At 73.2% G+C, this 57,671-nt stretch carries 47 protein-coding genes and 1 pseudogene; 18 read left to right on the top strand and 30 right to left on the bottom strand.

The annotated features are described in order from the left end of the window. The 12 genes and pseudogenes from E4P38_RS12245 to E4P38_RS12300 all read right to left on the bottom strand — a co-directional run. Window positions 1-274, bottom strand: a pseudogene (locus E4P38_RS12245) (ComF family protein); the annotation flags it as partial. 83 nt (window positions 275-357) lie between these two features. Then, a complete protein-coding gene (locus tag E4P38_RS12250) occupies window positions 358-2,082 on the bottom strand; it encodes an LpqB family beta-propeller domain-containing protein (RefSeq protein ID WP_135132097.1) in 1,725 nt (574 codons plus the stop codon). Then, window positions 2,079-3,800 (bottom strand): MtrAB system histidine kinase MtrB, encoded by a 1,722-nt coding sequence (gene mtrB, locus E4P38_RS12255; RefSeq protein WP_135132098.1) that lies wholly within the window; start codon window positions 3,798-3,800, stop codon window positions 2,079-2,081. Before mtrB ends, E4P38_RS12250 begins: the two co-directional genes overlap by 4 nt. A 16-nt stretch (window positions 3,801-3,816) precedes the next feature. Continuing rightward, window positions 3,817-4,533 carry an MtrAB system response regulator MtrA gene (gene mtrA, locus E4P38_RS12260; RefSeq protein ID WP_135132099.1) on the bottom strand — a complete coding sequence of 239 codons (717 nt, stop codon included), beginning with the start codon at window positions 4,531-4,533 and terminating at the stop codon, window positions 3,817-3,819. Window positions 4,534-4,615: 82 nt separating this feature from the next. Next, on the bottom strand, window positions 4,616-6,112 hold the full coding sequence (gene ahcY / locus E4P38_RS12265) for an adenosylhomocysteinase (protein ID WP_135132100.1): 1,497 nt from the start codon (window positions 6,110-6,112) through the stop codon (window positions 4,616-4,618). 239 nt (window positions 6,113-6,351) lie between these two features. Further along, window positions 6,352-7,515 carry a mannose-6-phosphate isomerase, class I gene (gene manA, locus E4P38_RS12270; protein ID WP_245160979.1) on the bottom strand — a complete coding sequence of 388 codons (1,164 nt, stop codon included), beginning with the start codon at window positions 7,513-7,515 and terminating at the stop codon, window positions 6,352-6,354. An 85-nt stretch (window positions 7,516-7,600) separates the two neighbouring features. After that, window positions 7,601-9,349 (bottom strand): glycerol-3-phosphate dehydrogenase/oxidase, encoded by a 1,749-nt coding sequence (locus E4P38_RS12275; RefSeq protein ID WP_135132102.1) that lies wholly within the window; start codon window positions 9,347-9,349, stop codon window positions 7,601-7,603. Between the two features lie 70 nt (window positions 9,350-9,419). Then, window positions 9,420-10,445: a cation diffusion facilitator family transporter gene (locus tag E4P38_RS12280; protein ID WP_135132103.1), complete on the bottom strand. Its 1,026-nt coding sequence runs from the start codon at window positions 10,443-10,445 to the stop codon at window positions 9,420-9,422. Then, complete coding sequence (locus tag E4P38_RS12285) at window positions 10,442-11,587, bottom strand: SIS domain-containing protein (RefSeq protein WP_135132104.1); 1,146 nt, start codon at window positions 11,585-11,587, stop codon at window positions 10,442-10,444. Before E4P38_RS12285 ends, E4P38_RS12280 begins: the two co-directional genes overlap by 4 nt. Further along, on the bottom strand, window positions 11,584-11,778 hold the full coding sequence (locus tag E4P38_RS12290; protein WP_135132205.1) for a Trm112 family protein: 195 nt from the start codon (window positions 11,776-11,778) through the stop codon (window positions 11,584-11,586). The genes E4P38_RS12285 and E4P38_RS12290 overlap by 4 nt, the downstream gene beginning before the upstream one ends. A 29-nt stretch (window positions 11,779-11,807) precedes the next feature. Further along, window positions 11,808-13,172, bottom strand: a complete 1,365-nt coding sequence (locus E4P38_RS12295; RefSeq protein ID WP_135132105.1) for a phosphomannomutase/phosphoglucomutase — start codon at window positions 13,170-13,172, stop codon at window positions 11,808-11,810. A 142-nt stretch (window positions 13,173-13,314) separates the two neighbouring features. Then, a complete protein-coding gene (locus E4P38_RS12300; RefSeq protein ID WP_209309074.1) occupies window positions 13,315-13,668 on the bottom strand; it encodes a DUF3499 domain-containing protein in 354 nt (117 codons plus the stop codon). Between the two features lie 152 nt (window positions 13,669-13,820). On the opposite strand from E4P38_RS12300, the gene E4P38_RS12305 reads away from it, so the two are divergent. Further along, window positions 13,821-14,288, top strand: coding sequence for a metallopeptidase family protein (locus E4P38_RS12305; protein WP_135132107.1), 468 nt, complete (start codon window positions 13,821-13,823; stop codon window positions 14,286-14,288). On the opposite strand, the gene E4P38_RS12310 is transcribed toward E4P38_RS12305, so the two are convergent. Next, window positions 14,285-15,163: a phosphotransferase gene (locus E4P38_RS12310; protein WP_135132108.1), complete on the bottom strand. Its 879-nt coding sequence runs from the start codon at window positions 15,161-15,163 to the stop codon at window positions 14,285-14,287. The two genes, E4P38_RS12305 and E4P38_RS12310, sit on opposite strands and share 4 nt — an antisense overlap. Before the next feature lie 83 nt (window positions 15,164-15,246). Between E4P38_RS12310 and E4P38_RS12315 the strand changes: the two genes are divergently transcribed. After that, the gene (locus E4P38_RS12315) at window positions 15,247-16,155 is read left to right on the top strand and encodes a hypothetical protein (RefSeq protein ID WP_135132109.1); all 909 of its coding nucleotides are present in this window, start codon (window positions 15,247-15,249) and stop codon (window positions 16,153-16,155) included. Here the strand turns inward: E4P38_RS12315 and E4P38_RS12320 are convergent. After that, entirely contained in the window at window positions 16,130-16,909 is a 780-nt protein-coding gene (locus E4P38_RS12320; protein WP_245160981.1) for a hypothetical protein, read from the bottom strand. The genes E4P38_RS12315 and E4P38_RS12320 overlap by 26 nt on opposite strands. 153 nt (window positions 16,910-17,062) lie before the next feature. Beyond that, window positions 17,063-17,344: a WhiB family transcriptional regulator gene (locus E4P38_RS22920; protein WP_245160982.1), complete on the bottom strand. Its 282-nt coding sequence runs from the start codon at window positions 17,342-17,344 to the stop codon at window positions 17,063-17,065. A gap of 378 nt (window positions 17,345-17,722) precedes the next feature. Here E4P38_RS22920 and cofD point away from each other — a divergent pair, with 378 nt between their 5' ends. Genes cofD through rfbC form a run of 3 tightly spaced genes read left to right on the top strand, consistent with a single transcriptional unit; the run spans window position 17,723 to window position 20,369 of the window. After that, window positions 17,723-18,682 carry a 2-phospho-L-lactate transferase gene (cofD, locus tag E4P38_RS12330; RefSeq protein ID WP_245160983.1) on the top strand — a complete coding sequence of 320 codons (960 nt, stop codon included), beginning with the start codon at window positions 17,723-17,725 and terminating at the stop codon, window positions 18,680-18,682. Further along, window positions 18,675-19,730 (top strand): coenzyme F420-0:L-glutamate ligase, encoded by a 1,056-nt coding sequence (locus E4P38_RS12335; protein WP_135132113.1) that lies wholly within the window; start codon window positions 18,675-18,677, stop codon window positions 19,728-19,730. Before cofD ends, E4P38_RS12335 begins: the two co-directional genes overlap by 8 nt. A gap of 30 nt (window positions 19,731-19,760) precedes the next feature. Further along, window positions 19,761-20,369, top strand: a complete 609-nt coding sequence (rfbC, locus tag E4P38_RS12340; protein ID WP_135132114.1) for a dTDP-4-dehydrorhamnose 3,5-epimerase — start codon at window positions 19,761-19,763, stop codon at window positions 20,367-20,369. On the opposite strand, the gene E4P38_RS12345 is transcribed toward rfbC, so the two are convergent. The 5 genes from E4P38_RS12345 to E4P38_RS12365 are packed head-to-tail and all read right to left on the bottom strand — an operon-like array spanning window position 20,366 to window position 25,389. Continuing rightward, window positions 20,366-21,400, bottom strand: a complete 1,035-nt coding sequence (locus E4P38_RS12345) for a DNA-3-methyladenine glycosylase 2 family protein (protein ID WP_245160984.1) — start codon at window positions 21,398-21,400, stop codon at window positions 20,366-20,368. The genes rfbC and E4P38_RS12345 overlap by 4 nt on opposite strands. Next, window positions 21,354-22,124, bottom strand: coding sequence for an SDR family NAD(P)-dependent oxidoreductase (locus E4P38_RS12350; protein WP_135132115.1), 771 nt, complete (start codon window positions 22,122-22,124; stop codon window positions 21,354-21,356). The genes E4P38_RS12345 and E4P38_RS12350 overlap by 47 nt, the downstream gene beginning before the upstream one ends. Before the next feature lie 24 nt (window positions 22,125-22,148). Further along, the gene (locus E4P38_RS12355) at window positions 22,149-23,249 is read right to left on the bottom strand and encodes a mannose-1-phosphate guanylyltransferase (RefSeq protein ID WP_135132116.1); all 1,101 of its coding nucleotides are present in this window, start codon (window positions 23,247-23,249) and stop codon (window positions 22,149-22,151) included. A gap of 22 nt (window positions 23,250-23,271) precedes the next feature. Further along, the gene (locus E4P38_RS12360) at window positions 23,272-24,240 is read right to left on the bottom strand and encodes a glycosyltransferase family 2 protein (RefSeq protein ID WP_135132117.1); all 969 of its coding nucleotides are present in this window, start codon (window positions 24,238-24,240) and stop codon (window positions 23,272-23,274) included. 36 nt (window positions 24,241-24,276) lie between these two features. Continuing rightward, window positions 24,277-25,389 (bottom strand): glycosyltransferase family 1 protein, encoded by a 1,113-nt coding sequence (locus E4P38_RS12365; protein WP_209309075.1) that lies wholly within the window; start codon window positions 25,387-25,389, stop codon window positions 24,277-24,279. Between the two features lie 111 nt (window positions 25,390-25,500). Between E4P38_RS12365 and rfbA the strand changes: the two genes are divergently transcribed. After that, the gene (rfbA, locus tag E4P38_RS12370) at window positions 25,501-26,367 is read left to right on the top strand and encodes a glucose-1-phosphate thymidylyltransferase RfbA (protein WP_135132119.1); all 867 of its coding nucleotides are present in this window, start codon (window positions 25,501-25,503) and stop codon (window positions 26,365-26,367) included. A 4-nt stretch (window positions 26,368-26,371) separates the two neighbouring features. Here the strand turns inward: rfbA and E4P38_RS12375 are convergent, their stop codons facing one another. Further along, complete coding sequence (locus tag E4P38_RS12375; protein WP_135132120.1) at window positions 26,372-27,475, bottom strand: glycosyltransferase family 1 protein; 1,104 nt, start codon at window positions 27,473-27,475, stop codon at window positions 26,372-26,374. A 60-nt stretch (window positions 27,476-27,535) separates the two neighbouring features. On the opposite strand from E4P38_RS12375, the gene E4P38_RS12380 reads away from it, so the two are divergent. From E4P38_RS12380 to E4P38_RS12405, 6 genes are all read left to right on the top strand, one after another. Further along, window positions 27,536-28,495: a glycosyltransferase family 2 protein gene (locus E4P38_RS12380; RefSeq protein ID WP_135132121.1), complete on the top strand. Its 960-nt coding sequence runs from the start codon at window positions 27,536-27,538 to the stop codon at window positions 28,493-28,495. Between the two features lie 181 nt (window positions 28,496-28,676). Continuing rightward, window positions 28,677-29,489 (top strand): ABC transporter permease, encoded by an 813-nt coding sequence (locus tag E4P38_RS12385; protein ID WP_135132122.1) that lies wholly within the window; start codon window positions 28,677-28,679, stop codon window positions 29,487-29,489. After that, window positions 29,486-30,778, top strand: a complete 1,293-nt coding sequence (locus E4P38_RS12390) for an ABC transporter ATP-binding protein (protein WP_209309076.1) — start codon at window positions 29,486-29,488, stop codon at window positions 30,776-30,778. Before E4P38_RS12385 ends, E4P38_RS12390 begins: the two co-directional genes overlap by 4 nt. A gap of 33 nt (window positions 30,779-30,811) precedes the next feature. Further along, complete coding sequence (locus tag E4P38_RS12395) at window positions 30,812-32,023, top strand: class I SAM-dependent methyltransferase (RefSeq protein ID WP_135132123.1); 1,212 nt, start codon at window positions 30,812-30,814, stop codon at window positions 32,021-32,023. 33 nt (window positions 32,024-32,056) lie between these two features. Further along, window positions 32,057-32,854: a rhamnan synthesis F family protein gene (locus E4P38_RS12400; RefSeq protein WP_167760544.1), complete on the top strand. Its 798-nt coding sequence runs from the start codon at window positions 32,057-32,059 to the stop codon at window positions 32,852-32,854. 52 nt (window positions 32,855-32,906) lie between these two features. Beyond that, window positions 32,907-35,012, top strand: a complete 2,106-nt coding sequence (locus E4P38_RS12405) for a glycoside hydrolase family 99-like domain-containing protein (RefSeq protein ID WP_209309077.1) — start codon at window positions 32,907-32,909, stop codon at window positions 35,010-35,012. On the opposite strand, the gene E4P38_RS12410 is transcribed toward E4P38_RS12405, so the two are convergent. Then, window positions 35,003-35,989 (bottom strand): class I SAM-dependent methyltransferase, encoded by a 987-nt coding sequence (locus E4P38_RS12410; protein WP_135132125.1) that lies wholly within the window; start codon window positions 35,987-35,989, stop codon window positions 35,003-35,005. The two genes, E4P38_RS12405 and E4P38_RS12410, sit on opposite strands and share 10 nt — an antisense overlap. A gap of 135 nt (window positions 35,990-36,124) precedes the next feature. Here E4P38_RS12410 and E4P38_RS12415 point away from each other — a divergent pair, with 135 nt between their 5' ends. Next, the gene (locus E4P38_RS12415; RefSeq protein ID WP_135132126.1) at window positions 36,125-37,066 is read left to right on the top strand and encodes a class I SAM-dependent methyltransferase; all 942 of its coding nucleotides are present in this window, start codon (window positions 36,125-36,127) and stop codon (window positions 37,064-37,066) included. A gap of 51 nt (window positions 37,067-37,117) precedes the next feature. Here E4P38_RS12415 and E4P38_RS12420 read toward each other — a convergent pair whose 3' ends face one another. Both E4P38_RS12420 and E4P38_RS12425 read right to left on the bottom strand, forming a co-directional pair. After that, window positions 37,118-38,491 (bottom strand): glycosyltransferase, encoded by a 1,374-nt coding sequence (locus tag E4P38_RS12420; protein WP_135132127.1) that lies wholly within the window; start codon window positions 38,489-38,491, stop codon window positions 37,118-37,120. After that, window positions 38,488-41,505, bottom strand: coding sequence for a glycosyltransferase (locus E4P38_RS12425; RefSeq protein WP_135132128.1), 3,018 nt, complete (start codon window positions 41,503-41,505; stop codon window positions 38,488-38,490). Before E4P38_RS12425 ends, E4P38_RS12420 begins: the two co-directional genes overlap by 4 nt. Window positions 41,506-41,697: 192 nt before the next feature. Between E4P38_RS12425 and E4P38_RS12430 the strand changes: the two genes are divergently transcribed. Then, window positions 41,698-42,801, top strand: coding sequence for a glycosyltransferase family 1 protein (locus E4P38_RS12430; protein WP_209309078.1), 1,104 nt, complete (start codon window positions 41,698-41,700; stop codon window positions 42,799-42,801). On the opposite strand, the gene E4P38_RS12435 is transcribed toward E4P38_RS12430, so the two are convergent. From E4P38_RS12435 to E4P38_RS12445, 3 genes are all read right to left on the bottom strand, one after another. Beyond that, on the bottom strand, window positions 42,788-45,577 hold the full coding sequence (locus tag E4P38_RS12435) for a SpoIID/LytB domain-containing protein (RefSeq protein ID WP_135132129.1): 2,790 nt from the start codon (window positions 45,575-45,577) through the stop codon (window positions 42,788-42,790). The genes E4P38_RS12430 and E4P38_RS12435 overlap by 14 nt on opposite strands. A gap of 1 nt (window position 45,578) precedes the next feature. After that, window positions 45,579-48,140 (bottom strand): N-acetylmuramoyl-L-alanine amidase, encoded by a 2,562-nt coding sequence (locus E4P38_RS12440; protein ID WP_135132130.1) that lies wholly within the window; start codon window positions 48,138-48,140, stop codon window positions 45,579-45,581. A gap of 241 nt (window positions 48,141-48,381) precedes the next feature. Continuing rightward, window positions 48,382-50,229, bottom strand: a complete 1,848-nt coding sequence (locus E4P38_RS12445) for a hypothetical protein (protein WP_135132131.1) — start codon at window positions 50,227-50,229, stop codon at window positions 48,382-48,384. A 379-nt stretch (window positions 50,230-50,608) separates the two neighbouring features. Here E4P38_RS12445 and E4P38_RS12450 point away from each other — a divergent pair, with 379 nt between their 5' ends. Genes E4P38_RS12450 through E4P38_RS12460 form a run of 3 tightly spaced genes read left to right on the top strand, consistent with a single transcriptional unit; the run spans window position 50,609 to window position 53,998 of the window. After that, complete coding sequence (locus tag E4P38_RS12450) at window positions 50,609-52,315, top strand: LCP family protein (protein ID WP_245160986.1); 1,707 nt, start codon at window positions 50,609-50,611, stop codon at window positions 52,313-52,315. Window positions 52,316-52,373: 58 nt separating this feature from the next. Further along, the gene (locus E4P38_RS12455; RefSeq protein WP_135132132.1) at window positions 52,374-53,180 is read left to right on the top strand and encodes a TIGR03089 family protein; all 807 of its coding nucleotides are present in this window, start codon (window positions 52,374-52,376) and stop codon (window positions 53,178-53,180) included. Continuing rightward, window positions 53,177-53,998 (top strand): DUF1028 domain-containing protein, encoded by an 822-nt coding sequence (locus E4P38_RS12460; protein ID WP_135132133.1) that lies wholly within the window; start codon window positions 53,177-53,179, stop codon window positions 53,996-53,998. The genes E4P38_RS12455 and E4P38_RS12460 overlap by 4 nt, the downstream gene beginning before the upstream one ends. 102 nt (window positions 53,999-54,100) lie before the next feature. On the opposite strand, the gene E4P38_RS12465 is transcribed toward E4P38_RS12460, so the two are convergent. The 3 genes from E4P38_RS12465 to E4P38_RS12475 are packed head-to-tail and all read right to left on the bottom strand — an operon-like array spanning window position 54,101 to window position 57,017. Further along, window positions 54,101-55,255 carry an acyl-CoA dehydrogenase family protein gene (locus E4P38_RS12465; RefSeq protein WP_135132211.1) on the bottom strand — a complete coding sequence of 385 codons (1,155 nt, stop codon included), beginning with the start codon at window positions 55,253-55,255 and terminating at the stop codon, window positions 54,101-54,103. A 39-nt stretch (window positions 55,256-55,294) separates the two neighbouring features. Beyond that, the gene (purE, locus tag E4P38_RS12470; RefSeq protein ID WP_135132134.1) at window positions 55,295-55,807 is read right to left on the bottom strand and encodes a 5-(carboxyamino)imidazole ribonucleotide mutase; all 513 of its coding nucleotides are present in this window, start codon (window positions 55,805-55,807) and stop codon (window positions 55,295-55,297) included. Between the two features lie 4 nt (window positions 55,808-55,811). Further along, the gene (locus E4P38_RS12475; RefSeq protein ID WP_135132135.1) at window positions 55,812-57,017 is read right to left on the bottom strand and encodes a 5-(carboxyamino)imidazole ribonucleotide synthase; all 1,206 of its coding nucleotides are present in this window, start codon (window positions 57,015-57,017) and stop codon (window positions 55,812-55,814) included. Between the two features lie 62 nt (window positions 57,018-57,079). Here E4P38_RS12475 and E4P38_RS12480 point away from each other — a divergent pair, with 62 nt between their 5' ends. Continuing rightward, entirely contained in the window at window positions 57,080-57,562 is a 483-nt protein-coding gene (locus tag E4P38_RS12480) for a GtrA family protein (protein ID WP_245160987.1), read from the top strand. Window positions 57,563-57,671 lie beyond the last annotated feature (109 nt).

Raw genomic sequence — 57,671 nt, forward strand, 5'->3', positions numbered from 1 at the left:
CGAGCGCCGTCCCCAGTGGGCGGGCCAGCTCCGCCCGGCCCCGCTCCTTGAACGCGTTGACGGCGGGCCGCACCGGGCCGCTGTAGGCGCCGGCGGCGGCGGTCGGCGGGAAGCCCCACGGGACGCGGCGCGGCGTCGCCGGTCGCGGGACGGCGAGCAGCGCCGCACAGCGCCGGCAGAGGATCGATCCAGGCAGCCCGCAGCCCGCGCACGTGCGGGGCAGGACCAGGTCGGCGAGCGCACCGGCCAGTGCGCCGATCCCCGATCCGCCCATCCGGTCAGCCTATGGCCCCGGCCAGAGGCTCGGGCCGAGCCTGCGGGGCCTGAGGAGGACGGGGTCCTTCTCCTGTGGACAACTCAGAGCGGGTAGAAGGGTGCCGTCCCGGGCAGCGGCTCGGCCCCGCGGACCAGGGTCACCCAGGTGCCGCCGGCGAGCTGCCAGATCGTGCCGCCGGCGTCGACGAGCGGCTGGCGGGTCGGCGCTCCGGCGATGGACCCCGGCTGGCTGGGCAGGCCGGCCGTCGGCACGCCCGTCAGCCCCCAGCCGTCGACGCCCACCTGGTAGACGCCGACCCGGTCGTTCCCCTGGTCGCGGGCGAGCACCAGCAGGTTCCCGCTGTCCCGCCACGCGACGTCGACCACCTGCGACAGCGAGGGGGCCACGCCGCGCAGATCCCGCAGTTCCACGCTGCCCGCCTCGGTCCGGACGACGGTCCCGATGTAGAGGCCGCGGCCACCTGGCCCGTCGACGACGAGCGCGGCGCGGACGCCGTCCGGCGACAGGCGGAGGACCTCCGCGCGACCGAGGCCCTGCAGGGTCGGCGTGCTCACCGCCTGCGGGGCGCCGGTGGCCGGCACGCGCACCACGTCGGTGCCGTCGCGCACCACCCACGCCTCCGACCGCGTGGACGCCACGGTCGGGCTGTCCAGCGTCGTGGCGGTCAGCACCGCCGCGAGGTCGCCGGCATACGGCCCGGCGTACAGCGTCGCCCCGCCGGCGTCCTGCCGGACCCCGACGAGGAAGGACAGCTGCCCCGTGCGCGGCTCGGCCGACACCGCGGCGCTGGTGAGGCCGTAGACCCCGGTGCCCGCAGGCCCCGGCGAGGGCTCCCCGCGGGAGACGGTGTGCAGCGCACCCCCACTGAGGTAGTGGCCCACCGCGTCCAGCGGCACCGCGTCGGGGTTGAAGGCGGCCCAGTCCTCGACGGTCTGCTCGTCGGGGATCCCGGCGATGTCCACCGGCTCGCCGTCGACCCGGATCTCGACCCGGTTGATGCGCAACGGGGCGAGGGTCCAGACGATCTGCGCACAGATCTGCGAGAGCACCGGCGCCGGATCGGCCGTCAGCGCGGTCAGGTCGACGACGGCTGCCTGCTCGTCCACGGTGACCGCATTGCGCAGCTGGACGCCGTTCAGGGGGTTCTGCACCCCCGCCGCGAGCGCCCCGGACGGCCCGTCCAGGAGCCGCTGGACCAGCGCTGTCGGCTGCGCGTCGCCCTTGATCAGCAGGCGCGGATCCGGCACCACCCGCTGGCCGGTCAGGTCCAGGAAGAAGGCGTCCCGCTCGACGTAGAGCCGCTCGAAGTCGGGCTCGAGGATGATCAGGCCGTTCGGCGGATCGCTGATCCGCCACTCGCCGTCCACCTGCTCGAGGTTGAACTGCCGGGTGAAGACCCCCGTCCCGCCGACGGTGAACACCCCGCGCGGGTCGACGGTCCCGACCGGGTTGGCCGTCAGCGTGACCGCGTCCACCTCGGTGGCGACCGTGGCGTAGTCGGGGCTCAGCACGGTGATGCCCGCCTCGTCCGACCACGACCCGGCGGCTTCGCGCGTGAGGTGCTCACGGGCGACGGGGTGACCGGGGCGGGAGCTGGCCGCGGCGTCGATGAACCCCCGGACGATCTCCTCCGGCGTCGCACCGGGCTCCGGCGGGAGGGGCTCGATGCCGACGGCCTCGGCCGGCCGGGACGGTGCCTCGGGGATCTGCACGGTCGGCGAGGAGTTCGGCACCGTCGAGCAGGCGGAGAGGGCCAGCAGAAGCGCCAGCACCGGCGCCCATCGCCGGGCCGGGGAGCGCGTCACGACGACGCTCCGGGACGGCGGACCATGGCCGGGCGCAGCGGCAGCGGTGAGCTGGTCAGGTCCCCGTCGGCGGTCAGGGGGAGCGTGAGCCGGAACTGGGCGCCGGCGTCGGGCTGGCCCCAGACCTGCAGCCAGCCCCCGTGCAGGCGGGCGTCCTCGAGGCTGATCGACAGACCGAGACCGCTGCCACCGACCGTGCGGACCCGGGACGGATCGGCCCGCCAGAACCGGTCGAAGACGTGCTGGGCGTCGGCGGAGCTGAGGCCGACGCCGAAGTCGCGGACGGTGACCGCAGCAGCGGTGCGATTCGCCGCCAGGGTGATCTCGATCGGCTTCCCGGCCCCGTGCTCGATGGCATTGCCGACCAGATTGCGCAGGATCCGTTCCACCCGGCGGGCGTCGACGTCGGCGATCACGTCCTCGTCGGGCCGGTTCACCACCAGCTCGGAGTCGTGCCGTTCGGCGAGCGACCACACGCCGGCGACCACCCGGGCGACCAGTGCCCCCAGGTCGACGGGCTCGGAGTCGAGGACCGCGGCGCCGGCGTCGTAGCGGCTGATCTCCAGTAGGTCGGTCAGCAGCCCCTCGAACCGGTCGAGCTCGGCGCGCAGCAGCTCGGCGGAGCGGGCGACGTGCGGCGGGAAGTCCCCCCGCGCGTCGTGCAGCACGTCGGCGGCCATCTGCACCGTCGTGAGCGGCGTCCGCAGTTCGTGGGAGACGTCGGAGGTGAAGCGCTGCTGGAGCTGCGAGAGCCCCTCCAGCTGGGTGATCTGCCGCTGGAGGCTGTCGGCCATCGCGTTGAAGCTGGTCGCCAGCCGCGCGAGATCGTCCTCGCCGCGCACGGTCATCCGCTGCTCGAGCTGCCCCTCGGCCAGCCGCTGGGCGATGCCGGCCGCCCGGCGCACGGGGTCGACCACCAGGCGGGTGACCAGCACCCCGATGCCGACGACGAACAGTGTCAGCGCGATCCCGCTGATGATGACCGTCGTCCGGATGAGGGAGAGGCTCTCTCCCTCCTGGTCCAGCGGGAACGCGTAGTACAGCTCGATCCGCTGGCTCCCGGCCGTGTCGCTGGGCACCGAGAGTCCGATGAGCAGGGTCGGCTGCGGCACCCCCTGCTGATCCGGCACCTGCCAGTACTTGTAGGACTGCCCGCCGCCGTCGATGTCGGCCCGGAGGTCGGCCGGCAGCGCCTGGAACACAGGACTGGGGCTGGGGGCGGTCCGCTCCACGTCACCGGTCCGGTGGACCATGACGACGTCGAAGCTGCCGGCCGCGCCGCTGCGGGCCCGCAGCTGGGTCACGGTGCGGTCCAGCGCCGTGCGGACGCTCGCCGCGTCGCCGGTGGCGATCCCGGACACCTGGGTCTGCGCGTAGGTCACACCGGCGCGGGCCTGGTCGATGGCGGCCTGCCGCTTCACGTCGAGCAGCTGGTCCCGGATCTGGCTGAACAGCACGAGGCTGACGATGACGACCACCGTGCCCGCGACGAACATCGTGATCGCGGCGATGCGGACCTGCAGCGAGGAGCGCCACGTGTGCAGAGCGCGGACGGCCAGCCGGCGGGAGAGGACGTAGGACCGACGGCGCAGGCGCACCGCGCGGCGTCGCAGGCCGCGGCGGATCCGCCGCAGCTCCGTCGCGCTGCGGGACGGCTGTTCCGATTCGGGTGAGGCCAGGACCTCAGCGTCCCCGGAGGGCAGCTCGGTGCGGGTCACTGCCCCAGTGTGACGCTCACGGTGGCCCCGCCTTGTAGCCGACGCCGCGGACGGTCAGCACGACCTCGGGCTTCTCCGGGTCGCGCTCGATCTTCGCGCGCAGGCGCTGCACGTGGACGTTGACCAGCCGGGTGTCGGCCGCGTGCCGGTAGCCCCAGACCTGCTCGAGCAGCAGTTCGCGGGTGAACACCTGACGGGGCTTGCGGGCCAGGGCGACCAGCAGGTCGAACTCCAGCGGCGTCAGCGCGATCGGGGCGCCGTCCCGAATGACCTGGTGGGCCGGGACGTCGATCTGCACGTCACCGATCGCGAGGTTCTCGGCCTGACCGGTCTCCCCGCGGCGCAGCTGGGCGCGTACGCGGGCGACCAGCTCGACGGGCTTGAACGGCTTGGTGACGTAGTCGTCGGCGCCGGCCTCCAGCCCCTGGACGACGTCGATCGTGTCGCCCTTGGCGGTGAGCATGACGATCGGCACCGTCGACTGGGTGCGGATGTCCTGGCAGATCTGCAGGCCGTTGCGGCCGGGCAGCATCAGGTCCAGGAGCACCAGGTCGGGCCGGGTCTGCTGGAAGACCCCGACCGCGCGGTTGCCGTCGGAGACGAATGCTGGTTCGTACCCCTCCCGGCGCAGCACGATGCCGAGCATCTCGGCGAGGGCGGCGTCGTCGTCGACGACGAGGACACGGCCGCGGCTGGGCCCGTTCTGCGGAGCGGTGGGTGGCACGACGCCCATTCTGCGCTGGTCAGGGGAAAAGGTGTCCCACCCGCCCGAGTGAGATCCCCGGGCGGGTGGGGCGTCAGCCTTGCAGAGGCGATCAGTAGCGGTAGTGGTCGCTCTTGAACGGACCCTCGACCGGGACGCCGATGTAGTCGGCCTGCACCTTGCTGAGCTCGGTCAGCTGGACGCCGAGGGCATCCAGGTGCAGCCGGGCCACGTGCTCGTCGAGCTTCTTCGGCAGCACGGTGACGCCGGGGGTCTGGCCCTCGTACGCCGCACGGTTGTTCCACAGCTCGATCTGCGCGAGCACCTGGTTGGAGAACGAGGCGCTCATGACGAAGCTGGGGTGCCCCGTGGCGTTGCCGAGGTTCAGCAGCCGACCCTCGGAGAGCACGATGATCGTGTGGCCGTCGGCGAAGCGCCACTCGTCGACCTGCGGCTTGATCGTGGTCTTGACGACGCCGGGCGTCCGGGCCAGGCCGGCCATGTCGATCTCGTTGTCGAAGTGGCCGATGTTCCCGATGATCGCCTGGTGCTTGGTCGAGGCGAGCTGCTCGGCGCTGATGATGTCCTTGTTGCCGGTCGTCGTGATGACGATGTCGGCCTTGCCGATGACGTTGTCGAGGGTGTTGACCTCATAGCCGTGCATCGCGGCCTGCAGCGCGCAGATGGGGTCGATCTCGGTGACGATCACCCGGGCGCCCTGGCCGCGCAGCGACTCGGCACAGCCCTTGCCGACGTCGCCGTAGCCGCAGACGACGGCGACCTTGCCGCCGATCATGACGTCGGTGGCGCGGTTGATGCCGTCGATGAGCGAGTGGCGGCAGCCGTAGAGGTTGTCGAACTTGCTCTTGGTGACCGAGTCGTTGACGTTGATGGCCGGGAAGAGCAGGCGACCGTCGCGGGCGAGCTCGTAGAGCCGCATGACGCCGGTGGTGGTCTCCTCGGTGACGCCCTTGATGGCCTGGCCGACGCGGGTCCAGCGCTGGCCGTCCTCGGCGAGGCTGTTGCGCAGCGTCTCGAGGATGATCGCGTACTCCTCGGAGTCCGCCTCGGTGGTGTCGGGGACGGAGCCGTCGGCCTCGAAGCGGGTGCCGAGGTGCACCAGGAGGGTGGCGTCGCCGCCGTCGTCGAGCAGCATGTTCGGGCCGACGATCTCGCCGGAGGAGTCCCGGAACTCGAAGAGGCGCTGCGTGCACCACCAGTACTCCTCCAGCGTCTCGCCCTTCCAGGCGAACACCGGGACGCCGGTGGGCTCCTCGGCCGTGCCGTCGCCGACGACGACCGCGGCGGCGGCGTGGTCCTGCGTGGAGAAGATGTTGCAGCTGACCCAGCGCACGTCGGCGCCGAGAGCGGTCAGGGTCTCGATGAGGACGGCGGTCTGCACCGTCATGTGCAGCGAGCCGGCGACGCGGGCGCCGGCGAGCGGCTGTGCGTCGCCGTACTCGGCGCGCAGCGACATCAGGCCGGGCATCTCGTGCTCGGCGAGCTGCATCTCCTTGCGGCCGAAGCCGGCGAGGGAGAGGTCGGCGACCTTGAAGTCAGCCTCACCGGTCGGGGTGGTCAGTGGACGGGTGCCAGTGCTGGCGGTCATGTCGCTCCAGTGGGCGGGGGCGGCCGGCTGCGCAGGGCGCGGCGGGGCCGTCTCGGCGGTCTGCGGGGGATTCGAGCGAGCATGCCGAGGCTTCGGCGGGGCTCGTACCGTGTCCCAGGGTACGTCGAGACCGTACCGTTACGCAGCCCCTACGGGACGGAATGTGACGGAGCGGCTCGTCCGGGGCCGGTGGGTCAGCTGAGGTGCGAGCGGCCCAGGTGTGATCAGCCCAGGTGCGATCAGCCGAGGTGCGTCGTCGCCCGGTAGAGGACGGCGGGACCACGAGCGGTGACCGGCGTGGCGGCGGGCACGAAGGCCGAACCCCCCTTCTCGAGGGTCAGCTCACCCTCGGACGAGGCCAGGACGGCGGTGCCCTCGGTGCACAGCACGACCTGGGGCCCGCCGGTCGTCAGCGATCCGGACCCGGTGTCGAGCTGGATGCGGGTGAGGTCGAAGTCGTCGACCGGCACCGGATAGCGCAGCCCCCCGGGCCCGAGGACCGGGTGGATGACCGGCACCCGGCCGTCGGTGAAGTCCAGGACCTCGATGAGTGCGGCCAGGTCGACGTGCTTGGTGGTGAGCCCGCCGCGCAGGACGTTGTCCGAGGCCGCCATGACCTCGACCCCCGCGCCGGACAGGTAGGCGTGCAGGTTCCCGGCGGGCAGGAACACCGCCTCCCCCGGCGCCAGCTTCAGGTGGTTGCACAGCAGCGAGATGACCACGCCCGGATCGCCGGGGTAGGTCGTCGCGAGGGACGCCGCCCACCGGTAGGTGTTGATGAACTCGGGATCGTGGGCGGCCACGAACCGCCCGGCCGCCTCGGCGACCGCGCTGACCAGCACCGAGCGGTGCTCCGGGGAGAGCGCGATCAGCTGCGGGATGGCGGCCCGCAGCCCACCGCGGGCGAGCGCGGCGATGGTCGGCTTCAGCTCGGGCACCTGGAGCTTGGCCAGGCAGTGCAGCGACTCCTCCACCGGCCGGAAGCCGCACAACGCCTCGAAGGTCGTCAGCGCGAGCAGCAGCTCCGGCTTGTGGAACGGGTCCTTGAACGTCCGCGTCGAGTCGTCGCGCGGCACGCCGGCGGCCTCCTCGGCGGCGAACCCGGCCTCGGCCTGCTCGTTGGTCGGGTGCGCCTGCAGCGACAGGGGCTGCTCGGCGGCGAGCACCTTCATCAGGAAGGGCAGCCGGGTCCCGAACCGCGCGTGGACGGCGGGACCGAGGAGCGCCTCGGGCTGCTCCTGGATCGCCTTGTCCAGCGGCGTGCCCGTCGAGAGCACGCTCGGAGCATCCGGGTGGGCGCCCATCCACAGTTCGGCGTACGGCCGGTCTGCCGGGCTCGCCTTCCCCAGGAGCTCGGGGATCACCGTGCGCGAACCCCAGGGGTAGTGACGCACAGTGTTCATCAGGGACCACATCGGGTCGGAGGCTACCGACTCGCCCTCACCCACGGGTACGACGCTCACTCGTCGAGGGCAGGCGGCCCAGTCGTCAGACGCCCGCGCGGACGTCCGGGGCGCCCAGCCGGGCTGCGTCGGCGGTGCGGTCGTCGGGCATCCGCTGCGACTCCCGCTCGGCGGCGACCCGGGCGGTGTAGTGCTCGACCTCGCGCGCGGTCCGCTCCTCGTCCCAGCCCAGTGCCTCGGCCATCAGTGCCGCGACCTCGGGTGCGGAGTCGACGCCGCGGTGGGCGCACTCGATCGACACCCGGGTGCGCCGGGTCAGGACGTCGTCGAGGTGGAGCGCCCCCTCCGCCATCACCGCGTGCACCACCTCGGCGGCCAGGTACCCGGGCGCTCCCGTCAGCGGCCGCGCCAGTGCCGGATGGGTGCGGGCCAGCTCGAGCACGTCGCCGATGCGGTCGCCGTGGCGGCGCAGCAGCCGCTCGACGGTCTCCTCGGGCAGGTTCCAGCCGGCGGCCAGCTGGGGCGCGGAGTCGCGGACGACGTCCCACTGGTGGGCGCCGACCAGCGGCAGGTGGGCGGTCCGCGAGGCCGGCACACCGGGCAGCCCGGCGACGGCCGCATCGACGGCGTCCTCGGCCATGACCCGGTAGGTCGTGTACTTGCCCCCCGCCACGAGCACGAGCCCCGGCACGGGCGTGACGACGGCGTGCTCGCGGGATAGCCGGCTCGTCTCGTCGGACTCCCCCGCCAGCAGCGGGCGCAGCCCGGCGTAGACGCCGAGGATCTGGTCGGGGGTCACCGGGCGGACGAGCACCGCGTTGACCTGCTCGAGGATGTAGCTGATGTCGGTGCTGCAGGCAGCCGGGTGGTCGCGGTCCAGCCGCCACGGGGTGTCGGTGGTGCCGACGATCCAGCGGTCGCCCCACGGGATGACGAACAGCACGCTCGTCGGCGTCCGGAGGATCAGCCCCGACTGCTGCGCGCCGGCCGCCGTCAGCTCCGAGGCGTCGATCGCCGACCGCGGCACGACCAGGTGCACGCCCTTGGACGCGCGCACCTTCAGGCTGGGCGCGGACACGCCGAGCATCGCGCCGATGTCGTCGCTCCACACACCGGTGGCGGCGATGACGCTGCGGGCCCGGATGCTGAACGACGTCCCGTCGGCGAGGTCGGCCACGTGCGCCCCGACCACGGGGGCCTGATCTCCCTCGCCGTCCCGGATCAGCCCGGTCACCCGGGCGCTGGACAGCACCCTCGCGCCGTAGCCGGCGGCGGTGCGGACGACGGCGAGCGTGTGCCGGGCGTCGTCGACCTGGGCGTCCCAGTAGCGGATCGAGCCGCGGACGACGTCGCCGCGCAGCCCCGGGAAGGCCTGCAGCGTGGCCTTGCGGGACAGGTGGCGGTGTCGGGGGATCTCCCGGTCGCTGGTGAAGGCCGCGCCCAGCACGTCGTAGAGGGCGATGCCGGCGCCGTAGTAGGCGCGCTGCCAGACCGGCGCCGTCAGCGGCAGCAGGAACGGCAACGGGGTGACCAGGTGCGGCGCGATCGTCTGCACGAGCCGCGACCGCTCCGCCAGCGCCTCGCGCACCAGCGGGAACGCGAACTGCTCCAGGTAGCGCAGCCCGCCGTGGATCAGCTTGCTGGACCGACTGGAGGTGCCGGAGGCGAAGTCGCGGGCCTCGACCAGCGCGACCGACAGCCCGCGGCTGGCCGCATCGAGGGCGGCCCCGGCGCCCGTGACGCCGCCGCCGATGACGAGGACGTCGACGACCTCGTCCTGGAGGGCGGCGCGGTCGGCACGGCGGCGCGCCGGGGAAAGCATGGTCCGGCTCATGCCCTCCACTGTCCCCCCGCCGGGCGGGAGCGGGAGCGCGACCCGCCTTCCGCGGTGCGCGCCGAGCCCCTCAGGCCCCCTGCGTCACCGTGGCGCCGGAGGTGCCGGACGCCGTGGGTCGCCGGACGTCGGGCTCGAGGTAGATGACGCGGGCGATCGGTACGGCGTCCCGGATGCGGCGCTCGGCGGCGTCGATGAGGTCCGCGATCTCCTCCGCGGTGTCTCCACGCTGCACGGCGATCTTGGCCGCCACCAGGACCTCGTCGGGGCCCAGGTGCAGCGTCTTCATGTGGATGACCGACACCGGGGACGGGCCGCCCTCGAGGGCCGCGACGATCTTGCGCTGGTCCTCCGGCGTCGCGGACTCCCCCAGGAGCAGGCTCTTGGTCTCCATGGCGAGGATGAACGCGATCACGACCAGGAGGAGGCCGATCGCCACGGTGCCGAGCCCGTCGTAGACCCCGTTGCCGGTCAGGGTCGCGATGCCCACGCCCAGGAGAGCGAGCACCAGGCCGGTCAGCGCACCGACGTCCTCGAGCAGGATCACCGGGAGCTCGGGTTGGCGGGCGGTGCGGATGAACTTCCAGTAGCTCTGCCCCGGAGCCTTCACCGCGGCCGTCTCGTGCACCGCGGTCCGCAGCGAGAAGCTCTCCAGCCCGATCGCGACGACGAGGACACCGATCGCCCAGCCCGGCGAGGTGAGCTCCTCCGGGTTCTGCAGCTTGTGCACGCCCTCGTAGATGGCGAACAGACCGCCGACGCTGAACAACACGATCGCCACGATGAACGCGTAGATGTAGCGGTCGCGCCCGTAGCCGAAGGGGTGCTCCGGGGTCGCCGCGCGCGCCGCCCGCTTCCCGCCGACCAGCAGCAGCACCTGGTTGCCCGAGTCGGCGACCGAGTGGATGGCCTCGGCCAGCATCGAGGACGCGCCGGTCACGAGGAACGCGACGAACTTGGCGATCGCGATGCCCAGGTTGGCGATCAGCGCGGCGATGATCGCCCGCGTCCCGTGGCCGCCGCCGGGCTCGCCCGCCTCCCCGCCGGCACCGTTGGCTGCGTCGTGCTCGGCGGTGGCCTTCGACTCGGCGGTCATGAACGCAGCGCCCTCTCGTTGTCCAGTGCGAGTGCCAGGTAGACGGCGGTGAAGTCGGCCACCGAGAGCTGGCGGGCCAGCCGAGGGAGGCGGGCGAACCGCGTGGGGTCGCCGTGCTCGGCCAGCCCGCTGACCGGGACGTTGTGCTCTGCGGCGGCCCGCAGCACCGTGTCCATGGCCGCCGCCGCCGACCGCGGCTCCCGCTCCCCTGCGCCGTCGTCCCCACCGGCCTCGGCGTCGCGGATGGTCAGCAGCCGCAGGCGTCGCCCGGCGTCGTCGGCGCGGTCCCGGAAGAAGTCGTCGGCGCCGTCGCGGGGGGCCAGCGGCCCGCCCAGGACGGCGCACGCGGCCACTCGCTGGTCGGGCAGCCGGAACCCGGTGGCCGGCAGGCCCGCGAGGGTGGCCAGCTGGTCGGTGATCCGGGTGGCGGCGGCGCCGGCGAGCGGGCCCTCGGCGGCGATGACCGGGAGCGCCCCGAGCAGCTCGAGCGCCATGGTCTTGGCCGGGTTCACGAAGGATTCCTGCGCCGGCCCGCACTCGCCCGCGACCTCGTCGAGCGCGGCGGCGATCGCCTCGGGCTCGGCCACACCCTGGGGGATCAGGTCGAGCTCGGTGGCCAGCTGCAGCAGCGGCGTCAGCAGCGACCACAACGTCGTGTGCTGCACGCGGGAGTGCGGCAGCGAGACGTAGGGCGCCCGCGCGGCGGAGCAGGCCGCCCGCAGCGGCGCGTCCTCCGCGCCGATGCCGACGAGGGACACCCCCCGCCGTGCCGCTTCGTACGCCGGGGCCACCGCGTAGCGGCCGGCGCCCGTCCGGGTCGCCACCACGGCGATGTCGGTGGGTCCGGTCCACACCGGCAGCGCCGGACCGGGGACGACGTCGACCGTCACCGGGCTCGACGGCCCGAGGAGGGCGCGCAGCACGGAGGCCGCCACCGCGCCCTCCCGGCGGGCGACGATGACCAGGCCCCGCGGCCGGCCCCCCTCGGTCACCCGGCCGAGGCCCGCCTCGGTCGTCAGCCGGGCGGCCTCCCGCACCTGCGCTCCCGCGCCGGCGACGGCGGGGAGCAGCCCGCGCGGGTCACGGGCACGCAGGACCTCGAGGTCGTCGAGGACCTCCTCGGCGAGCTCGGGCGACGTCATGAGGGGTTCGTGCCCCCGCCGTCCCGGTGTCGCGCCTCGTCGAGCAGGAGCACCGGGATCCCGTCGCGCACCGGGAAGGCGCGGTCGCAGGTGGTGCAGAGCAGCTCGCTCGCCGCCTCGTCCACGGTCAGCGGGCTGTGGTGCGTGTCGGGGCAGGCCAGGATCGCCAGCAGCTGCGGATCGAGACCCAGTGGCCCGCTCGACGTCCCGTTGGCAGTGGTCATGCCCGCACCATCCTCAGTACCTGGTCCCGGAGTTCGGTCATCCGCGCCTCGTCCGGCGCCTCGACGTTGAGCCGCAGCAGCGGCTCGGTGTTGCTGGCCCGCAGGTTGAACCACGCGCCGTCGGACAGGTCGACCGTCAGGCCGTCCATGTCGTCGACGACCGCCCCGTCCTCCTCGGCGAAGGCATCGCGCACCTCGGCCATCCTCGCGGGGGCGTCGGCGACCGTTGAGTTGATCTCGCCGGACGCGGCGTACCGGCTGTAGGCCGCGGTCAGCTCCGAGAGCGGGCGGGCCTGCTCCCCCAGTGCGGCGAGGACGTGCATGGCGGCGAGCATGCCCGTGTCGGCCCGCCAGAAATCACGGAAGTAGTAGTGCGCCGAGTGCTCGCCACCGAAGACGGCGTCCGTCCGGGCCATCTCGGCCTTGATGAACGAGTGCCCCACCCGCGTGCGCACCGGGTTGCCGCCGTGCTCGCGGACGATCTCCGGCACGGCGTGCGAGGTGATCAGGTTGTGGATGATCGTCGTCCCGCGGCCCTTGGCCAGCTCCCGGACGGCCACCAGCGCCGTGATCGCCGACGGGCTGACCGGGTCGCCGTTCTCGTCGACGACGAAGACCCGGTCGGCGTCCCCGTCGAACGCCAGCCCGATGTCGGCACCGTGCTTCCGGACGGCCGCCTGCAGGTCGACCAGGTTGGCCGGGTCCAGGGGGTTGGCCTCGTGGTTGGGGAAGGAGCCGTCCAGCTCGAAGTAGAGCGGAACGATCTCCAGGGGCAGACCCGAGAGGACGACGGGGACGGTGTGACCGCCCATGCCGTTGCCCGCGTCGACCACGACCGTCAGCGGCCGGATGCCGGAGAGGTCGACGAGACCGTGCAGGTGCGCCGCGTACTCGGCGAGCACGTCGCGCTGGGTGACCTCGCCGACCCGGGCGGGCGCGCGGTCGTAGCGATCCTGCTCGGCCCACTCGCGGATCGTGACCAGCCCCGAGTCCTGCCCGACGGGCGCCGCACCGGCCCGGCACATCTTGATGCCGTTGTACTGGGCGGGGTTGTGGCTGGCGGTGAACATCGCGCCGGGCATGTCCAGCGAGCCGGCCGCGAAGTACAGCAGGTCGGTGGAGCCGAGTCCCGCCTCGACGACGTCGACACCGCGGCTGATCACGCCCTCGGCGAAGGCGCGGGAGAGCGGGATGGAGGACTCGCGCATGTCGTGGGCGGTGACGACGGCGGTCGCACCGCTGTCACCGACGACGAACTCGGCGAAGGCGGCACCGATCGCCCGGCTGATCCCCTCGTCCCACTGGTCCGGAACCACGCCCCGGACGTCGTAGGCCTTGATGAGCGAAGACAGATCGGGCACGACGCGGACCCTATCGGCGCGCCTTGTGGCGTGCTCGAACGGCCACCCTTCAGCAGAAGGACCTCGCCCCCCTCAGCCCTCGCACGCTCGGGCCGAGCCTCCGGACGAGGCCGAAAAGCGCGAGGGGAAGGGTGGTCCTCTTTCAGGTGATGTCGGGAAGGACCCGGAGATGGCCGCGGCGGAAGCCACCGCCGTCGTCGGCGGGGTTGCGCGGGGGCTCGGGACGAGCGGCCTCGCGGACCGCGTCGGCGAGGGCGAGCAGGTCGTCGCCGGTGGGGCCGGCATCGTCGAGGTCGATCTCGTGACGGACGACGTCCCAGCCGCGGGGCACCGTCAGGCGCCCGGCGTGGAACTCGCACAGGTCGTAGCTGTGCGGTTCCGAATAGGTCGCCAACGGGCCGACGACGGCGGTCGACTCCGCGTACACGTAGGTCAGAGTCGCCGCTGCCGGTTGCGCGCAGCCGCTGCGCGAACAGCGACGTGACTGCCTCACCACCGGATCCTCACGGACAGCACAGTAAACCTGCGCAGCGGTCGTCCGCAGCAGGCACGCGGGGTAATCGGGTGGGGACGCACCATCCTGCACGATGACCCCGTGGGCCCCGACACCGGTCCGGCACCGTTCGACGGCCGTAGGCTCGCCCCCAAATGAGCCGCCCACCACGCCGTTCCAGCCCTTCCCGCCGCGACCGGCACGGCCGCGGCCTGCGCGGTCGCCTGGTTCCGGCCGAGGTCCCACTGGCCCGCAGCCGCGCCGAGCAGTTCGACGACCTCGTCCTCGACGCGGTCGAGGAACTGGAGCGCCGCTGGGAGCGGGAGCTGGCCGGCGTGGAGTTCGCCGTCGAGGACGTGCCGTGGGTCGAGCACATCACCCCGGAGGACGCCGTCCTGGACGCCGACGTGCTCGACGACGGCAGCGTGCCGCTGGCCCGCGTCCTGCCCGCGCACCGGGAGGACGGGCGCGAGGTGCCGCCGCGCATCGTGGTGTACCGGCGACCGCTGGAGATCCGCGCGCACGACCGCGAGGACCTCGCCGACCTGGTGCGCGACGTGGTCGTCGACCAGGTGGCGGTCCTGCTGGGCCGTGACCCGGAGGAGATCGACCCCGGCGGCTAGAGCGGGCTGCCCAGTTCGCGGGCCAGGGACCGGGCCTCGGCGAGCCTGGCCCGCGCGAACGCCGCGTCGAGGCCGTCTCCGCGGTCGGGCCGGGTGATCCGCGCGACCAGCTGCTCGAAGGCCACCGCGTGCCAGAGGACACCCACGTCGGGCTCCTCCCAGCCGGCGGTGCGCTCCACGACGACCTCGGCGATCAGCCCCCGGTCCTGCTCCCCCGCGGTGGTCGCCCAGAGCGTCAGCAGGTCCCGGTGCCGCGGGCCGGCCTCGACCCCGGTCCACTCGAGCACGACCAGCCGGCCCAGCTCCTCGTCCATGACCGCGTTCGCGGCGCGGAGGTCGCCGTGGCCGACCTCGGCCAGCGGCAGTTGGCGTGCCGCCGTCCGCACCGCTCGCAGCTCGGCCAGCGGAACACCCCCGCGCACAAGCCGGCCGGCGTCCTGGACAGAAGCGCGGGCCCGGCTCAGGGCCGGTCCCTGCGACACCTGCCACGGCTCCCCCGGGGGTACCGGCGGCGGTGCGACGCGGACGGCGGCCTCGATCGCCTCCTCCGTCCAGCGGGTGCCGCCCGCCGGGCCGGGACGGACCCGCCGTGAGAGCAGCCAGCGGCAGTCGTCGGCCGCCGCGAGCACCTCCGGAACGCCGATGCCGCGCTCCTCGGCCCACCGTCGTCCCCGCAGCTCCGCCCGCAACCGCAGGCGCCCGCTCTCGGTCACGGCCAGGTCGAGGATCCGGTCGGCGAGCACGCCCTGGACGATGCCCAGCCGCGCGCCCAGGTCGGTCACGGCGAGCAGCGGCTGTGCCACTCCCAGGTCGACCAGGAGCGCACCGAGCCTGCCACCGGGGTCACCGGCCGCGGAACTTCCGGAAGTGCTCATCGCCGGAATCGTCCCAGCGGAGCCCGCTTCCAGGCACCAGGGCGCGCCCGGGTCGGCTCGCGGCCCCTGCGATGCTGGGCGGGATGGACATCCCCGCGGCGGCTGCCGGCAGCGCGACGGTGCCCTGGTTCGCGCTCGGCATCGTCGTCGGGGTCCTCGGGGTCCTCCTGGCCGGACTGACGGCCGCACTGGTCCTCCGGCGGCGGGTCGCCGACCACCCGGCCGCGGCGCCCGCGGCCGCGCCGGAGGGGCTGGCCGTCGACGACCTGCCCGGCTTCCTGGAGACACCACCGGGCTCGGCCGGCGCGGCACCGCACACGGGCTGGGCCGCGCTCACCGCACCCCCCGTTCCGGCACCACCGGCCCCCGTGCCACTTCCGCGGGCACGTCGGGACACCGTCGTCGTCCTCGCGTCGATGGCCGTCACCGCCCTGCTGCTCGTCGGGGCGGCCGCGGCCGTCGCGGCGGCGTCGCGGCCGGACGGCCGCCGCGGGCACTCGTCCTCGGCCGACGCCACCCGCGACCGGGACGGCGCAGCCGCACGGCTGACCTTCGGCGGGCTCGTCCTGGAGCCGCGGGCGGTGGGGGTCACCGCCACCTATCCGGTCGTCGAGGTGTCGACCGACGGGGAGCAGGCACGCGCGCACGTCGAGTTCCCCACGTTCAACTGCCTGACCGGCGAGGCGCCCCCGGATCCGGTCGCCGCGGGCTGCACGCGGACGCAGACGGAGTACGCGGAGCTGGCCTCCCCCGAGCTCGTCGTCGACCGCGAGGGCGACGGCCTGCGCGTCACCGGCCGGTTCCCCACCGAGCTGCGGCCCAACGGCAGCGCGCCGACGCCCACCGGCCGGGTCTACGAGCTGCGGATCACCGTCGCACCGGCCGACGCGGGCGCCGGGCGCGGGTGGCGGCCGGCCGACGGCGTCCTGGAGCTCGGCTCCGGGCGTGCGGACACGGTCGACGACGTCAGCGTGCTGCGGTCCGACTCCTGAGCCGCGGGACCGGAGGCCAGTCGCGGGCCGGGTCGGTGAGCCGCACGGCGGGGAAGCCCAGCTCGGTGCGCAGCGGCTGCCCCTCGCCGAAGCCCCACCAGGGCCGCCGGTCGGTGCCGTCGAGCAGCGTGAGCAACGCGGCGCGGGGGACCTCGCCATCGGCCACGACGGCGAGCTCGACCTGACCGATCGCGGCGTGCAGGCGGGCGGTGGCCCGCAGGAAGCCCCGGACCCGGCGACCGTGCTCCCGCGCCGTCAGCGCCGGGAGCCACCGGTCGACCTCGCGGGGGTCACGGGTGCGGATCACCGGGCCGACGTCGTCGAGGTCGTCGACCAGGCGGTGGGTGCGTGCGGTGGCGATGACGCCGTCGGGCAGCCGGGCCGCGAGCGCCCTCGCCGTGGGGTCGCCGAGCGGGAGGCCGGCCAGGCGGAGCAGCCGGGGCCGACGCAGCGAGCCGAGCAGGTCGGCGAGTCCCTCGGCGAGCAGGCCCGCCATCTCCTCGTCACGAGCCAGGAGGCGCCCCGGCGGGCTGCCCGGCGGAACGGGGCCGGCGGCGTCGCACAGCAGCGTCACGACGGTGGTGGGGCCGCGGCGCCGCAGGAGCAGGAACGCGGCGGCGTCCGGGCGGCCCTGCCGGTGCGCCTCCACGACCACGGCGACGGGCCGTCCGGAGAGCCGGGTGGCTGCCCCCGCATTGAGGACGGCGGTGAGCCACGGTCCGCGCGCGGTGACGGGGGCGCGCAGCGCGGCCATCAGCGGTCCTGCGGCACGGACCTCCCGGACCACCCGCGCGCGTCCGATCGCGACCCGGGTGAACACCCCCGCATACGACCACAGCCGCGCTGTTCGGCCCCGTCCCGGGTCCCGCCCTGAGCCTGCGAAGGGTGGGGAGGACGGGGTCCTTTCTCAGACGGCGCGGCGGCGCAGGCGGCGGCGCTCACGCTCCGACAGCCCGCCCCAGATGCCGAACCGCTCGTCGTTGGCGAGGGCGTACTCCAGGCACTGGGCCTTGACCTCGCACCCGGTGCAGATCTTCTTGGCCTCGCGGGTCGAGCCGCCCTTCTCGGGGAAGAACGCCTCAGGGTCGGTCTCGGCGCAGAGCGCCTGCTCTTGCCAGGACTGGGCGTCGCCCTCGGTCCCGATCCCCAGCAGGCCGGCGATGCCCTGCCCGCCGATCCCCTGGTTCATCCCGAAGCCCTGCCCGCCGAAACCCGGACCGCCGAACGCAGACGCCTGACCATGGCCGCCCGTGCCCTGGCCGGCGCCCGTTCCGAACCGGTCCGAAGACCGGTCGTTCGAACTGACGTAATCGCTCAACCACGACACCTCCGCCATGACGATGCGTCCCCTCTCGCTTTCGCCCCGGTGCGCGGTTCCCGGGAGGTTCCCGGTCCGCTGTGCACTCGATGACATCGCCGGAATTACACGCGTGTCGTTGCCCGCCCGTCAACTTCGCCCGGTGTAAGCGACACGCCACACCAGGCACACGCGTCACAGGCGTTCGTCAGATCTCGTCCCAACCCATGACACGCCCGTGGAACAGTCGACAACTGCCTATCGGGCACGATGTGTTTCGTGGAGATCGTCGTGCTGGCCGGAGGCACCGGAGGGGCTCGTTTTCTCCGTGGAGTACGCGCCGCGGCGCCGGAGGCCGGGATCACGGTCGTCGTGAACACCGGGGACGACGTGACGATGCACGGCCTCCGCATCTGCCCGGACCTCGACACCGTGATGTACACCCTCGGCGGCGGCATCGACGAGGAGCGCGGCTGGGGCCGCGCGGGCGAGAGCTGGACGGTCAAGGCCGAGCTCGCCGCCTACGACGCGGACCCGTCCTGGTTCGGTCTGGGTGACCGGGATCTCGCCACGCACCTGATCCGGACACGCATGCTCGACGCCGGATACCCCCTCTCGGCGGTGACGACCGCTCTCGCGGAGCGCTGGCAGCCCGGCGTGACCCTGCTGCCCATGAGCGACCAGCGGGTGGAGACCCACGTCGTGGTCCCCGATCCCGACACCGGCCGCCAGCGGGCGATCCACTTCCAGGAGTGGTGGGTGCGACTCCGCGCGGCGCCCGACCCGTCGGCGTTCGTCCAGGTGGGTGTCGACGCCGCCCTGCCGGGCCCGGGCGTGACGGAGGCCTTCGCGGCTGCCGACGCCGTCCTGCTGGCCCCGTCGAACCCGGTCGTCTCCATCGGCACGATCCTCGGCGTGCCCGGCATCCGAGCCGCGCTGCTGGGGTCACCCGCCCGCATCGTGGGGATCTCCCCCATCGTCGGCGGCGCCGTGGTCCGCGGGATGGCCGACCGCTGCCTGCCGGCGCTCGGTATCGAGGTGAGCGCGGAGGGGGTCGGCCGGCACTACGGCGCCCGCTCCGACGGCGGCCTGCTCGACACCTGGCTGGTCGCCCCCGACGACGCGGCCGACGTCGGCGGTGTCGACGTCCGCCGGGTGCCGCTGCTGATGAACTCCCCCGAGGCGACCGCGAACCTGGCCCGGGCCGCGCTGGACGCAGCCGGTGTCTAGACCGCCGGGGGGCCTGTCGGTCCTGCCGGTGGCCGGGCTGCCCGAGTTCCGGCCCGGCGACGACCTCGCCGCCGCCGTCGCGGCCGCCGCCCCCTGGCTGGCCGACGGCGACGTCGTCGTCGTCACGTCCAAGGTGGTGTCGAAGGTCGAGGGCCGGCTGGTGCACGTCCCGCCGGGCGCGGACCGGGAGAAGCTGCGGCTGCAGGCGGTGGAGGACGAGGCCGTGCGCGTGGTGGCCCGCCGCGGACCCCTGGCGATCGTGCAGACCCGGCAGGGCTGGGTCGTCGCCGCGGCCGGCATCGACGCGTCCAACGTCGGACAGGACGCCCTGGTCCTCCTGCCCGAGGACGGCGACGCCTCGGCGCGGGCGCTCCGGGACCGGCTCGGCGAGCTCCTCGGCGTGGACGTCGCGGTCGTGGTCAGCGACACGTTCGGCCGGACGTGGCGCGAGGGGCTCACCGACGTCGCGGTCGGTGCCGCGGGCATCCCGGCCCTGATCGACCACCGCGGCGCGGTCGACGGCTTCGGCAACCGCCTGGAGACGACGCGTACGGCGGTGGTGGACGAGCTGGCCTCGGCGGCCGACCTCGTGAAGGGCAAGCTCGGCGGCGTCCCGGTCGCGGTGATCCGCGGGCTCGCCTTCGAGCAGGCCTCTCCCGACACCGGCACCCGGCCGCTGGTCCGCCTGCCGGCCGACGACCTCTTCCCCTACGGCGCCCGCGACCTGGTGGGCTCCCGCCGGCCGAGCGCCGAACTCGTCCCGCGGGCCGGTGAGCTCGACGCGGTCGCCGAGGCGTTCCGGGTCGCCAGCGCCGCGCTCCCGGAGTTCCCGGTCGTCCTGCGCTACGGGGGCGAGGGCGACGGGGTGGTCGACGTCCACCTCACCGACGCGGTGACCACCACGACGGCCGTCAGCCTCGGCGCCCTGCTGGGCGCTGCGATCGTGCAGCTGCACGCGGAGGGCTGGACGACCCGCTGGGAGCCGGTGGGCACGCCGGGCGGCACCTCGCTCGTCGGCCGGCTGTGGCTGGGCACCCCGCCCGGCTGACCCGGCACCGTTCTATTAGCGTCGGCACCCGTGGAGATCCGTGAGCTCGCCGTTCCCGACAGCTACGCGCTCGACCTCGTGCCGCACGGGGACTCCCGCGGCCGGTTCACCGAGTGGTACCGGGCCGACGTCCTGGCGAAGGAGACCGGCTTCGGCCTGACCCTGGCGCAGGCCAACCACAGCGTCTCCGCCCGCGGCGTCCTGCGGGGGGTGCACTTCGCGCTCGTGCCCCCCGGTCAGGCGAAGTACGTCTACTGCCCCGCGGGCAAGGTGCTCGACGTGATCGTCGACATCCGGGTCGGCTCCCCCACCTTCGGCGTCCACGACGCCGTCGTCCTCGACAGCGAGCAGCCGAGCGCGGTCTACCTCGCGGAGGGGCTGGGCCACGCGTTCGTGTCACTGGCCGACAACAGCTCGGTCACCTACCTCGTGTCCTCCGGGTACTCCCCGGGCCGCGAGTTCGGCATCAACCCCATGGACCCGGCCCTGGACCTGCCCTGGCCGACCGCCATCGAGTTCGAGTTCTCCGCGAAGGACCAGGCCGCCCCCACCCTCGCCGAGGCGCAGGAGCAGGGCCTGCTGCCGACCATGGAGCAGTGCGCCGCCCGCTACGCGGAGCTGCGCGCCGCCGCCGGCTAGATCGACCGGTAGTTCGTCGGCGCGAAACGAGGGCCCCGCCGCGGCCGCCGGGAGCCGCCGGTGAGCAGCAGCCGCACGACGCGCTGCCGGTGCCCGCGCCACGGCTCGAGCAGTTCCAGCATCCCGGCGTCGTCGGTGTTCCTCCGCCCGGCCAGCGCCCAGCCGACGATGTTCTTCAGGTGGTAGTCGCCGACGCTGACCGTGTCAGGGCAGCCCAGCGTCCGCTGCACCACCTCCGCCGCCGTCCAGACGCCGATGCCCGGGATCGAGCAGAGCCGGCGCTGCAGCGCGGCCGACTCGCCCGCGACCTCCGGCTCCAGCCGCGAGGCGACCGAGGCCACCGCCCGCAGCGCCCGGCGCCGGGCGCCGTCCAGACCGCAGGCATGCCACTGCCAGTCGGTCACGTCCAGCACCCGCTGGGGCGACGGCGGCACCCGCATGCCGTCGGGCGCCGGGCCGGGCGCCGGCTCACCGGCCAGCCGCAGCAGCTCGCGCCACACCCGGTTGGCCTCGACCATGGTCACCTTCTGCTCCAGGACGGCGGGGACGAGCGCGTCCCACGTGCGGCCGGTCCGGCCGAGCCGCAGCCACCGCGCCGTCCGGTGCAGCTCGGTGACCACCGGGTGCCCCGCGGGATCGAAGCCGTCGGGCCGGTCGGCGGCACCCAGCCACTCGGGCACCGCCGTCCCGGCCCGGTCGGCTCCCGGGCCCCATGCCGAGATCCGCACCGCACCGGAGCCGACCGCGATGCGCACGGTCGCCGGGCCGTCGGGCGTCGTCGTCGTCCGCCACAGCCCGTCGTCGGCCACCCGCATCGTCGGGTCACCGGTGCCGCGGCGGTGCGGGGACAGCGCCCGTCCCAGCTCCAGTGGCCAGTCCGGGGTGAAGACGGACTCGTGGGCCGGTGCGGCCAGCGTGGCGGTGCTCAGGACGTTCCCCCGGGGTGGTGCGGTCAGGTGGTCCGGACAGCAGGCGGGCCCAGCCTCAGCGAGGTGCCATCCGCAGCGCGCCGTCCATCCGGATGACCTCACCGTTGAGGTAGCCGTGCTCGACGATGGCCAGCGCCAGCTGGGCGTAGTCCGACGGCTGGGCGAGACGCTTCGGGAAGGGTATGCCCGAGGCGAGCTGCTGCCGCTGCTCCTCCGGCATGCCGGCCATCATCGGCGTGTCCACCAGACCGGGGGCGATGGTGCACACGCGGACGCCGATGGTGGCCAGGTCGCGAGCGGCCGGGAGGGTCATGCCGACGACGCCGCCCTTGGACGCGGCGTAGGCGATCTGCCCGATCTGGCCGTCGTAGGCCGCGATCGAGGCGGTGTTGACGATGACCCCGCGCTCGCCGTCCTCGTCGGGCTCGGTGGCCGACATCGCGGCGGCCGCGAGGCGCAGCACGTTGAACGTGCCGACCAGGTTCACCATCACCGTGCGGCTGAAGGCACCGAGGTCGTGCGGCTCGCCGCCGCGGCCCACGGTGCGCTGCGCCCAGGCGATGCCGGCGCACTGCACGGCGATGCGCAGCGGCCGGTCCTTGCCGGTCGCGTCGGCGATCGCGGCCTGCACCGAGGCCTCGTCGGTCACGTCGGTGCGGACGAAGGTGGTGTGCCCGCCGAGCTCCGCGGCCAGCGCCTGGCCTCGGTCCTCCTGCAGGTCGAGGATGGTCACGGCGGCGCCCTTGGCGGCCAGTGCGCGGGTGGTGGCCTCACCGAGCCCGGAGGCTCCTCCGGTGACCACGGCTGCGACGTCGAAGCTCTTCATGCCACCGGAGGCTAGCCATGCCCCTCAGCTGTACCGGAGGCCGTGCCGTTCCTCGACCGCGGCCAGCAGCTGCTTGACCCGCTCGGCGTCGCCGACCGGGCAGACCATCGTCACGTCGGCGGTGTGCACGACCACGCTGTCGCGCACGCCGACCAGGGCGATGACGTGCTCCGGATCGTCGCTCAGCACGATGTTGCCGGATCCGTCGAGCACGACCGTCAGCCCGCGGACGGCGTTGCCGGCCGCGTCGACGTCCAGCGTGTGCGCGAGCGCGGGCCACGAGCCGACGTCCAGCCAGTCGACGTCGAGATCGGCCACCAGGACCCGGCCCGGCTCGGTGGCGGCCGGCTCGAGCACGGCGTAGTCGACGCTGATCTTGGGCAGGGTCGGGAAGACCTCCGCCAGGACGGCGTCCCGATCGGGACCCGGCGCCGCGCCCACGATGCGGCGCAGACCCTCGGCCGTCTCGGGCAGGTGCTCGGCCAGCGCGTCGAGCACCGTCCGGGCGCGCCAGACGAACATGCCGGAGTTCCAGAGGTACTCCCCCGACGCGAGGTAGGCCTCGGCAGTGGCCCGATCGGGCTTCTCCCGGAACGCGGCCGCCTCGGAGACCCCGGGCACCTCGGTGGGCGCACCGCGCTGCACGTACCCGAAGCCGGTGGCCGGCGTCGTCGGGGTGATCCCGAGGGTGACCAGCGAGTCCGGGCGGACGGCGAGGGCGTCGTAGGCCGTCTCCAGGGTCGCGGCGAAGCGCTCCACCGGGCGGATGACGTGGTCCGCGCTCACGACGGCCAGCTCGGCGTCGGGGTCGACGTCGGCGACCAGCGCCGCGGTCAGACCCACCGCGTTCGCCGTGTCGCGGGCGACGGGCTCCAGGATCAGCCGGTCGGCGCGCAGCTCCGGCAGCGCCGCGCGGACCATCTCGCCGTAGCGGGCGGCGGTGCACACCCAGATCCGCTCGGCCGGGAGCACGGCGCGGAGCCGGTCGAACGCCTCGGCGAGCAGGCTGTGGGCGCCGCCGTCCTCGCCGGTGAGGACGTCGAGCAGCTGCTTGGGACGCTCGGCGCGCGACAACGGCCACAGCCTCGTGCCGGAGCCGCCGGCCATGATCACTGCGTGGCGCACGTCGGCGTCCTCTCGACGGGGGTCAACGACCGGGCGGCATCGTGCCGGGGCCGCCGGCACTCCGGCGCCACGGCCGCCGGCGACGGCGGGGCAGCTCGTCGGCCGAGCGCTGCGGCTGCGCCCCGGCGCCCACGCGCGCGCTCACGTAGGAGACCAGCATCCGACCGCCCAGCCCCGCCCGGAGCGCACCGCGCAGGGGAGCGTTGAGGCGCCCCGGATAACGGCGGGCCAGGTAGCGCAGGGCGCTGGTGTGGTGGACCCGCTGCATGCGGTGCGGATCGCGGCGGGTGGCGTGGCCGCCCTCGTGCTCCACGACCGCGGACGGCGCGTAGACGTGCAGCCAGCCGCGTTCGCCGAGCCGGGCCGCGAGGTCGACGTCCTCGAAGTACATGAAGTAGCCGGGGTCGAAGCCACCCACGGAGTGGAAGGCCTCCAGGTCGACCAGGAAGCAGGAACCGGACAGCCAGCCGGCGGTCCGCTCGCGGGGGGCCTCCCGCTCGCGCCGGTAGCGCGCGGTCCAGGGGTTGGCGGGCCACACCCAGCCCAGCAGCGCGTGCCCGATCCCGGTCGACAGCGCGGGGAGGTCGCGGGCCGAGGGGTAGAGCTGCCCGTCGGGGGTGCGGATCGCCGGCCCCACCGTCGCGGCGCGCGGCCAGCGGGCGGCGACGGCGATGAGCTCGTCGACGGCGCCCGGCTCGAACCTGATGTCGGGGTTGGCGACCACGGCCCAGCCCGACTCGCGGTCGGCGAGACCGGCGTTGGCGGCGGGCCCGTAGCCCACGTTGCCGCCGGTGGGCAGCACGCACACCGAGGGATACCGCTCGGCGGCGGCCTGCGGCGCCCCGTCGGTGGACCCGTTGTCGGCCAGCACCACCTCGACCGGGCGGGTCGTCGCGGTGGCCAGCGAGGTCAGGAAGCCGTCGAGGGACTCCCCCGGCGAGTAGGTGACCGCGACGACGCGGAGCGGCAGCTCCTCCGGTTCGGTCCCCACGCCCGCGACCCTACGGTCCGGCACCGGGAGCGCCGCTCAGGACCCGGCGGCGGTCGTGTAGCTCGACAGGTGGGCCCGGGCGCAGGCGCGCCAGTCGAACAGCGCCGCCCGGGCACGGGCCGCCTCGCCCAGTTCGTGCCGTCGGACCGGGTCCGCGAGCAGGCTCTCCAGTGCCGCGGCGATGGAGGCGGGATCCGGCTCGGTGTAGGCCACGGCGTCCCCGCCGACCTCGGGCAGCGAGAGGATCCGGGTCGTCAGCACCGCCGCGCCGCAGGCCATCGCCTCGAGCACCGGCAGCCCGAAGCCCTCGCCGAGGCTCGGGTAGGCGACCAGCTCCGCGTCGCCCAGCAGGCCGGCGAGCAGCTCCAGCGGGAGGTAGCCCGGCCGGAGCAGGGTCAGACCCGCGGGCACCTCCGCAGCCGCCCGCTCGATCTCCTCGTCCCAGCCGCGGCCGCCGGCCAGCACCAGCGCCGGGGGATCCTCCGTCCCGGCCACGGCCTGCACCCAGCCGCGCACGAGCGCGGCGGCGTTCTTCCGCGGTTCCAGCGTCCCGAGGAAGGCCACGTAGCGGCCGGTCAGCCCGAGGTGGCCGCGGAGGGCGGCCCGCTCGGCGTCCGACGGCACGTGGAAGCGACGCGCGTCGACGCCGAGGTGGGCCACGTCGATCCGGTCGGCGCGGGCGCCGGCGACCCGCACCAGCTCGTCCCGGGTGGCCGCCGACGGGGTCACGCACCGGCGGGCGCGCCGCAGCGAGACCCGCGTCCAGGTGCGGAAGAACTGCCGCTTGACCGCCAGGTGGACGTCGGGATGGGTGAAGAAGGTCGCGTCGTGCAGCGTCGCCACCACGGGCACACCGGCGACCAGCGGCATCGTGTAGTGCGGGCTGTGCAGCACGTCGGCCCGGCTGCGCCGGACCAGGGCCGGCAGTCCCGTCTGCTCCCAGGCGAACCGAACCGGCGTCCGCGCGATCGCGGCCGGCGCGGCGAGCAGGTCCACGCCCGGCAGCAGCGCGCGGTAGTGATCGACGTCGTGGGCCTGGACCACCACCGCGAGGTCGGCGCCCTCCTCGACCAGCGCGGGCAGCAGCTCGTCGACGTAGCGGCCCACGCCGCCCCGGTCCGGTGGGACCGCCGTCGCATCGACGACCACGCGCGGTTGGTTCGGCAGCAGGAACTCCTGGGACGGAGGGATACGGGGGGCACGGGGCGCGATCAGAGCCTACGAGGGGAGACCGGCGCCGCCCGCCGATACGCTGCCCCCATGCGCGGCATCATCCTTGCGGGCGGCAGTGGCACCCGGCTCTATCCGATCACCAAGGCCATCAGCAAGCAGCTGATGCCGATCTACGACAAGCCGATGATCTACTACCCGCTCTCCCTGCTGATGAATGCCGGGATCCGCGAGGTCCTGATCATCACGACCCCCGAGGACCAGGCCGGCTTCCAGCGGCTGCTCGGCGACGGGGCCGACGTGGGCATCGAGATCAGCTACGCCGTCCAGCCCCGGCCGGAGGGGCTCGCGCAGGCGTTCATCATCGGCGCGGAGTTCATCGGCGAGGAGTCCGTCGCCCTGGTTCTCGGCGACAACATCTTCTACGGCACCGGCCTCGGCGAGAGCCTGCGGAACAACACCGACCCGGTCGGCGGGCACGTCTACGCCTACCACGTGGCCAACCCCAGCGAGTACGGCGTCGTGGAGTTCGACGACTCCGGCCGGGTCATCTCCATCGAGGAGAAGCCCGCGAAGCCGAAGAGCTCCTACGCCGTCCCCGGCCTGTACTTCTACGACAACCAGGTCGTCGACATCGCCGCGAAGATCCAGCCGAGCGCTCGCGGCGAGCTCGAGATCACCGCGATCAACGACGAGTACCTCCGCCGGGGCGAGCTCACCGTCACGGTGCTGGAGCGCGGCACCGCGTGGCTCGACACAGGCACGCACGCCTCGATGATGCAGGCGGCCGAGTTCGTGCGGGTCGTCGAGGAGCGGCAGGGCTGGAAGATCGGCTGCATCGAGGAGATCGCCTGGCGGCGCGGCTTCATCGACGACCAGCAGCTGGAGGCCCTGGCGAGGCCGCTGCAGAAGAGCGGCTACGGCGACTACCTGCTCGGGGTCATGGCCGGACGCTGACGGTTCAGCCGGCCAGTTCGGCGTAGAGCTGCCAGAGCTGTTCCGCGACGTTCTCCCAGGAGAAGTCGGCGGCCCTGCGTCGTCCGGCGGGGACCAGTTCCGCTCTGCGGGCCTCGTCGCCCATCAGGTCCCCGAGGGCTGCGGCGAGCGCGCGGGCGTCGCCCACGGGCGTCACGACCGTCGCACCCCCGCCCACCTCCACCAGGGCCGGGGCGTCGGAGGAGACCACCGGCACGCCCGCGGCCATCGCCTCCAGGACCGGGAGCCCGAAACCCTCGGCCCGGCTCGGCGCAACGAGCGCCGTCGCGCCATGCAGGACGGCGGCCAGGTCGGCGTCCGACAACCGCCCCAGCAGCCGGACCTGCCCGTCGGGCAGGCCGAGGTCGCGCGCCATGGCGTCCGGCTGCACACCGCCCCAGCCCGCCTGGCCCACGACCATCAGCGGGGGCAGGCCGGCCGGCCGCTGGGCCAGCGCGGCGAGGAGGACGTCGAGTCCCTTCCGGGGCTCCAGCGTCGCCACCGTGAGCAGGTACTCCCCCGCCGGCACCCCGAGACGCTCGCGACGGGCAGCCGCGTCCGGCCGGTCGTCGAGGGCGGCGCCGACCCCGGCCCCCGTCACCACGACCCGGTCGGGCAGCGAGAGGAACCGGGCGAGCTCGTCGGCCACCGCCTGCGTCGGCACCACGATCGCGTCGGCCGTCGCGGCCACCCGCTCGGCCATGCGGCGGTGCCAGTGCACGCCCCGGGGGGTCAGGGTCTCCGGGTGCGTCCAGGGGACGGCGTCATGGATGGTCACCACCAGCGGGCGGTCCCCTCGCGGCGGCGCCAGCAGGGTCGGCGCGTGCACGAGGTCGCCGCCGCGCGGGCCGACGGGGACCCCGCGTTCCCAGGCCGCCACCAGCGGACGGCGGGGCAGCGCGAGGCGCCGGTTCGACGGCGCACCCGGCACCCGCGCCGCGGTCGTGTCCCGGTGCCAGGCCGTCCAGCCCTGCACCCCGCCGTCGGCCGGGGCGCCGGCCACGAGCGCGGCGCAGACCTCGGCGGCGTACCTGCCGGTTCCTCCGGGCACGGGCGACAGGAGCTGCTCCAAGACCAGGTCCAGCCGCATGGCCCGACCCTAGGCGGCGGGTGACCGCAGGACCGACGGCGGTGACTACCGTCCCGCCACATGCAGGAACCGGGCCCCGGGGTCACCGTCGTCGTCGTCACCTGGCAGGGCGCGCACCTGCTCGGCCCCTGCCTGGACTCCCTCGCCCGGCAGACCGTCCCCCACGACGTCCTCGTCGTCGACAACGCGTCCACCGACGAGACACCGGACGTCCTCGCGCGCTATCCCCAGGTCCAGGTCGTCCGCACCAGCCGCAACCTCGGTTTCGCCGGCGGGGCGCAGCTAGGCCTCGAGGCGGCGCGCACCGAGTTCGTCGCGCTGCTCAACAACGACGCGTGGGCCGAGCCGACCTGGCTGTCGGCCCTCCTGACCGCGGCGCAGGCCCATCCGGAGGCCGCCGCGATCACCTCCCTGCTGCTGCTCGACGGCACCGACCCGCCCCGCGTCAACAACGCCGGGGTGGACCTGCTGCCGACCCTCTACGGCGCGGACCGCGCCGCCGGGGCCGCTCCCGAGGACGTGGCGCGCCCTGCGGAGGTCTTCGGTTTCAGCGGTGGCGCCGCGCTGCTGCGCCGCGGGCCCGCGCGGGAGGTCGGCGGCTTCCCCGAGCGCTACTTCCTCTACTACGAGGACACCGACCTCTCCTGGCGGCTGCGCCTGGCCGGCTGGACGATCCGGTACGAGCCCACCGCCGTCGTCCACCATCGACACGCCGCCAGCTCCGACGTGCGGTCCCCGCTGTTCGCCTTCCACAACGAACGGAACCGGCTGCTCCTCCTCGTCCGCTGCGCGCCGGCCCTCCCCGCCGTCCGCGCCTGGGTGCGGTTCTGCCTCACCACGGCCTCGCTCGCCGTGCGGCAGGTGCTGACCCGCCCGCCCCAGCAGCCCCACAACCTGCGGATAGGCCTCCGGACGCGCGTCCTGCTGTCTGCGGGCCGGCTGCTCCCGTGGGCCCTCGGGGCGCGGAGGCGCATCCGGCCCGGCAAGGGCAGGCCCGTCGATCCGGGGCTCAGCGGGTAGCCGTCCCACGGGCGGGGGGTCGATGGTGCGCCCTCGTCCCTCGTGTCACAGGCGGGCCGCTCGGCAAGCCGCGCGATGCTAGCGTGGACGGTCGAGGCCCGGTGCGAACTTCGACATCGCACCCTCCTGCGTGCACGCAGTGAGTTGGTGGCGGGGAGACAAGACAGGTGGACCTGCTCGTATGACCCAGTCCGTTCGGGCGGTGTGGCAGTACCGCGGACTGATCGGCAACTTCGCCAATCGCGAGATCAAGGGCAAGTACAAGGGCAGCCTCCTGGGCTCGGCCTGGTCGCTGATCAACCCGCTGGCCACGTTGGCGATCTACAGCCTCGTCTTCGGCTTCATCATCAAGTTCCCCACGCCGGTGGCCGGCAACGGCGAGCTGACCAGCTTCACCGTCTACCTGTTCACCGCCCTGGTCGTGTGGAACTTCTTCCAGTCGGTCGCCACCAGCGGCATGGGCGCCCTCGTCATGGCCGGTCCCCTGCTCCGCAAGATCTACTTCCCGCCGTTCGCGCCGGTGATCGGCTCGGCGGGCGCGGTGCTCAACCAGACGGCGATCGAGTTCGGCCTGCTGTTCGTGGTCTACCTGGTCGTCGGCAACATCAGCTGGACGTTCCTGCTGGTCCCGATCCTGATGATCCTGCTGGCCGCGTTCTCGCTGGGGATCGGCCTCTTCCTCGCCGTGATGAACGCGCGCTTCCGGGACGTCAGCTACATCGTCAGCGTGCTGCTGAGCCTGCTGTTCTACATGTCGCCGATCATCTACCCGATCTCCCTGGTCACCGACCTGTACGACAAGCACGGGTGGCTGCGGCTCTACGAGTACAACCCCGTCACCGCCTTCATCGAGGCGTTCAAGTCCGCGCTCTGGCACCTGGAGTTCCCCGGCTGGGGCCGGCTGGCCTACCTGACCGTGGTCAGCGTCCTGGTGCTGATCGGTGGCTGGACGTTCTTCCAGCGCAAGTCCGCCGACGTGAGCGAGGAGCTGTGACGGTCTTCCACCCCGCCGACGTGGAGACGATCGCCGCCGAACCGCAGGCGGCCGACATCGCCATCGAGATCCGAGGGGTCAAGAAGCGGTTCCGGCGGTTCAACGACCGCAAGACCAACGTGAAGGAGCTGTTCAGCTCCCGGCGCGGGCGCGCGAAGCGCTACGACGACTTCTGGGCGCTCAAGGGCATCGACCTCGACATCCCCCGTGGGAAGACCTTCGGCCTGATCGGGCACAACGGCTCGGGCAAGTCGACACTGCTCAAGCTCGTGGCCGGCATCCACCGGCCCACCGAGGGCACCATCGAGCACCACGGCCGCATCTCGGCGATGCTGGAGCTCGGGGCAGGGTTCCACCCGGAGATGTCCGGACGCGACAACATCTACCTCAACGGGTCGATCCTCGGCATGACCCGCAAGCAGATCGACGCCGCGATGGACAAGATCATCGCGTTCAGCGGGCTCGAGGAGTTCATCGACACACCCGTCAAGGTCTACTCGTCGGGCATGTACGTCCGGCTCGGCTTCGCCATCGCGGTGAACCTCGAACCGGAGATCCTCATCGTCGACGAGGTCATCGCCGTCGGCGACGAGGAATTCCAGCGCCGCTGCTTCGACCACCTCTACGAGCTCCGCCGCCGCGGCGTGACGATCGTCCTGGTCACGCACTCGCTCGGTCTGGTCGCCGACCTGTGCGACGAGGCGGCGTGGCTCGACGGCGGCACCCTGAAGGCGGTCGGTCCCTCGCGCGACGTCGTCGACCAGTACCTGGCGGCGGTCAACCGCCGCGAGGCCGCATCCAGCCAGGACGGCCCCGACGACCTGGCCACCGACGACGAGACCGAGGGCAAGACCCCGCGGCGCGGGTCGGGCGAGATCCGGGTGACCAAGGTCGACTACCTCGGCCAGGACGGCAAGCCCCGGCCGTTCCTCGCGACGGGCCAGCCGTGCACGATCCGGATGAGCTACCGGGCGACCAAGGCCCTACCGTCGGTGACGTTCGGGCTCGGCTTCACCACCGAGAGCGGCGTGCAGGTCGCGGGCCCGAACTCGGGCTACGGCGAGCATGCCTACGCGGTCGAACCGGGCGAGGGACACGTCGACTTCGCCCTCGACGAGCTGCCGCTCCAGCCCGGCGAATTCCTCGTGACGACGGCGGTGGTCGACAAGGGGCACCCCTACGACTACGTGGACCGCGCCTTCGTGCTCAAGGTGCGCGCCGACGACGTCTCCGAACCCGGCCTGGTCAAGCTCACGGGCAACTGGTCCCTGGGCTCCGCCACCTCCTGACCCTGTCCGACGGCCCTCCGAAGGAGCACGACCATGTTCAGCGCCGAATCCCTCGGCACCCTCCTGCTGTCACTGGCGACGGGGTTCCCCGACCGCGCCAAGAACATGGTGCTGACCAGTGAGGAGCTCACCGAGGACGAGCGCAAGCTCCTCTGGGAGCCGCTGACCACCACCGACGTCCCGGCGGCGCAGGCCCGGGGTCTCGGGGATGCCATCCGCCAGGGCGGCACCAACGACTTCTTCGCCAACGAGTGCTACCGGGCGGCGTTCTACCTGGGCGACGGGATCACCCAGCTGCGCGAGGACCCGCTGTTCGGCTACTTCAGCTCCCACCGCGCCGGGCGGGTGCTCGACAAGTGGGTGCACTACTTCCCCGTCTACTCCCGCCACTTCGCGCCGTTCCGCGGCCGGCCCGTGCGCATCCTCGAGATCGGCATCTACCGGGGCGGGTCCCTGGACATGTGGCAGTGGTACTTCGGGTCGCAGGTCACGCTCGTCGGCGTCGACATCGACGAGGACGCCCGGGCCGCCTCCGACCCGCGCCACGTGGTCGAGATCGGCGACCAGACCGATGCCGACTTCCTGCGCCGGGTGGCCGGGCAGCACGGGCCGTTCGACATCATCATCGACGACGGCGGACACGAGATGCAGCAGCAGATCGTGACCACGGAGACGCTGTTCCCGTTGCTCGCCGACGGCGGGGTCTTCCTCGTCGAGGACACCCACACCTCCTACTGGGAGTCCTACGAGGGCGGCCGGAACCGGGCCGGGACCTTCATGGAGTGGGCGAAGAACCGCCTGGACGACGTCAACGGCTTCCACCAGCCCGGCGAGGTCGACCCGGTGTGGACCGGCCAGCTCGACAGCGTCCACGTCTACGACTCGATCGTCGTGCTCGACAAGAAGACCCGGTTCGCGCCGTTCGCCGAGCAGGTCGGGCACGCCGAGTTCCTCATGTACCCGCGGTCGGCGGCGGGGATGTTCTCCGAGCTGCTCGCCACCCGGGACGCCGCGCGCAACGAGCGCGACCAGCTCCGCGCGACCTCCGCGGCGGAGGACGACGCCCGGGACGAGGAGCTGCGCCTGCTGCGGGCCGAGCTGGCCAGCCTCCGCCCCTCGGCCGCGGCCCTCAACACGCGACTCAACCAGCTCAAGGGCGAGTTGGACAACGCGCGCAGCTCGCTGCGCCAGCTCCGCCGCGGGGACGGCACCAGCGTGTGGCGTCGGCGCGGGGGTGGCCGCTGAATGGGCTTGCACACCCGTCACCTCCCACGGGTCGTGGACGTCGCAGGCGCGACGGCCGTCGAGCGAGATGCGCCGGTACCCGCGGAGGCAGAACGGGTCGCCTTCCTCGCCCACTGGTCGGAGACCGACCGCCAGTCGCGGTCGACGCTCCAGCTCGTCGCTGAACTGCAGCGGCTGGGGTACCGGGTCGTCGTCTCCTCCACCAGCCCGGCCGAGAAGCCGCTGGACTTCGGTGCCGACGACATCCGGCTCGACGAGCTGACCGTCCTGCGGCGTCCCAACACCGGCTACGACTTCGGCTCCTGGTCGGTGGCCATGGCCGCGCACGAGGATCTGCTGGGCCGCCCGTACGTGCTGGTCCTGAACGACAGCCTGGTGGGCCCGTTCGCGCCGCTGGACGCCGTCATCGACGACTTCGAGGGCACGTCGGCCGACGTGTGGGGCATGGTCGAGAGCAACCAGTTCATCAGTCACCTCCAGTCGTTCTTCCGCGGCTTCCGCTATGGCGTGCTCGCCGAACCGGTGATGCGCCGCTTCTGGCGGGATCTGCGGGTCATCCCCGACAAGACCGCGCTCATCGAGCAGTACGAGTTCGGCTTCTCCGATTTCTTGCTCCGGTTCGGTTTCTCCACCTCGCCGTTCGTCCACCACAGCCAGGTGGTGGGAGAGGGCCTCAACCCGACGATCCACGGATGGCGGGCCCTGTTCGACGCCGGAGTGCCGTTCGTCAAGCGCGAGCTGATCCGTCAGCCCGAGCTCACGGCGGACGGCCACCGCATCCCGGCCGTCATCGCCGATCGCTACGGGACCGATGTTGCCGAGTGGTTGTGACTGCCGCGCGACCCGGGGGACGCCCCGCGTCCCCCGTCACAGGAAGTAGATGATGATGCTCGAAGGAACGCTTGCCCGCCGGGCAGCCGGCCGGCTCAAGCGCGGCGCGCTACGGCGGCTCGCCCTGCGCCAGCAGGCGCTCTACCGGCTCCGCCACCGGCTGCAACTTCGCGGGCGCGTCTACCGCGTCATCGGCCGCGAGCTCCCCCAGGACTACGGCAGGCCCTTCTTCCCGCCTGCCTCCTTCGACGAGTGGGTGACCCGCAGCGGCGAGGGCCGGCCGGTGCTGTACCCGCCGAACTGGCGCACCCACGGACGTCTCGTCGTCGAGGAGCCGGCCCGCGTCGGGGTGCTGATGCACGCGCACTTCCCCGACCTGGTCCCCGAGCTCGTCGAGCAGCTCGGGAACATCCCGGTGCCATTCGACCTGATCGTCACCAACAGCTCCGGCACCGAGGTGGACATCCCCCCGGTCGCGAACATGCGCCACTGCCGGGTGCTCCCGGTGGAGAACCACGGCCGCGACATCTGGCCGACCGTCGCCGTCGTCAACTCCGGCCTGCTCGACCCCTACCTGCTCGTGCTCAAGGTGCACACCAAGAAGAGCGCCTGGCGCGAGGAGCACGCCGACCTCTCCGGCGACGGCGCCACGTGGCGGTCGGGCTTCCTGAAGCAACTGCTCGGCGACCGGACCAACGTCGAGCAGATCCTCGGCGCCTTCCGGGCCGACCCCGGCCTCGGCGTCGTGACCGCCGACGGCAGCGTGCTCGGGCCTGAGTTCTGGGGGGACAACCAGCGCAACGCCCGCGAGCTGGCGCGGCGCCTGGAGTTCCACCTCGACGACGACGCCCTCACCTTCCCCGCGGGATCGATGTACTGGTGCCGCGGGATCGTGCTGCAGGGGCTGCGGGCGCTGATGATGACGAGGGCCGACTTCGAGGACGAGGCCGGCCAGGTGAACGGCACGACCCCGCACGCCGTCGAACGGCTGATCGGGGTGCTGACCCACGAGGCCGGCCTGTCGAGCACGGAGCGCTCGGCGCTCCCGGAGCCGTCCGCACCCGCCGGGTACGAGGACTTCGACGGCCGCGAGCTGCTCCCGCGGGCCCGGTTCGTCCCGTTCTACCTGCCCCAGTTCCACCCGACCGACGAGAACGACGAGTGGTGGGGACAGGGCTTCACCGAGTGGACGAACGTGACCACCACCCGGCCGGTGTTCCACGGGCACTACCAGCCTCGACTCCCCACCGACCTGGGTTTCTACGACCTGCGCTCGGACGAGGTGCGGGCGGCACAGGCGGAGATGGCGGCCTCCGCCGGCATCGAGGGCTTCATGTACTACTACTACTGGTTCGCCGGGAAGCGGCTGCTCAACCGGCCGATCGAGGCACTGCTGCGCGGCGACCTCGACTTCCCGTTCTGCCTGATGTGGGCCAACGAGAACTGGACGCGCCGGTGGGACGGCAACTCCAAGGACGTCCTCCTGGCGCAGGACTACGACCGGGTGCCCGCCGAGCAGTTCATCGAGGACGTCGCCGAGTTCCTGGCCGACCCCCGGTACATGACGGTCGACGGCAAGAAGATCCTGGCCGTCTACCGGCCCGCCCAGATGCCGGACTTCCCGAAGGTCGCGCAGCGTTGGCGCGAGATCGCACGTCAACGCGGGCTCGGCGAGCTGTTCCTGATGCACGTCGACGTCGGGCACAGCATGCAGGGGCTCGCCTCCACCGAGGAGAGCGGACTCGACGGGTCGCTGGAGTTCCCGCCGCACAACATGCTGTGGCAGGGCATCGACCGCCGGGAACTGCAGATGCGGCACGACTTCCAGGGCAATGCGATGAGCTACCCCGCGCTGGCCGACGACGCCGCGCTCCGGGCGGCGCGGGACGCAGACCAGAACCACTTCCCCGGAGCGATGGTGACCTTCGACAACACCGCCCGCCGACAGCTGAGCAGCGACTTCTGGTGGGGCGCCAATCCCTATGTCTTCCACCGCTGGCTGAAGTCACTGGCCGGGGCGGTCACCGTCCGCGAGCGGGAACGGCGCCTGATCTTCGTGAACGCCTGGAACGAGTGGGCCGAGGCCGCCGTGCTCGAGCCCACCGACCGGCACGGGAAGAGCTTCCTGCTGGCGCTCCGGGACGTCGCCTACAGCTGACGGGGACGGCGGACGCGACGGACGACGGCGCGGACCGGCCGCGGGACGCGCGCCCGGAGCCGGTCACCGGATCGCCCCACCGCGTGCCGGAGCGAGCGGCGCGCGCGGCGTCCGGCCTGGGCCACGGGCCGCCGCTCCGTGCGGACCAGCACCGCGAGGGCCTGCGAGATGGGCTCCCCTGTGGGCCGCCAGCAGAACAGGTCGAGTCCTGCGTCGCCCCAGATGCGCTCCACCGCGCGTCGGGACGCCACGGCCCACCCGTAGTAGTCGCGGGTCCGGACGCCACCTCCCCCGGTCGCCCCGAACTGGACCTCGTCCGCGCGGAAACGGGCGCGGACGGCCGCCACGTCCGGGAAGACGGCAGCGACCGAGGCGGTGAAGCCGTCGGAGTCGCCCCCTGCCACGGCCGCCTGGGACCCTTCGACCAGGTCGAGGAACTCCTCTCCGATCACCGTGATGACGACGACGCCGCCCGGGCGCACCAGCCGGGCGAGCTCACGGGCCCAGGCAGCGTGCGCGGGGCCGGACAGGTGCGAGAACACGCTGAAGGCGACGGCGACGTCCATGCTGCCGTCCGCCAGGACCGTCGGGGGCACCGGAGCAACCGTCAGGGCGTTGATGCCCGGGAGGCTGACGTTGACCAGCGCGGTCATCTCGGGGTCGACGTCCGCGGCGAACAACGCGGTCGGCGACACCTCGGTCAGCAGGACCCGGCTGATCCGTCCCCAACCGGAGCCCAAGTCCAGGACCCGGCTTCCCGCGAGCCCGGGGTGCCCGAGCGCGCGGAGAGCCTCCCCGACCGCCGTCACGAACGCCTCTGCCTCGGCGTAGGCCCGCTCGAACGACTGCCCCACGAACTGCACCTGCACCTGTTCCGGGGGGTTCGGCGGTGCTGCGAGTGCCACGTCCACGACGCCCGGGGGAACCGTCAGCGGCACGCCGGAGGCCAACCGGGACACCAGCGCAGAGGTCACCACGCGCTCACCCTGGCCGAACACCCCGCGCCACGCTCGTTCTATTGACCCCTCCCGTCACAGTCGCCACTCTGACCCAGACTGTCGGCACGCGTCCGGCTACCGTAGGTGACAAGGCGACTGCGAGGAGAAGCGACAATGACCGCCATGGCCGACGTCACGAAGGCGACGACGCGCATCAACCGCAGGCCCGCGATCGCGGACGCCGGCGAGGTGGCGCCGAAAGCTGCGACCCCGGAGGCTGCACCCGTGAAGGTGCTCGAGAACGCCGGCTACTGCTCGTGCTGCCGCAACCAGACGGTCTTCGTCGCCTACGACTCCTGGCTGCGCGACCACTACCTCTGCACCCGCTGTGGCTCGGTGCCCCGGCAGCGGCATCTGCAGTCCGTCTTGGACGAGTCGTTCTCCGGCTGGACCGACCTCGTCGTCCACGAGTCGTCGCCGTCCAACGACTTCATCGCGCGTCTCTGCTCGGACTACAGCTCGTCGCAGTACTTCCCGGACGTCCCCCGGGGCGCGTTCAAGGACGGCGTCCGCAGCGAGGACGTCGAGGCGCTGACCTTCGCCGACGAATCCATCGACCTGTTCATCACCCAGGACGTCCTCGAGCACGTCTTCAACCCCGACCGAGCCATCCGCGAGATCCACCGCGTCCTCAAGCCCGGCGGAGCGCACGTCTTCACCGCGCCCAAGCACCGCGGGCTCGACGTCAGCCGCCGCCGCGCCCGCCTCGGGGCCGACGGGGTCGTCGACCACCTGCTGCCGGAGGAGTACCACGGAAATCCGATCGGCGACAACAAGGCGCTGGTCACCTGGGACTACGGCTACGACTTCGAGCAGCTGATGAGCGAGTGGGCGGGCGCCGAGGTGCAGGCCCACCACCGCCGCGACCGCGGCCGCGGACTGGACGCGGAGTTCAACGAGGTCTTCGTGATCCGCAAGCCCCACACCACCGTGGTTCCCACCCGCTGGGAGCCCCCGCGTGGGCGGCGCGCCGCCCTGGGTCAGCTCCGGCCGGCGCTCGGCCACATCAAGCGCAGCCTGGTCGAAGTCGCCCGCCCGAACCGCTCGGCCGACTGAACCCGTCCTCCATGGGGCTGATGCGCTGACCGCCCGTTCCGACGGTCGCGGTCAGCGCATCCGGCGCATCCGGGCCCAGGCGCGGCGGACGAGCAGGCCCGGGCCGCCCTCCCGCCAGCCGGCGCGCACCCGGTCCATGATCCGCGCGTGTCCGGTGGACCCGTCGAGGCCCACCTGCAGCCGGTCGATGCGGTCCAGCGCCAGGTCCGGAGAGCGGACGGGGGCGGCGCAGAAGTCGGCCAGCGGCACCGTGACCCGGTCCCACGCGTAGACCTTCCCCAGTGCCGCGGCCGCAGCGCCGGACCGGCCGCGCCAGTCCTCGTCCCGGACCGCCCGGTCGATCGCGGAGGCCAGGGCCTCCAGATCGCCGGCGGGCACCGTCACTCCCGCACCCTCGCCCGCGATGTGCTCGGCGAGGTCGTCGCCACCGGTGCTGATCACGGGCAGCCCGCACCACAGGTAGTCCAGGAGGCGGGTGCGGAAGGAGAACTCGGTCTCGACGTGGTCCTTGTGGGTGCTGACGCCGAGGTCGGCGGCAGCGAGCCAGTGACCCCGCTCGTCGTAGGGCACCCAGCCCTCGTGGAAGAACACCGCCCGGTCCAGCGTGCCGGTCTCGACTGCTGCCTCCCGCGCCGCGTCGGTGGCGGTGCGGACGCCGGCGACCGGATGACGGGTGCCCAGGAAGACCAGGCGCAGGTGTGGATGCTCGGGCAGCACCCTGGCCACCGCCCGGACCAGCACCTCGGGGTCGAACCACTCGTAGACGCCGCCGCCCCAAATGAGCACGACGTCCTCGTCGGAGATCGCTGGGAAAGTCCGCTGGAGCACGGTGCGGTCGCGTCGCGGTGCGGTCGCCTCAGGAACGCCGAAGGGAACCACGGTGACCAGCCGCGACAGGTCCGGCGCCTCGTCGTAGGTCAGCGGGTTGACCCGGCCCAGGGCGGCCAGGTGCCCGATCCACAGCGCGCGCTGCCGGGCCGAGGCGCACAGGACGAGATCGGCGCGGGCCAGCTGGGTGTTCAGCGACCGGATGCAGTCCCGCACCACTGCCCGCCGCTCGGCCTCGCCGAGCGAACGCGCCTGCTCCAGCTGCTCCAGGTGGTAGGGGTCGTAGGCGTCGACCACGATGGGGACGGGCTCGTCGACGAGCCAGGGGTGCAGCCCGAGGACGTCGCCCTGGATGAGGACGACGGCCGCCGTGGAGACCAGATCCCGGAGAGCGGCCTCGCCGGGCGCGGCGGTGAGGGTGACCTGCGAGTCCCAGCGGTCGACCGCGGCGAGGGACATCAGGGTCACCGGGCCCGACCGGCCGTCCCGGGCGAGAGCCCGCGCCAGCTCCAGCGCCCGGATGGCCGGCCCTGCCATCCGCTGAGCCACCGGCTCCGGCGTGATGATCAGGACGCCGGAGCGGCCGCCCTCGCTCACGGACGGTCGCCCTCGGGGTCGCACAGCCAGTTGTAGACGCCGGCCAGCGCGCCGTCCCAGTCGGCGTGCCCGCTCGCGATGTCCGACAGTCCCTGTGCGGCGAGCCGCGCCCGCAGCTCGGCGTCCGTGCACAGGCGCTCCAGTCGGTCGGCGAGGCTGTCGACCGTGCGCCGGGCCAGCAGGCTGTTCCTGCCGTCCTCGAGGAGCCAGTGGCCCCACGGGTTGTCGAACGCCACGACCGGCACACCGCTGGCCATGAGCTCCAGCGGGAGGTAGCTCGGGTGTCGGGACACGGTGAGGGCCAGACCGACGTCGCTGGAGCGGTACAGGTCGCCCGTGGCGCGGTAGTCCAGCAGGCCCAGGTGCTCCATCGAGCCGTCGTCCTCACCACCGCCGGCGCGGGCGCCGGCCGTCACGATGTGCACCCGGTCGCCGAGCCGCCGCTTGAGCTCCGCCAGCGCGCCCGACGCCAGCTCCCAGCAGTTGCGCCAGTGGCCGGGCCGGGCGTACACGAACACCGTGACCGGGTCGGTCGGGGCGCGCCCGGGCCGGTCCTCGGCGTGGAACACACCCGGATCGACCGCCGGCGTGAAAGACATGGCCCGGCCGCCGTACTCGTTCTCGTACACCTGCCGCAGGTTGGCGGTGTTGCAGATGCCGTACATCCCGAGGCGGTAGCTCTCCTCGGCGAGGGCGTACTGGGTCCCCGCGGGGTAGAACATCGGCTCGAAGTCCTGGACCAGGTAGAACTTCCGGCGGATGCCCGGCGCGTGGGCCAGGGCGTAGGCCGTCGTCCACAGGGTGGCGATGCCCGCATCGGCCGGCGGCACCCCCCCGAGGTCCATGGACTCGTCGTAGTAGGCGATCGGCGAGTCGGCCAGCGAGGGGAACGCCGCGGTCAGGGCCGACCGGACGAAGTGGTCCGGAGGCTGTCCCCAGACGACGAAGCGGTTCTCGACGCCGTGCCGGCGGGCGAGCAGGTCGGCGATGCGCAGCGCCGTGTTGATGCCGCCGTAGAACGGGCTGTCGATGTCGGGGACGAACCAGTTCAGCGTGCGCACGGGGAACCGCGCGCTGTTCTCGTCGTGCGTCGCGCGGATCGCCTGTACGTCGGCGTCACTCACCCGGCACATCGCGGCCAGCCGCCGGGACTCGGCGACGTCGCTGCGCTGCCGGTAGGCGGTGAGGTCGCGCCCGATGATCCCGCCCACCCGCTCGGCGGGAGGAGGCTCGCTCTTGGGCCGCAGCTTCGGCCGCCGGCTGCGCAGCGACAGGTTCGGGTTCCAGTACGGGTCACCGCCGAACAGCCACGCGTTGTATCTCCAGTAGCTGGCGAAGTAGTCCTCGACCGGCACGGCCGTGCCGCGGGTGGCCGACTCGAGGTGGCGGACCGGGGTGTGCGGCGAGCAGATGTTGCGTCGCCCCTCGAGGACGGCGCTCAGGCCGAGTGCGACGTCCGAACCGCAGAGCACGAAGCGCTCGTCGAAGCCTCCGACCGCGTCGAAGACGTCGCGGCGGACTGCGCAGCAGGCCCCGGTCACCGCGAGGACATTGCGGATCCGGTCGGCGGGCCCGTACATGGAGGTGGAGCCCGGCTGCATCCCGGCGAACACGTGGTCTGCGAAGCCGGACATCCCGACCACGACCCCACTGTGCTGGATGGCCCCCGTGGGATCTGTCAGTTGCAGCCCCACGACACCGATGTCGGGTCGGACCGCCCAGCCGACGAGCTCGCGCAGCCACGCCGGGTCCAGGATCTCGGTGTCGTCGTTGAGGAAGACGAGGACGTCGGCGTCGGTCCGCGCGACGGCGGCGTTGTTCACCGCGGAGTAGTTGAACGGCTGGTCCCACCACAGCACGTCCAGCTCGAAGCCGAGGTCGAGCCCGGCATACCACTCCTCGTGGTCAGGGGTCCGGCCACCGTTGTCGACGACCACGACGTCGAACGACGGGTAGTCGCTGGCGGCTACCGACGGCAGGCAGGCAGCGAGCATCTCGCGGTTGTGCCGCGTGGGGACGACGACGGTGACGCGGGGCCACTCGGGGAGCTCCCACACGACCCGCACGCCGCCGTGCCGTCCTGGTGCGGCGCGGCCGGGCAGCCCGGCGCGGTCGAGGTGGGCCTGCACGGTGGCCACGGCCGCCGCCTCCGGCAACTCGGTGCGGGCGGGAACGCTGCTCAGCACCCGGGGGACGCGGCGCACGCGCTCCGGGGGGAGGTCGGCGCGCAGCAGCAGGTCCCAGTGCACGGCCGGGTCGGACGCGGACGCGAGGCCACCGACGGCGAGGATCGTGGCGGCGCGCATCGCGAATGCTCGGCCGACGTAGTCCTCGCCGATCAGCAGCTCCGGTGACCACGACGGGCGGAAACGCGGGTCGCGGTGGTGCCGGCCCACGGCGACGTCGTCGTCCCAGGTGACCAGGTCGACCTGTGGTGCGCGGTGGACGGCGAGCGCGACCTCGAACACGCACTCGGGGGCCAGGCGGTCCCCCGCTCGCAGCAGGATCGTCAGGGCCCGTCCGTGCTCCCCGAGCCATGCCGTGGCCGTCGTGGCCGGGTCCTCCGCCCCCACCTCTGTGATCCGTTCGTCGGCCGCGTCCGTGGTGCCCCAGACCAGGGCCCGCCAGCACGGCGACGACTGGGCCTGCAGGCTCGCCGTCGTGACCGACGGGTCACCCTCGCCCGGCAGCACGAGGACGACGACGTCCCTGCCGTCGGCGATCTCCTCCGCCCGCCGCGTCTGGGCGGCCAGCTCCGAGCGGCTCGCCCGGTGCCCGGCGAGCCACAGCGGGTACGGAGGCGCCGGCAGCTCGGCGACGCCCGACGCGGTCCAGTGCCGGCGCAGGGCCTGCGCGGTGTCGCGCAGGTCGCGGCCGGTCTCACGCGCGGCCATGGCGACCGCGCGCGGGCGGCTCCCCGGCGGCATCCGCGCGACCAGTGACGCCTGGATCCGGTCCCGCCAGCCCGTCTCCTGAGCCGGCTGCGGCGCAGGGTGGTCGGAAGGGCTGGTCACGGGGGCGACTCCTCGGCGGTCGTGGCGGGTCAGCCGGTACGGTCAATTCTGGTCGGCCCGGTGCGGAAGCCGAACACGCCTCCCCGCACCGTCGGTGACGACGGAACTGCACGAGGAACAGCGGGTGTCAAGGTACCTTCCGGCCGCCGCGCGGCCCGTTCGACGACCCAGGAGGCCGGACTGCGCATCGGCATGGACGTGACGCCTTTGCTGGGCACGCCCACCGGCATCGGCCGGTACGTACGGTCGCTCCTCGCCGAGCTGGCCGACCCCGGGACCGACGTCCGCGGCGTCGCCTTCACGCTGCGCCGCCGGGGCGGACTGGCCGGAGAGCTCCCGGCGGGCGCGCGGCTGGTCGGCCCCCCGTTGCCGGCCCGTGCCCTCCAAGCGCTGTGGGCCCGCGCGGAGTTCCCGCCCGTCACGGCGGTGAGCGGGCCGGTCGACGTCTTCCACGGCACGAACTTCGTGCTGCCGCCGACCGGCCGGGCTGCGGGCGTCGTCACGGTGCACGACCTGTCGTTCCTGAGGACGCCGCAGACCGTCACACGCGCCTCACTGGCCTACCGGACGCTGGTCCCCCGCAGCATCGGGCGCGCGGGGGCGGTCGTCGTGCCCAGCGCCGCGGTCGCGGCCGAGGTGGCCGAGGAGTACCCCGGCGCCGCCGATCGCGTCGTCGTCACGCCGCTCGGGGTGGACCCCGTCTGGTTCACGGCCGGACCGCCCGACGAGGCCCGCCGCCGGCGCCTGGGGCTACCCGGCGACTACCTCGTCTTCAGCGGCTCGCTCGAACCGCGGAAGAACCTCCCGTTGCTCCTGGCCGCCCAGCGCCGCCTCTGCGGGCAGGACCCGGACTGGCCGCCGCTGGTGCTGATGGGCCCACCGGGCTGGGGCCCCGCCCTGGACGTGGCGGGGTTGCCGCCGGGTGCGGTGCGGCTGACCGGCTACCTGGCCGACGACGACCTGCGCAGCGTCGTGGCCGGAGCCCGCGCCCTGGTCTACCCGTCCCTCTACGAGGGGTTCGGACTGCCGCCGCTGGAGGCCTTCGCCTGTGGCGTCCCGGTCGTGGCGTCCGACCTGCCGGTCACGCGGGAGGTCGTCGGCGACGACCCCGAGCTGTCCCGTCTCGTGCCCCCCGGCGACACCGACGCCCTCGCCGACGCCCTGCTCCGGCAGGTCGGGACGGACGAGCCCACCGGCGTGGCCGACCGCCGGCGGGCCCGGGCCGCCGGATTCACCTGGTCGGCCACGGCCGAACGGACGCGCCAGGCCTACGGGCAGGCGATCACGGCACGGTGACCGCGACGCACCCGAGACCCGGGTTGACCGATCCGGCGCCCTGGTTGATCGCGTAGCTGCACACCGTGTGCCGGCCCGCCGGCAGCACGAAGTAGCCGGTGTAGCCGTGGGCCGGACCGACGCCCGGGAACGCGGCGCCGACGTCGGGCCGCGACTCCGAGGCAGCGACGATGCCGGCGAACTGCCCGTCCACGTAGAAGTGCGTGCTGATCGGTGCGGTGGGCGCGTCCGGTTCGACGACCCAGCCGGTCGCCACCGTGATGCCGTTGGCGACGGTGACCGAGTCGAGGTTGCCGAACGGCAGCGTCTGGCCGCTCGCCACGGTCACGTCGGCACACGACAGCAGCGGATTGCCCTTCCCGCCCAGGACGTTGATGGCGAACGCGCACACCGAGTGCCGGCCGGCGGACAGGGACAGCGTGGTGTCGAACCCGTGAGCAGCGCCGGACGCCGGGAAGGCAGCCCCGACGTCCGGCCGGGACACCAACGCCGTAACGGCGGTCAGGAAGCGCCCGTCGACGTAGAGGTGGACGTCGATCGGGTTCGTGGTGTCACCGTCCAGCGCCCAGCCGACGACGCGCGCCTCGAACGCGGTGGCCGTGACGGCCTCGATCCGCCCGGTGGGCAGCACCCCGACGTCGACGGTCCGGCAGCCCAGCTGGGGGTTGACCGAGCCCTGCAGCACGTTGATCGCGTAGACGCAGACCTCGTGCGTGCCGGGGGCGGCCGCGACGGGGAAGGAGAACCCGTGCGGCGCGCCCGCGTCCGGGTAGAGGGCGGCGACGTCCGGCCGGGACCCGTCGGCGCGGCCCGTGGCGGTGTTCACGCCGTCGACGTAGACGTGCACGTCGATCGGGGCGTTGGTCTCCGGGTCGAGTGCCCACCCCGTGACGGTGAGGTCGGCGGCCCGGCCGGCGGCGGCCTCGAAGTTGCCGACCGGGACCACCTTCAGGACCAGCGTCCGGCAGCCGAGCTGCGGGTTGATGCCCGGCGTCGGCAGGTTGATGGCGAACAGGCAGATCTGGTTGATCCCCGGCTGCAGCGGTACGCGGACGCTGAAGCCGTGCGCATTGCCCGCACCCGGGAAGGCCGAGCCGACGTCCGGCCGGGATCCGTTCGCGGCGAAGGCGCCGGAACCCACGCCGTTGACGTACGCGTGGACGTCGAGGGACCCGGAGGTGTCCGGGTCGACCGCCCAGCCGGTGAGCAGCCCCTCGCCCGCGGAGATCCCCGCCGTCTCGATGTTGCCGACGGGCAGCCCGCTCGTGTCGGCGGTCAGGCACCCGAGAGGCGTGTTCATGCCCCCGGGTCCGGTGTTGATGGCGAACATGCAGATCTGGTGCCGGCCCTGGCTGACGGGGACGAGCAGGTCGAAGCCGTGCCGGTCACCACGACCCGGCAGGACGGCGGCCACGTCGGGCCGGGGCACGTCGGCCATGTAGGAGTTCTGGAAACCGCCGTCCAGGTAGGCGTGCACGATGATCGGGTCGTTGGTGTCCGGGTCCAGCGCCCAGCCCTCGACGCGCACCTGGTTCCCGGTCACGGGGGTGACGGCATCGAACCCTCCGAACGGGTTGCCCTCGTCCCGCGGCTTCCACCAGGTCGACTTGAGGCCGAAGCGGGGCGACTTCACAGTGACGGTTGCGGACGAACCGACGATCTGCAGCGACGTGATGTAGCCGCCCCACTCACCCAGCCCCGCCCGACTCATCACCCGCAGGCCCTGCAGGGTGCCGATCGCGTAGTTGGCCTCGAGGTAGGACGCCGTGAGCGTCGTCGTCCAGGAGTTGTCGGGATTGCCCGCGAGGCCGTCGTAGGGGTCCAGCGCGGCCCGCAGGTACGGCTGGCCGCCGTCCAGGCTCGCGCCGCCGTTGGATGCGCTGAACTGGGTGAACGCCGGCGCGCCGTTGTAGTACAGGGCGATGCCGGCCGTGGCCGCGATGGCGCTGTTGGTCCTCGAGTCCTCCACGGACCGGCCCTTGTAGACCTGGCACGCGGTCGTGTCGCAGATGTCGTAGGACTGGGTCGACGGGGTCTGCACGTCCCACCAGGCATAACTGCGCGCAGCGACGGCCTGCGCCTGGAGTGCGGCCGGTGCCCACGACGGCGGAGACTCACTGGGCACCACGCCCATGAGGTACTCCTGCATGTTGACCGTGTTGACCGCGGTGCTCTGGTTCGTCCCGGTCCGCACCACGGCGACCGACCCCCGGTACCTGACCGGGCTGCCGCTCGACGTGTAGACGACGACGCCGTCCTCCGACCAGAACGCGAGCGGGCCGGCGAAGTCCGGTCGGCCGGCGATCGGGAAGTCGACCCAGGCGGACCCGTCGTAGCGCAGCACCCGCTCCCGGCCGTTCTGGGTGAGCACCCGGAACTTCCCCGGCTCGGCGTAGACGGTGTCGCCCGTCGCGGTGTCCTGGATGGCCATGACCGTCGTCCCGGCCGCCGAGTCGATGCGCTGGTCGCCGGTGACGGTGGCGGTCAGCTGCACGCGGACGCTCGGGGCGCCGATCGGGGTCTGCGTCGTCCCGGGATAGTAGAAGGCGAGGATCTGGTTGACGTCGAGGCCCGCGATAGCGGCACCCTGCGCCCCCCGCTGGGACATGCCCTTGCCGTGGCCGAAGCCGTGGCCGTCGATCGTGTAGGTCCGGTTCGACGGCACGGGAAACCAGTCGGCAGCCTGCGCGGGCGTCGCAGGGGCGACCACCCCGAGCAGACCGCCGGTGAGCAGGGCGACGACCGTGACGACGATCGCCCGGTTACGTCTGCGCATGTCAGGCCGTCACGGAGCGGCAGGCGAGCACGGGGTTGGACTGCCCCATGCCGGCGTTGATGCCGAAGGCGCAGACGGTGTGCGCTCCGGCTCCGACGAGGAGCGACGCGGAGAAGCCGTGACCCGGGCCGGCGCCCGGGAAGGCCGCCGCGACGTCCGGTCGGTTGCCGGCCGCCTGCACCTGCCCGGCGTACCGGCCGTCCACGTAGAGGTGCACCGGGCTGGAGCTCGGGCCGGCGTCGGGGTCCCAGGCCCACCCCGTCAGGTCGACGCGTCCGCCACCGCGGGGCGTGACGGCCTCCAGGTTGCCGATCGGCTCCCACGCGCGCTGGGTGATCTCGGCCGTCGCGCAGCCGAGGCCGGGGTTGACGGAGCCGGCGCCGGCGTTGATGGCGTAGGCGCAGACGGTGTGCACGCCGGGGCCGTACTCGATAGAGCTGCCGAACCCGTGCCGGTCACCGGCGCCGGCGAAGGCCGCGGCGATGTCGGCCCGGGACGTGTCGGCCGTCAGCGGCCGCGCGTACCGGCCGTCGACGTAGACGTGCACCGGCAGTGCGCTGCTGAGCGCGTCCGGGTCGAGCGCCCAGCCCTCGACCTCGAGCGCGCGGCCATTGGCACGCGCCGCGTCGAGGTGGCCGACCGGCTGGAACGGCGTGTTGGTCACCACCAGCGAGACGCAGTTGAGCAGCGGGTTCTCGGTGCCGTCGGCCCGGTTGATCGCGTACACGCAGACCCGGTACGTCCCGGGGGCGTTGACCGTCGTCTGCCAGGACCACCCGTGCGCCGGTCCGGCGCCCGGGAAGGCGGCGCCGACGTCGGCACGTGGGGCGTTGGCGACGATCGACTGCCCGAACTGGCCGTTGACGTAGACGTGCATGTCCAGCGAGGAGGCGAGCGAGTCGGGGTCGACCGACCAGCCGGACGCGCGCAAGGTGCGTCCCTCCACGACGGCCGCCTCGACGTTGCCGACGGGGTTGTAGGTCTTCCTGATGTCGGTCGCGGTGAAGCCCTGGCACTTCATCCAGGTGTTCGCGCCCGCGGAGCCGGCGTTGACGAACACCACGCAGACGGTGTGGCGACCCGGCGACAGCGCCAGCTGCCCGCGGAACCCGTGCGCGTTGCCGATCCCCGGGTACGCGGCCCCGACGTCCGGACGGTTGCCGTTCGCGCGCAGGCTCAGCGCCCATCCGCCGTCGACGGACACGCCGACGTCGATCGACGCGGTGGGCACGTCGGGGTCGTAGGCCCAGCCCACGACGTCCAGCTTGTCGCCGGCCACCGACAGCGCCTCGACATTGCCCACGGGGCTGCCGGACACCGGTGTCATCCGGGCCGCGACCATGTCCCGGATCTGGGCCATGCGGCTGTAGGCGTAGTCGCCCGGGCAGGTCGTGTTGCCGACGTCCCGGTGCGCGAACACGGTCGGGAGAGTGACGACCTGCCCCGCGTCGTACTTCGCCGTCCCGCCGCCCCCGGACGTCAGCTGCGTCGTCGCGTACGGGCTCACGCCGTAGAGCGAGAGTTTCCAGGCCGTGACGGCGGCCACGGAGTCGAGGACCACCTGGGGGGTGTCGACCTCGGCGTAGTTGCCGAGCATCGAGACGCCGAACGTGCCGGTGTTGAAGCCACCCGCGTGGGCGCCGATCACCGTGGAGCTCAGGCCGCCGTAGCGGCCCTCGAAGATGCGCCCGAACTTGTCGACGATCACGTTGTAGCCGATGTCGCCCCAGCCGCGCGTCTGCGTGTGGTAGGCGAAGATGGACCGCATCATCCCGGGCACCTCGGCCGCCGTGTACGTGTTGCGGTCAGCGGTGTGGTGCAGGGTGGCGGCCTTGATCGTCGGCGCGTACTCGGGGTCCCAGGTGCGGATCGACTCGTCGGCACCCCACTGCGCGCGGCTGATGATCTCGGGCATCGTGGCGGCGGCGCCGGCCTGATCGGGGGCGCCGGACTCCACGGGCAGCTTGTCCGCCGCGCTCGTCCCGGGATCGACCAGGGCGACCTTGACGTCCTGCGGGACCGCCCCGCCCTCGCCCTGGACGATGACCTCGACGCCGTAGGCGTCGTCGGTCCAGTAGGGCGCGGTCCCGCCGCGGACCTCCTCGTCCCCCGACCCGGTCGACGGGCTCTGCTCCACGTCGTCGGCCGCGAGCGTCGTCCACTCGCCCCAGTCGCCGGACCGGTTCTTGACCCGCAGTTGGACGACCACGTCGTGCACGTCGCTCTGCCGCCACGTGACGCCGACGGTGGAGAACTTCTCGGTGTCCGGCTGCGACACCGTCAGTGCCGGGACGCCGGGCAGCTCCGCCCCGGACGAGACGACGTCCTCGGCCGGCGTCTCTTCGGCGGGTGCCGCCGGCTCGTCGACCCCGTCGGGCTGGGGCGTGCCGTCGGTGAGCACCACGGCCTCGTCGCTGGGCTCCACCACCGACCCGAGGGCGACCTCGTCGATGGACGCCTCCACGGGATGCGCATCCGGCACCGGCGCGGCGTAGACCGGCAGCACGAGGAGCAGCCCGGTCATTGCCAGAAAGGCCATGAGGCCCACGAGAGTGCGGCGCACGGGACATCCTCCGAGAAAAGCAGTGGTCTCCGCCCGCACGGAGCGCTGCCGGCCGGTCGCCCCGGTTCGCCGATGAGCGGGGCACACGGCCTGGCGGGTGTGCGGACGCGAAGGTCAAAGTTACGTCACGGATCGGTCACACGGTGTGCCGACACGCACGCCTTGCCTCACCCGTCCAGGACGACGGACAGGCGGGCGGGCGGGCCGCCCGATACCAGGCGCCTGCCAGCGGAAGGCCGCCTCAGGGACAGCGGAAGCGGTCACCCAGGTGACCGAGCCGGTCCACCTCGCGGCAGCGACCGTCGTCGTCCACCGCGAGCACGCGCACGACCCGCGCGCGCTCGACGCACAGGGGCCCGTCGCCGACCGTGCTGAGGGCGACGCCCCGGACGTCCGGGTCGACCAGCGGGACGACGCGGGTTCGCTCACCCCCGGGGAGATCGCGGCGGAAGTAGCCCTCCTGGTCACCGCGCCCCGGATCGGTCACGACCTGGACCTCGACGTCCTGAGGGGCTCGGTATTGGACGACCAGGAAGGCCGGTTCCCGCGTCCGCGCGACGTCGGCCCGGGCCAGGACCTCTCCGGCCGGCGCCCGCGACCCGCCGCACCCACCGCGGTCGAGGGTCACCCGGCCCGGCACCGTGACGAGGCGGGCGGGTCGCACCGCGCCCGTGTCGTCGATGATCACCGGTTCGGGGCCGAGGTCCTGCGGCGTGAAGCCGCGGACGACGAGCGGCAGGAGCTTGTCGTGCCGGACGTAGCCGACCGCCCATGACGTGCCCAACGCCGGGTGTGCAGACAGCGGGATCAGCGTGACGTCGTCGCTCGACCACTCGTCGGCGTCGGCGCGTACGGCGTCCAGGTACGCGCGCGCCTCCGTCGTCTGCGCCCACTGGCGGCCCAGGTAGGCATTCCCGGCGACCGCGAGGTGCACGGCCAGCCCCACGACCAGGACGGCGCCGAGCCAGCGCGGCCACGGTCCGGCGGGCCGTCGGCGGATCGACGGGACGCGCAGGTGGACCAGCGCGATCACCAGCGGGACGGTGACGTAGACGACGTAGTGCAGCCGCTCGGCGTTCCCCGCGATCGAGGCCGGGGTGTCGATGAGCAGCGGGCTGAGCTTGAGGAATCCGTAGTAGAGGAGGAAGGCAGCCGTCGCGAACAGCAGCGGTCCGGCGTTCCCCCGGCGCAGGACGGCGAGCAACAGCCCGACGGCCAGGACCCCCCCGAGGATCACGAGCTGGACGGTCCACGGCGAGGGACTGCTGCGCGGCAGGTTCGCGACGGAGGGCAGGACGTAGTCGGTGAGCGCCAGCAGCATGGTCCGCCCGGTGGCCTCCCAGGAGGGCGTCGTGCCGCCCGGCTGCACCACGAAGGCCTGGAGCCATACGGCGATCGCCGCGGCCGCGAGCACGAGGGAAGCGATCGGCCAGCGGATCGCCCACAACCGGCGCAGCCGTTCCGCCCACGGAACGGTCCGCCACAGGAGCAGCACGTCGGCGAGCAGTGCGAGCGGGAGCGCGAAGATCGGGCGTTCCTGGAACAGCTGACCCCCGACGAAGAGGACGAACGCCACGACGTGCCACCGCCGGGAGCCGGTCCGCACGCCCCGGACGTGCGCCGCACAGACCGCCGTCGTCACCGCGAGCGCGGACAGGATGTGCATGCTCGTGTCGAACCAGATGCCGCTCTCCGACACGCTGACCGACAGCCCGATGAGAACGAGCCCGAGTACTCGCCGCCGGGTGGAAAGACCGAGCTCGGTCATGAACCAGAGGCAGCAGAAAAGCGTCGCGACGAGATTCAGCGTCATGAACGCCAGGCCGGCGACCGGCGACATCCCGGTCAGGCTCACCAGCAGGTGAGCCAACCGGTTGTACGGGGCAACGTGCTGGAAGACGTTGAGCGACAGCATCTCCCAGGACAGACCGGCCCGTTGCGCGACCTCGAACTGCAGCAGGTCGTCGTTGCCGTAGTAGAAGCGCCGCCAGAGCAGTGCCAGCTGGGCGGCGGCGAGGAGCAGGACCAGTCCGGTCCACGGCAATCCGACCCGCAGGCGTGCGGGGGCCGTGCGCGGCTGCGCGGTCACCGGGCGCCGGTCGTCGGAAGACCGCACGGGGCGCGCCGGATTCGCAGTGCGGGTCAGGGCCGTCCTCCTACTGGACAGGGGGCTGACGGGGACGGCACCCGGACATCCTGCCCGGACCCGGGCCTCCTGGCAGCCCGAAGCCGCAGCGCTGCGCGCCGACCCACGGCACGTGTGTGACCGTTGCGTCCGGTGTGAACGACGGTGTGGCGGGCGCACATCGGCCACCCTGCAGAGGGGTGTCGGACGCCTCCGGCTCCCAGCCTCCGTGCTTACCATCGGTGGCGTTCGTGCGTCCGACCACGGCGAGGCACCTGTGCTGCTGTCTCCTGACCGGTCATCGTGAACCGAACAGTCACATCCCCCGACAGTGAGGAAGCCGGTGAGCCGACCACGCGACCCGCACGTGGGGACGTTGGGTGCTCGCGCGCTCCCCCCTCGGCTCGACCCCCGCGCAGGCCGTCCGCCCCGCCCGCAGACGCGGCGCAGCGCTCCGGCCGCCGACGCCCCGGCCCGCCGTCCGGCTCCGCGTGATGCGGCCCGGGCCGGCGCACGCCGCCCCGACCACGACGCGGCCCTCGCCCATTCCCCGGTCCACGGCTTCGGCCGCGTCCTCGGCCTGACCACCGTCGGCGCACTGCTGCCGGGCGTCGGCTTCCTGGCCGCCGGTTACCGCAAGATCGGCTGGACCCTCCTCGCCGGCCTGGTCGCCCTGATCGGCATCGGCGCGTGGCTGGCCACCGGCGGGCAGCACGTCGCGATCCGCCTGGCGGTGAGCCCGACCGGCCTGCTGCTGATCATCGCCGCGGCCGTGGGCCTGGCGGTCGTCTGGGCGCTGGTCGTGATCGCCCAGTACCGCGTCCTCGCACCCGATGGCACGTCCACCGGTCAGCACCTGGTCGGCAGCCTGCTCGTCGTCCTCCTCGCCCTCGGGGTCGCGGCACCCGCCTTCGAGGCCGCCCACCTGGCCGCCGTCCAGCGGAACCTGATCAACGGGCTGTTCGGCGACGAGGTCGTATCGGCCACCGTGCCCACCGATGCCGCGGCCGACCCGTGGGGCAGCAAGGACCGCGTCAACGTGCTCCTGCTCGGGGGCGACGGCGGCGACGACCGGACCGGCGTCCGCACCGACACGGTCATCGTGGCCAGCATCGACACCGAGACCGGCGCGACGACGACGTTCAGCCTCCCGCGCAACCTCGAGGAGCTGCCCTTCCCGGAGGACAGCCCCCTGCACGACGTCTACCCCGACGGCTTCGACGCCGGGTCGGAGAGCGAGAGCCTGCTCAACGCCGTCTACCGCAACGGCCCCGCCGCGCATCCCGACATCCTCGGCCCGACCGACAACCCGGGGGCGGACTTCCTCAAGCTGGGTGTCGGCGCGGCGCTGGGGCTGACCATCGACTACTACGTCCTGATCAACCTGGACGGGTTCAGCCAGCTCATCGACGCCCTCGGCGGCATCACGGTGAACGTCAACTACTACGTCCCCATCGGTGGCGAGCCGTCCCTCGGGTACCTGCCCGACGACTACTTCGCGCCCGGCCCGAACCAGCACATGGACGGCTGGCACGCGCTCGCCTTCGCCCGTGGCCGCTTCGGTCTGACCGACTACCAGCGCATGGACCGCCAGCGCTGCATGATCAACGCCATCGTCTCCGCGGCGGACCCGATGACGCTGCTCAGCCGGTACCAGCAGATCGCAGCGACGACGCAGGACATCGTCTCCACCGACATCCCCCAGGGCGTGGTGGGCGACTTCGCCGACCTGGCGCTCGATGTCAAGAACGCCGGCATCCGGAGCGTGGTCTTCGACGACTCGGTGATCAAGCCGGCCTACCCGGACTTCGACAAGATCCGGACCATGGTCCAGGACGCCCTGGCGGCCCCCGCGGACCAGTCCAGCGCGCCGACGAGCACCGCCCCGACGGGGACGGACGCCTCGGCTGCCGGCGGGGCGGCCGTCGACACCTCCGTGACCGCACCCACGTCGCCGGCGGTCAGCGCCACCGACGCCTGCGCGTACGACCCGGTCGCCGCACAGGAAGCTCTCGACGAAGGCGAGCCGCCGACCAAGAACGGGCGCTGATCGGCCGGAGGGACCTCGCAGGTCCCCCCGCCGTTCGGCCACCTGGGATCCTGGGTCCATGCCTCCGATCGGCCCGGCCGCCCTGCTCGCCGCCGCACGTGACCGCGACCCGGGCCGGCCGCTGGTGACCCACTACGACGACTCGACCGGCGAGCGCGTGGAGCTCTCCGCGACGACGCTGGACAACTGGGTCGCCAAGACCGCCAACCTGCTCCAGGACGAGTTCGACGTCGGCCCCGGCAGCACGGTCGCCGTCGCCCTCCCCGTGCACTGGCAGACCGCTGCGGTGCTGCTGGGGATCTGGAGCTGCGGGGCCGCGGTCCTCGACACCGCGGCCGAGGACGACGGGGGGCTCACCGGCGCCGACGTCGTCCTCGCCTCCCAGGACCGGCTCGCAGCGCTCGAGGAGGAGGACGGGGACGCCGAACGGCTCGGCCTCTCCCTCCACCCGCTGGGCGCCGGGATGGTCGGCTACGCCGGGCCGGCCCGCGACTTCGCCCTCGAGGTGCGGACGTCCGGCGACCGCTTCGTGCCGTATGCGCCGCCGGAAGCGGGCGCACCCGGACTGATCGCGGGGGGACTCGAGCTCAGCCTCGGCGGCCTGGTCGAGACGGCCCTGGAGCTCGCCGGGCGGCTCGGGATCGGTCCCGACGACCGGGTCCTGGTGGACGCCCAGGTCGCCGCCGAGGCCGGGCCGGTCGCGTGGCTGCTCGCCCCGCTCGCCGCCGGGGCCTCGATCGTGCTGTGCCGCTACCCGATCGCCGAACGCCTCCCGGAACGCGCCGCCGCCGAGCGCGTCACGGCGACCCTGGGCCGGAACGTCGACGGGGTACGGGAGCTGGGCAGGACGGCCGAGGAGGAGTGACCTTCTCCGTCCTCGGCCGGGACGCCGCGACCGGTGACCTGGGCATCGCGGTGTCCTCGTGCATCCTCGCCGTCGGCCGGGCCGTGCCGACGGCGCGACCGGGCGTCGGCATCGTCGCGGTGCAGGCCCGCAGCCGCCGCGGACTCGGCGCCAGCCTGCTCGCGGGCCTGGCCGACGGGGCCTCCCCCGCGCTGCTGGTGCGCCGCGCCGCGCACGCCGCGGAGGACGTCGAGCGGCAGATCGCCGTCCTGGACGCCTCGGGGTCGGTGGCCGCCGACACCGGGCCCGGCTCGTTCCCCGTGAGCGGCCATCTCGTCGGCGAGGGGTTCAGCGTCCAGGGCAACATGCTCGCCGGCGAGGACGTCCTGCCGGCCATGGCGCAGGCGTTCACCACGGCGGACGGGGACCTGGCCGACCGGCTGCTCGCGGCGCTGACCGCAGGCCAGGACGCCGGGGGCGACCTGCGCGGCCGGCAGTCCGCGGCCCTGCTGGTGATGAGCGGGGAGCCGGCGACCGAGGAGGACGACGGCGTGCGCATGGACCTGCGCGTCGACGACTCCGGCGACCCGGTGGCCCAGCTCCGGATGCTGCGCAACCTGCAACGCGCCTACGACGAGGGCGACTACGAGACGCTCGCGGTCTTCGCCCCCGAGGGTGCCCGCGACCTCTACGCGGCGATGGCCGCGACCCGCCGCGGTGACCGAGAGGCGGCGCGCGCCGCGCTGGAGGCCATGCGGGCGCGCCCCGGATGGGCCGCCTGGCTGGCCTCCATGGCCGGGGACTCCCGCATGAGCGGGGTCTCCCGGCTGCTCGGGTGAGCAGACGCACCGAGGACTCGTGACGGCCCTACCAGCAGGCGGGCCCACCGGTCTGCATCGGTATCGGGGTCACCGTCGCCGACGTCCGCATCGGGACGTGAGCTACTTCAGCAGGCTCCGGGCGATCACCATGCGCTGCACCTGGTTGGTGCCCTCGTAGATCTGGGTGATCTTGGCGTCGCGCATCATCCGCTCGACCGGGAAGTCCTGGGTGTAGCCGGCGCCGCCGAACAGCTGCACCGCGTCGGTGGTCACCTGCATCGCGACGTCGGAGGCGAACGCCTTGGCCGAGGCAGACACCCGGGTGACGTCGGGGCGGCCCTGCTCGCCCGCGGCCGCGGCGACGTAGACCAGGTGCCGGGCGGCCTCGATCTTCATCTCCATGTCGGCGAGCATGAACTGCACGCCCTGGAAGGAGCCGATCGACGTCCCGAACTGCTTGCGCTCCTTGACGTAGGCGACGGCGGCGTCGAGCGCGCCCTGCGCGATGCCGACCGCCTGGGCGCCGATGGTCGGGCGGGTGAAGTCCAGCGTCCGCAGCGCGGTCTTGAAGCCGGTGCCGGGCGCACCGATGATCCGGTCCGCCGGAATCGTGCAGCCGGTGAAGTACAGCTCGCAGGTGGGCGAGCCCTTGATGCCCATCTTGCGTTCCTTGGGGCCGACGGCGAAGCCCGGGTCGTCGCGGTGGACGGCGAACGCGGAGATGCCGTTGGCGCCCTTCTCCGGGTCCGTGACGGCCATGACCGTGTACCACTCGGAGACGCCGGAGTTGGTGATCCACGCCTTGGTGCCGTCGAGCACCCAGGACTCCCCGTCGAGGCGGGCGCGCGTCTTCATCGCGGCGGCGTCGGAGCCGGCCTCCCGCTCGGAGAGCCCGTAGCTGATCATCGCCTGACCGGAGGCGATGGACGGCAGCACGAGCTGCTTCACGTGCTCCGACGCCGACAGGATGATCGGCATCGAGCCGAGCTTGTTCACCGCCGGGATCAGGGAGGCGCTGGCGTCGACGCGGGCGACCTCCTCGATGACGATGCAGGTCGCGATCGCGTCCGCGCCCTCGCCGCCGTAGGCCTCTGGGATGTGGGTGGCGTGGAAGCCGGCCGCCGTGAGCGCCTTCTGGGCCTCGATGGGATAGCGGGAGTCGGCGTCCACCTCGGCGGCGAACGGTGCGATCTCCCGCTCGGCGATGTCGCGGACCGCGGCCCGGATCGCCTCGTGCTCGTCGGTCAGGGCGTAGAGCCCACCAGCGTTGCCCACAGCGTTGTTACCCACGGGTAAATCGTAAGCCCCGACGGGTCAGTCGTCGGCAGCCAGACGCTCCTGCAGGGTGAGGTCGCGGGCGACCACCTGCTCGGCCAGATCGGCCTGGAAACGGGCCACCGCCGCCCGCAGGACGTCGTCGGACGCAGCCAGGATGCGGACGGCGAGCAACCCCGCGTTGCGCCCGCCGCCGATGCCGACCGTCGCCACCGGCACACCCGCGGGCATCTGCACGATGGACAGCAGGCTGTCCAGGCCGTCCAGCCGGTCGAGCGCGCGGGGGACGCCGATGACGGGCAGCGGCGTGGCGGCGGCGACCATCCCCGGGAGGTGGGCCGCTCCCCCGGCACCGGCGATGATCACCCGCAGTCCGCGCCCGGCCGCGCCCTCGGCGTAGTCGAGCATCCGCCGGGGCGTGCGGTGGGCCGACAGCACGTGCGCCTCGTAGGCGACGTCGAACTCCTCGAGCGCCAGCGCGGCCGGCTCCATGACCGGCCAGTCGGAGTCGCTGCCCATGACGATGCCGACGATCGGGTCGCTCGTGCCCATCTGTTCAGTGCTCCTTCTCGAAGGCGAACGCCGGCTCGACCACGCCGTCGGCCAGGTACCGCGCGGCCGCTGTCGCCCGTGCCCGCACCTCGGTGACGTCGTTCCCCAGCGCCGTGACGTGGCCGAGCTTGCGGCCGGGGCGCTGTCCCTTGCCGTACCAGTGCAGCTTCACGTCCGGCCAGTGCGCCATGCAGTGGTGGATCCGCTCGTCGAGGCTCGGCCCGGCCCAGTCGTCCGCCGAGGCCGCGCCACCGAGCACGTTGGCCATCACGACGACGGGTGCGGTCATCGCGGTGTCGCCGAGCGGGTAGTCGAGGACGGCGCGCAGGTGCTGCTCGAACTGGCTCGTGCGCGCCCCCTCGATCGTCCAGTGGCCGGAGTTGTGCGGCCGCATCGCGAGCTCGTTGACCAGGACGCCGTCGGCGGTCTCGAACAGCTCGACGGCGAGCATCCCGACGACGCCGAGCCGGTCGGCGATGCGGACGGCGAGTTCCTGCGCGGCGGTGGCGCGCTCCTCGGCGAGGCCCGGCGCCGGGGCCAGCACCTCCGCGCAGACGCCGTCCCGCTGGACGGTCTCGACCACCGGCCACACGGCCACCTGGCCGAACGGCGACCGGGCCACCTGCGCGGAGAGCTCGCGGACCATGGCGACGCGCTCCTCCAGGAGCAGGGTGCCGTGGGCCTCGAGGAGGTCGGCCGCCTGGTCGGGGCCGTGGACGACGAAGACGCCCTTGCCGTCGTAGCCGCCGCGCGGCGTCTTGAGCACGACCGGCCATCCGACGCCGTCGGCGAACGCCGCGACGTCGTGGACGGTGCGCGCTTCGGCCCAGGCCGGTTGCGGCTCACCGCCCTCGGCGAGCGCGCGGCGGAGCACCAGCTTGTCCTGGGCGTGCACGAGCGCGCCCGGACCGGGCGCGATCCGGTGCCCGGCGCGCTCGAGGGCGTGCAGGTGCTCGGTCGGCACGTGCTCGTGGTCGAAGGTGACCACGGTGGCGCCGTCGGCGAGGCGCTGCAGGGCAGCCAGGTCGGTGTGGTCGCCGATCTGCACGTCCGCGGCCACCAGCGCCGCCGACTCGGCCGGATCGGTGGCCAGCACCCGCAGCGACTGCCCGAGGGCGATCGCCGCCTGGTGCGTCATCCGGGAGAGCTGTCCCCCGCCGACCATCGCCACGACGGGCGTGCCGGTACGCGGATCGAGGGGGGCAGCCATGGCGGCGCGAGACTATCCGGTGCGCCCGGGCGGACCGGCGATCCCCAGTACAGTCGGTAGGCGTGCAGTGGGCCGAGACCGTCCGTGAGCGCATGGGCACGACCTGGCGCCTGCTGCTCAAGGAACTGAGCGCGTTCGGGGTCGTCGGCGCTGTCTGCTTCGCCATCGACGTGGCGCTGTTCCAGCTCTTCTACGCCCACGTCGGGCTCGGCGCGGTGACCTCCAAGCTCCTCGCGGCCCTCGTCTCCATGACGGTCGCCTACTTCGCGCACCGCCACTGGTCCTTCTCCCATCGGGCGCGCACCGGCATCCGCCGGGAGTACGTGCTGTTCGCCCTCGTGAACGGGGGCACGCTGCTGCTGAACCTCTGCATCGTCGCCGTCGTCCGCTACCCGCTGGGCCAGTCGAGCCCGCTGGTGCTGCAGCTGGCCAACGTCAGCGGGATCGCCGTCGGCACGGTCATCCGCTACCTCTCCTACCGCCGCTGGGTGTTCCCGGCCGCGGGGGTCGCCTCGAGCCCGGTGGCGACGCCTTCCGGGGGCTGACCGACGGCGGGAAACGCCCCATCCGTCCCACCCGGCACCGCGATCCCAGCCGTTCCGAGGGTCGGGCCCGGAACGGGACGTCGAGGTACTGTGCCTGTCAGCCGCCTGA

Source organism: Blastococcus sp. CT_GayMR16 (genome assembly GCF_004570875.1).
Lineage (GTDB): Bacteria > Actinomycetota > Actinomycetes > Mycobacteriales > Geodermatophilaceae > Blastococcus_B.

Bases quoted from the DNA above. Each gene is read 5' to 3' on its own strand.
- E4P38_RS12315 (WP_135132109.1), top strand. From the start codon at position 15,247: ATGGACATCCCCGCGGCGGCTGCCGGCAGCGCGACGGTGCCCTGGTTC.
- E4P38_RS12305 (WP_135132107.1), top strand. From the start codon at position 13,821: ATGAGCCGCCCACCACGCCGTTCCAGCCCTTCCCGCCGCGACCGGCAC.
- cofD (WP_245160983.1), top strand. From the start codon at position 17,723: ATGTGTTTCGTGGAGATCGTCGTGCTGGCCGGAGGCACCGGAGGGGCT.
- E4P38_RS12415 (WP_135132126.1), top strand. From the start codon at position 36,125: ATGACCGCCATGGCCGACGTCACGAAGGCGACGACGCGCATCAACCGC.
- E4P38_RS12430 (WP_209309078.1), top strand. From the start codon at position 41,698: ATGGACGTGACGCCTTTGCTGGGCACGCCCACCGGCATCGGCCGGTAC.
- E4P38_RS12395 (WP_135132123.1), top strand. From the start codon at position 30,812: ATGTTCAGCGCCGAATCCCTCGGCACCCTCCTGCTGTCACTGGCGACG.
- mtrA (WP_135132099.1), bottom strand. From the start codon at position 4,533: ATGGGCGTCGTGCCACCCACCGCTCCGCAGAACGGGCCCAGCCGCGGC.
- E4P38_RS12455 (WP_135132132.1), top strand. From the start codon at position 52,374: ATGCCTCCGATCGGCCCGGCCGCCCTGCTCGCCGCCGCACGTGACCGC.
- E4P38_RS12285 (WP_135132104.1), bottom strand. From the start codon at position 11,587: ATGACGTCGCCCGAGCTCGCCGAGGAGGTCCTCGACGACCTCGAGGTC.
- purE (WP_135132134.1), bottom strand. From the start codon at position 55,807: ATGGGCACGAGCGACCCGATCGTCGGCATCGTCATGGGCAGCGACTCC.
- E4P38_RS12280 (WP_135132103.1), bottom strand. From the start codon at position 10,445: ATGACCGCCGAGTCGAAGGCCACCGCCGAGCACGACGCAGCCAACGGT.
- E4P38_RS12375 (WP_135132120.1), bottom strand. From the start codon at position 27,475: ATGCGGCTGGACCTGGTCTTGGAGCAGCTCCTGTCGCCCGTGCCCGGA.
- E4P38_RS12320 (WP_245160981.1), bottom strand. From the start codon at position 16,909: ATGGCCGCGCTGCGCGCCCCCGTCACCGCGCGCGGACCGTGGCTCACC.
- manA (WP_245160979.1), bottom strand. From the start codon at position 7,515: ATGAACACTGTGCGTCACTACCCCTGGGGTTCGCGCACGGTGATCCCC.
- E4P38_RS12310 (WP_135132108.1), bottom strand. From the start codon at position 15,163: ATGAGCACTTCCGGAAGTTCCGCGGCCGGTGACCCCGGTGGCAGGCTC.
- E4P38_RS22920 (WP_245160982.1), bottom strand. From the start codon at position 17,344: ATGAACCAGGGGATCGGCGGGCAGGGCATCGCCGGCCTGCTGGGGATC.
- ahcY (WP_135132100.1), bottom strand. From the start codon at position 6,112: ATGACCGCCAGCACTGGCACCCGTCCACTGACCACCCCGACCGGTGAG.
- E4P38_RS12435 (WP_135132129.1), bottom strand. From the start codon at position 45,577: ATGCGCAGACGTAACCGGGCGATCGTCGTCACGGTCGTCGCCCTGCTC.
- E4P38_RS12385 (WP_135132122.1), top strand. From the start codon at position 28,677: ATGACCCAGTCCGTTCGGGCGGTGTGGCAGTACCGCGGACTGATCGGC.
- E4P38_RS12475 (WP_135132135.1), bottom strand. From the start codon at position 57,017: ATGGCTGCCCCCCTCGATCCGCGTACCGGCACGCCCGTCGTGGCGATG.
- E4P38_RS12405 (WP_209309077.1), top strand. From the start codon at position 32,907: ATGATGCTCGAAGGAACGCTTGCCCGCCGGGCAGCCGGCCGGCTCAAG.
- E4P38_RS12380 (WP_135132121.1), top strand. From the start codon at position 27,536: ATGCAGGAACCGGGCCCCGGGGTCACCGTCGTCGTCGTCACCTGGCAG.
- E4P38_RS12275 (WP_135132102.1), bottom strand. From the start codon at position 9,349: ATGAGCCGGACCATGCTTTCCCCGGCGCGCCGCCGTGCCGACCGCGCC.
- E4P38_RS12350 (WP_135132115.1), bottom strand. From the start codon at position 22,124: ATGAAGAGCTTCGACGTCGCAGCCGTGGTCACCGGAGGAGCCTCCGGG.
- rfbA (WP_135132119.1), top strand. From the start codon at position 25,501: ATGCGCGGCATCATCCTTGCGGGCGGCAGTGGCACCCGGCTCTATCCG.